The following is a 57,671-nucleotide window of genomic DNA, read 5'->3' as shown; positions in this document are numbered from 1 at the left end:
TTATAATTTTATTAACGTGGCTGTGGGTAAACACACTAAGGTTAGGCCTATTTAAGTGCGGTGTTAAATACGCTTTTGCAGCACTACAGCGCTCACCATTATGTTGCGTAACCTGCGAAAGCCGTGCTCCATGTTGCTCAGCGCCATTTATATCGTCATTTAACTGTATTCCTTGCTCAACACACGCTTTTAAAAAGCAAGAGTTTACCGCACTTGGCTTAGTCAGCTCTTGCACATGCAATGGCCCTGTTGTGCCATGTAACGCGTTATTAAACGTTTTATTGTTTTCGGCTTTTATAAAATAGGGTAATAAACTGTTGTAGTCCCACCCAAGGTTGCCATTTTGTGCCCAGTTATCGTAATCGTATTTATTACCGCGTATATACACCATGGCATTAGTAGAGCTAGACCCACCTAGCACTTTACCCCGCGGCACAAAGCCACATCGGTTATTAAGCGCCTTTTGCGGTACCGTGTTGTAATGCCAACTATTTATTCCGTATGGCACACTGGCCGCAATACCCGCAGGCATTTGTATTAAAGCGCTCTTATCGCTACCGCCCGACTCTATTAGGCACACACTTATATGCTGATCTTCTGATAAACGCGCTGCCAGCACACAACCTGCACTGCCTGCGCCAATAATAATATAATCAAACGTGTGGTTACTCATAGGTGCCTTTGCATCATCACTATTTAGTTCTTATTGGTAGCTGCTTCTGCTTTGTGCATCCATGCAGTTGTAAATAAGCAGTTTTATTGCAGCAAGCTATTCGCTCTATAGTGCATAGATTAAATCCTAAAAACTTGATATTTTTAGACACCTTCTTTAATTTACAGCGCCAGTGTATGAGCAGCCCAATACGTGCCACCTCTTTATATTCAATAGACTCGTTAATTAAAGAACTTGGCGCAGACCCAGCAAGCGTAATGAAAACCTGTAAGGTCACTGTCGACTTTAATAACCTTGAAAACCAATATTTACCCTATTTGAGCTATGCAAATTTATTAGAGTACTGCAGCCACACGCTTAACTGCCCAAGCTTTGGGCTTAAATTAGCAAATAAACAAAACTTTGATATTTTAGGCCACATAGCCATAGCCGCTAAAAGTGGGACTAATTTAGAAGAAGCGCTTAGCTGGGTGGTTAAATATTTACACTTACACAGCCCCGCATTGTGCTTAACAACGCACTCATTAGATAATGACGAGAGCTTATTTTTATCGTTTGAATTTAACCTAAAGCCCCTACCACAAATAAACCAAGCCATAGAGCTCACGCTTGGCTTAGCCATGAGCATAATTAAAAAATTAAGTAATAATCAGTGCAAGCCTCGCACTGTGTTTTTACCGCAAAAGCTGGCAACTAATACACTCGCATACAAAACCTATTTTGGCTGTAAAGTAATAGAGCACCGCAACAGTGCGGGCATTGTAATAAACAAAGCCGACTTATCGATAAAGCTTAACCACAATAACCTTAATAAAACCGACGCGGCCTTTAATTTTTTAGCTAAACGCAACGAACACAGTCACTCATTACCTGCCCAAGTAAGCGCACTAATAAGGCCAATGCTGCCTATTTATCAGTGTTCAAACCAAACTATTGCCGAGGCACTTAATATGCACCCGCGTACCTTGCACCGTGAATTAGCTAAACATAACACCAGCTTTGTAAAACTTAAAGACACCACACGCCGGGCGCTGGCAGCGCATTACTTGCTTCAAAAACAATACTCTATCAGTACTATTTCAATGCTTTTAGGCTATCACGAACAAGCTACCTTATGCGCAAGTGTTAAACGCTGGTTTGGGTATTCTCCTAGGGCGTGTCGAACTTTGTGGATTGAAATTTATTCAATCTAGGGGCGATTTAATCGCGGCGCGAGGTTTGTAACCTAGTGGGCTAAGTAAAAATCGAGCAACAAAGAGTCAATCGTCCCTAGAAAGAACCCATAGGGCAGCGCATGTTTGGTCTTTATGCTGCGTTATCGCCTATTTATGGGGGAATAACCACACTACATAGGCTCTGCCTTGCCTAAAAACCAAACATACTGCTGTAAATTCAACCACCAAAGGTCAACACGCCCTAAAGCATACAGGGCAAAAAAATGTTAAAGTAACGGCTCTTATTATTTAAGCTAAGGAGCAGGCATGAACTTTGTCATTGTCGGTACAAATTTTATTAGTGATACCCTACTAAGCGCAGCAAATACGTTACCTGCATTTAATTTATACGGTGTGTGCTCACGCAAACAATCAAGCGGCGAAGCCTTTTTATCTAATCACCCCAATACCGATGTAAAAATTTTCACCTCAATTGAGCTGGTATGCCAAGACCCCCATGTTGATGCGGTGTATATTGCAGCGCCAAATAGCCTACACAAGCAATATGCAGTAATGTGCCTTGAAGCAGGCAAACATGTACTAGGCGAAAAACCTTCAGCCGCTAATAGCCAAGAGCTAAATGCTATTTTAACTGCAGCTAATGCCAATAAACGCCTTTACATGGAAGCAATGATGACCACGCATTTGCCAAATTTTGCGCGACTTAAAAATGCGCTGAGTAAAATTGGTAAACCCCGTAAGTTTATAGGCCAATACAGCCAGTACTCATCACGCTACGATAAATACAAAAATGGCGAACGCCCAAATACCTTTTTACCGGAATTTGCCAATGGCGCTTTGCTTGATTTAGGTGTGTATCCGCTTTACCTACTTATAGCACTTTGGGGCGCTCCACAGCGCGTGAGTGCCAGTGGGGTACTATTAGATACAGGCGTAGATGGTGCAGGCGACGTATTATTAAATTACGATGATAAACAAGCCGTTATTAGCTACTCTAAAATTTCTCAAGGCGATAACATCACCGAAATACAAGGTGAGCGCGGACGCTTACGAATACATGCCGTGTCGCAGTTAAAACACATAGAGTTTGTTGCCAATAACGGGGAGGTTGAGGTTATTTCTGATAAATTTGATGAGCACTTTATGAAATACGAAGTTGCGCACTTTATGCAAACCATAAACGCGCAAAGGCTAGAGTCAGATATTAATACACATCAGCTTGCCCGCGACGTAATGAACGTACTTGATACCGCAAGAAAACAGCTTGGGGTAGTTTACCCTAATGATAAAAACGCAGCAGCGGACTAAAGTTGACCCCCATCCGTGGGCAATCAAGGCAAGAGCCTAGTTGTAATTATGCGCTTACTTATTTTTTATTAGGTACAGCTAAATTACACAGGCTCTTTATTTAAGCGTGTAGATTTTTAATGGTTTAATTTGCATAAATCTATTCACCATTCAACCAAGGCAGCGCCAGTTATTAGGCGCACTAGGTTACTCACTTCGCACCACCATTAACCCGCGCCTAGATTGCACACATTTCAATCCATTAAAGTTAGCTTGCTCTAAGCACGCTTATATAAATGAGCAAAGTTAACTTAGCACACAAAAACATGACCAATCAAGCTAGCCAATTATTAAAATTTATACTAAATTGGTAACATAAATAGGTTAACACTCATTTATAATATTATATGACCGTTACATCACTTTAGAATTTTGACATAATAGTGAATTTTGGGGTAACCTCTGCTAATAACAGTAGGTTTAGGCTATTTGAGCCTATTAGCCGCTATTCCTTAAGGTAATAAAGGTAGAATATGGGAAACCGTCGCTTATTTTGGCGCATTGTTGATAAAGTTGAAGCTTTGATAAACCAAGGAGAGTTTTCTGCTGGGAGTCGTTTACCACCAGAGCGAGAACTTGCCGACATGTTTGACGTAAGCCGCCCAACAATTCGTGAAGCTATTATTGCATTAGAAGTACGAGGCCGCGTAGAGGTCAAAACCGGCTCAGGCGTTTATGTAATAGAACAACAAGAAACATCTGTAAAAACAAAAGAGATCAGCGCTTTTGAGCTAACACAAGCTCGCGCACTCATTGAAGGTGAAATAGCTGCACTTGCCGCTCAATCAATCACCGATGAAGAACTAGCTCAATTAAAGCAAACGCTAATAGCCATGGAAAAAGGCTTATATGTAGAACAAGCAGACCGCGAGTTTCACGAAATTATAGCGCGTGCTACACGTAACAAAGCCCTTGAGTATGCAGTGGCAAATTTATGGGATTTACGTTTAAACAATTCACAAATTGTGGCTGATTATGGCAGTGTGTGTAAAAACAATAACGATTGCGTAATGGATGAGCACACCGCTATTTATAATGCGCTGCAAACACACGACGCAAGCGCCGCACGTACCGCAATGCATAAACACTTTAACCGTTTAATTAATGCATTATTTGACGCGGTTGAAGCGCGTGCGCTTGAAGAAATCAAACGTAAAAATGATGAAAAACGTGGCCTTTATTCTTTAGATGGCTTAGTTAAAAGTGCTAGCAAAACACACTAAAACGACCTAAACGTTTATGAGCCAGCGATCTATTCGCTGGCTTTTTTATTTTAAGGCACTCAGCGTTTGCCTTTAGCTATGCATAAGCAGTTACGCTAATTCATCGCACATATTAGTCACTCCCTCCCAAATTTAATGTGTATGCCATACAAGCTATTACTTAGCCAATAAAAAACAGATACACTGCGCAAAACTAGACGATTGTTACCAAGGAAAACAATGCAATCATCCACTAAAGACTTTTTGCTCGCGCTTGTGTGCGTTATTTTAGCAATGATCACAATTCAATCTGGCGCCTCATTTGCTAAGCAGTTATTTCCTGTTGTTGGCCCCGAAGGCACTACTGCACTTAGGCTTGGCTTTTCTGCACTTATTTTGTGTTTAATATTTAAACCGTGGAAACACCTACCAGCTAAAGGTAATCGGTTATCAATTGTGGTATACGGTTTAAGCCTAGGCGGAATGAACATTTTATTTTATTACGCCATTGAACGTATCCCTTTAGGGATTGGTGTTGCGCTTGAATTTACCGGTCCATTAGCGGTGGCGTTATTTAGCTCACGCGCTAAGCGCGACTTATTTTGGGTGGCGTGTGCAATTGCGGGTATTTTACTGTTACTGCCCGATATGAGCAGCCAAGAAAGCCTAGACCCAATTGGCGTAATACTCGCGCTAGGTGCCGGTGCTTGCTGGGCAGCCTATATTTTATTTGGCAAAAAAACCGGCACGCAAAGCTCAGGCGGCGCAACGGTCGCACTCGGCATGACCGTAGCAGCCATTGTACTTGTACCTTATGGCGGCATATTACAAAGCAATGCGTTTACATGGAGTGTTATACCGCTGGGCATAGGCATTGCTATTTTATCAAGCGCACTGCCCTATACACTAGAAATGGTTGCACTGCGTAATATGCCCGCTCAAGGGTTTAGTATTATGCTAAGTTTAGAGCCTGCATTTGCGGCCCTTGCTGGGTTTATTATACTTGGCGAGTTATTAACTTTGTGGCAATGGTTGGCTATTTTATTAGTGATTATAGCCTCGGTGGGTAGCTCATTTTCGAGTGTTAAAAAACAATAATCCCCTCTATAAAAAGGCCAGCACATAACTGCGCTGGCCTTTTAAATAACAAAATTTTATATAACTTGTATCGCGCTACTTTTTACTTGTCATTAAATAGCCGACTAGTGATATAACTGGCATACCCGCTGCCACTAACGCCACGCTTTCCCAGCCACCAGCTTCGTATAGTGGGCTTGCCATTAACGAGCCAAGCGCTCCGCCAACAAAAATACTGGTCATGTATATGGCGTTTAAGCGAGCTCGGCTTTGCGGCTCTAATGAATATACCACCCGCTGACCCAGCACCATATTTGCCTGCACAGCAAAATCAATAAACATACCCGTAAGCGCTAAAATAATAATACCGTGCGGAAGCTCAAATATACTGGGTAAAAAGCACGCAGCAGCAATCACTTTTGCAAGTAACGATAACTGATGCGTGTAACCTTTGTCGGCTAAACGCCCAACAATAGGGGCTGCAATAGCACCAGCTGCGCCTACTAAAGCAAATAAGGCGATTTGCGATTGCGATAAGCCATATTCTCTGGCTAATACAACCGGTACGCTGGTCCAAAATAAGCTAAAAGAGGCAAACATAAGCGCTTGATACAATGCCCGCTGACGCAGCACGGGCTGCTGTATTATTAGCTGCTTAAGCGATTTTAATAACTTAAAGTACGTTGTATTGTGTGCCGGTTGCCTGCTCGGTATAGCAAAATATATAACACTGGCTATAAATGCCATACAGCCTGTGGCAAAATAAAATACGGCTCGCCAACCAAAATGATCGGCTATTAAACTTGCAACTGGCCTGGCTAATAAAATACCCAGTAACAACCCCGCCATTATATTGCCCAGTACTTGCCCGCGTTTTTCATCTGAGGATAAATGCGCAGCAAGCGGTATTAATATTTGCACCGATACAGAGCTCGCCCCCACCAATAAGCATAATAGCAACATTACACTTGGGCTTTGCGCTAAGCCTGCGCCTATTAAACTTAAAAATGTTATGGCTAAGGTAATGAGCATTAAGCGTTTGTTTTCGACTAAATCAGCCAATGGCACTAAAAAAAACAGTCCCATTGCATAGCCTATTTGTGTAAGCGACACAATAAAACTGGCGCTGTGCGCACTTAAACCCACATCAGGCGCTAATAACTCAATAATAGGCTGGGCATAATAAATATTTGCCACAATAAGGCCACAGCACAGAGCAATAATGCTCACTAAGGTATTGCTTATTTGCACTGGCTGTGCACGTGATTGGTTCATAAATAACTCTAATTTATAAATAATAAAACCCACTGCATATAAATGCAGTGGGTAGCCATGGTAAATGTAAAAGTGTGGGTTACTTAATAGGTGAAGGCTGCCCATGCGGGCTAGATCGCAAGTACTGCTTAGGCGCATTAACGGTTGCACCAAGTTGCGCTGCAGCATGCCAAGGCCAATGCGGGTTATACAAAATACCTCGCGCTAGTGCTACGCCATCGGCTTGCTGCTCGCTAATAATATCTTCGGCTTGTTGTGGCTCAGTGATTAAACCTACGGCTATTACCGGCATACTTACTACCTCTTTAATAGCGGTTGCAAATGGTACCTGAAAGTTAGGTTTAACCGGTATTTGTTGCTCTGGGCTTAGCCCTGCTGTACTTACGTGAATAAAATCGCAGCCAAGCTTGTCTAATGCTTTAGCAAGCTCAATAGATTGTGCTAAATCCCAGCCACCTTCTACCCAATCAGTCGCAGAGATTCGAATGCCTACCGGTTTATGGCTTGCAAATTCAGCTCTTAGTGCTTTAAACACCTCAAGCACAAGGCGCATACGGTTTTGCAAACTGCCCCCGTATTCATCATCACGCTTGTTTGAAAGAGGCGATAAAAACTGATGTAACAAATAACCATGCGCACCATGTAGCTCAATTAAATCAAGCCCTAGCTCATCAGCGCGTTTTGCTGCACTGACGAAATCGTTTATTAGCTGGGTTATATCCGATTTTGTCATAGCCTTTGGCTGGTAGGCGTTGTCATCGTAGGCAAGTGCAGAAGGCGCAAGTGTTTGCCAGCCGTTTTCATCGCTAGGTGCAATTGCACAACCGCCATCCCACGGTTTTTCAGTAGATGCTTTTCGCCCTGCATGCGCAAGCTGAACGCCAATAGGCATAGGACTGTATTGCCTAAGCGCTTTTAAACTTTTGCCCAGTGCTTGCTGGGTTTCGTTATTCCAAAGCCCTAAATCGGCGTAACTAATGCGCCCCTCTGGGCTTACCGCGGTGGCCTCTAATATTAATAACCCTGCACCACTTAAGCTCAATTGCCCTAAATGAATAGTGTGCCAATCACTAGCAGCTCCCTGATTTGCTGAGTACTGGCACATAGGCGCAATAATAATGCGGTTGTCTAAAGTGAGTTCACCGAGCTTTAAAGGTGAGAATAATTGGCTCATGAATATTCCTTAAATACGCGTACTTTAGTACGAAATGCTATAGCTTACGGTATGAAGGGTTAATGGGGATCAAACTTCACTTTTATAGTGTCAAAACGAGAATAAATACCGTGGAGCAAAACATTCAACAGGGCCTTATAGGTTTTTTAACCGTATTAATACATTCAGGTAATTAACTAATATGAATGGCTATTTACATTTGCTCAACGAGTAAAATATGCTTCCTTGTACCTTAATTAACCAATTACTTGGATGTTATACATATTTATATAATTTTTTGTTGTGCAACTAGCCATATTTATTCCAAAAGAGTGAATTAAAATTCAATTTTGATATTCCCACCACTTTAACTCCCTGATAAACTGATTAACTTATATTAACTGGAGTTAAATTTTGAATCTGGGGATCACTTTTTATGTTTAAACCAAGCTTGCTAACCTTGGCTATTTCGAGCGCTGTATCTGGCGCATTTTTATTTTCTAACTCGGCTGTGGCACAACAAGAAACCACCGCTAAAAACAAATCACTCGAAGTAATCGAAGTTACAGCAACAAGACGCAGCGGATCTGTACAAAATGCACCGCTAAACATTACCGCACTTGATGCCGATGTAATGAAAGATCAAAACATTGGCGAACTAGCCGATGTAGCGCGTTGGGTACCTGGTTTAACAATTACCGATCAAGGTGGTCGCTCAGGCTCACCAATTATAGTTCGTGGTTTAAACACTAACTCGTCGGGTCCATCATCAGATGGCGGCACCGTAGCCACATACGTTAACGAAATTCCAGTGTCAGTTGATATGCGTTTAGTAGACATAGAGCGCGTAGAAGTACTTATTGGGCCACAAGGTACCCTTTATGGTGCGGGCACATTAGGCGGCGCAATTCGTTACATGCTTAAAGAGCCAGAGCTTGATTTTACAACGGTAGAAATATTTGGCGATATGTTTCAAACTCAAGAAAGTGACTCGTTAGGCGGCGAAGGCGGCTTTATAGTAAACTTGCCACTTATTGAAGATGAACTGGCAGTACGTGCAAGCTTAAACGTATACGAAGACCCAGGCTTTATTGATTATGCTTACACAGTGCGTGAGCCAGGTGTATCGCTACCGGACCCTGATTGGAGCAACGCCGACGAAGTAAACAACAATATTAAAAATGTTGAAGATGCTAACGGCGAAACAACTACAACAGGCCGTATTTCTGTACGTTGGAAACCAAGCGAAACATTTGAAGGGACACTTAATTACTTCTACCAAAACCAAGACAGCGAAGGCCGTTCAATTGTTCATTACAACAGCCTAAACGATGATAACGGTTTAAGCGATATTGTAAGTAAATACGAGTCGGCTTATCGTTATGAAGAGCCGCGCGAAAAAGAAGATCAACTACTAAGCCTTGAGCTAAAAGCCGACCTAGGTTTTGCAGAGCTTGTATCGGCAACCGGTATTTCAAGCTTTGATGCCGACGGCCAACGTGACCAAACCGATTTACTTATCCGCCTAGATTACGGTTATGAAGAGTTCCCTGCGTTTTCATCATACACACGTGAAATTGACGAAGAAGATACCTTCACTCAAGAAATTCGCTTAGTGTCTCAAAGCGACAGCGACTTTAACTGGATTGTAGGCGCGTTTTACAACAAAACAGAAACCGAAGCATCAAGTAGAGAGTTTACGCCTGGGTTTGACCAATTCGCTATCGATAACTTTGGTGGCGCTCAGCTAAGACCTGACTCATTAGAATACTTAGAGCTTACAAAAAGTAAGGTCACTGAGTCTGCGCTATTCGGCGAAGTTGGCTACCAAGTTACCGAAAAATTAGATATTACCATTGGCGCACGTTTTTACGAATACGATGTAGAGGCGCAAGCAGCATTTGACTTCCCGCTTGCAAATACACTTTATGGCGATGCAGACCCTGATGCAATCACCGTTGCTTACGAAAAAGACGAAGCAGGCGATAACGGTAACTTATTCAAATTTAATGCTAAATACCAGTTTACTAATTCAGTAATGGGTTATGTAACAGTAAGTGAAGGCTTTAGAATTGGCGGTTCCAACCTTCTAGCTGTTTGCCCTGATCCTATCCCTGAAAACCAGCAAACAGGGTGTGGTAACGCTGACGAAAGGCTTTTTGATGCAGATACCACAACAAACTACGAGCTAGGCCTTAAAAGCACCTGGTTTAGAAGCCAATTACACTTTAACGCCGCTTTATTTAATGTAGATTGGGAAGATGCGCAAATTGCAGGCGCAACAGATGTAGGCCAATTACCGTACTTATCTAACGCAGGCTCTGCCAACGCAAAAGGTATTGAGCTATCTACCCGTGCTATTTTATCTGACTCGTTTACCGTGTACGCAACATACGCATACACTAAAGCAGAGCTAACCTCAGACGCCCCATTTTTATTTAATGCTGATGGCACCGATGGCGCAGAAGACGGCGACCGCTTACCGGGCTCGCCAGAGCATCAGTTCTCAATGGGTGTAAACTATCAAACAGATGTGTTTAACGACAAAACCCTTGATATTAACTACGGTTTAACCGCACAAAGTGATGTAATTTCAAAAGTAGGTTTGCATGACAATGGCGAAACCCTGCCAGGTTACAGCTTAAGTAATATTTCTGCTAAGCTAACGGCTGATGAGTGGTCTACTACTTTATACATTGATAACGTATTTAATAAATACGCCGTTACATCAGTACGTCGTTCAGATGCCGATATAACAACTGCAAACGGTGCCGACATACAACGTAACTACGGCCACTATATAAATCGCCCACTTACGGTAGGCGTTAAATTTAACTACAAATTTGAAATATAATTTATAGTCACTTTTAAACAATGTTATAAGGCTCAAATTTATTTGAGCCTTTTTTCTTTATTAACACATAAATAAAACAAACATCATGCAGCCAAACTTAAAGCACCTTCATCAAAGCGCCATTAAACATTTAAACCAAGGCAATATTGAGCTTGCTCATAAAGCGTTAGTTGAATTAGTAACGCAAAAAAATGACTTTGCTGATGGCTACTTTTTACTGGCCATGGTTAATTTACGCGTAGGGCAAATACACAAAGCCATAAAGCTAATAGAAAAAGCCCTTAGCTTTGGTAAAAGCATTGAATACAGCGCGCAGCTTGCAAAGTGTTACGCATTAACAGGTGAGCTTACCAAAGCCAAAAACACCGCTTTAGCGATACCCGTTGAGCAAATACAAAAGAGTCTTGATGCCGACACCCTAGGTGTTGCACTTACGCAAGCAGGTCTGCACAAAGAGGCACTAAACTACTTTAACTGCGCTATTGAACTGGCTAACCATACAAATAAACCGCAACCACAGTTTTATTATAATTTAGGGGTAAGCGCTAAATTTTTAGGTCAATTTGAACAAGCCAAAAATGCCTTTGAAAGCGCCATTGCGCTAAATTCACTGCACCACGCAAGCCATTTCGCATTAAGCGATTTAACCAAAGCGACGCTGCAAACTAACCATATTGAACGCTTAAAAAACGTCTTTGAGCAAGTAACACACCCCGATGCTAAATTACACATTGGCCACGCACTTGCAAAAGAGTACCAAGACATAGGCAAGTTTGATGATGCGTTTAACAGCCTAGAGCAAGGAAAAGCCACTAAACGCGCTATACAGCCTTTTGATCATAAAAGCTCAGCCGCATTATTTGCACACATTAAACATTTAAGTGAGCAGAATAAACACGCGCTAACACACGGCAGCCCAACGCAAGAGCCTATTTTTGTATTAGGTATGCCCCGCTCTGGCACCACATTGGTTGAGCGTATTTTATCGAGCCACAGCGACGTACAATCAGCTGGTGAATTACAAGACTTTGGCCTAAGCGTTAAAAAATTAAGCCAAACTCAAACACCGCATGTACTCGATACTCAAACACTCACTAAAGCGTATGAGCTTGATTTTAATCAGCTTGGGACAACGTATTTAAACGCCACTCGCGTAACCACCGGCAGCCATAAGCACTTTATAGATAAACTCCCGTTTAACTTTTTTTATATCGACTTAATAACTAAAGCCCTACCAAACGCGAAAATTATTTGTATGTTGCGCGACCCAATGGACACCTGCATTGGTAACTACCGCCAGCTATTTACTATAAATAACCCCTACTACGCATACTCGCTCGATTTACTCGACACTGCCAAATTTTATAGCCGCTTTTACAAACTCATGCAGCACTTTAGCGCCCTGCACAGCAATATAAAATTAGTAAAATACGAAGAACTAGTCGCCCAGCCCGAGCAGCAAATAAAAGAGCTAGTTAGCTTTTGTAATTTAGAGTGGCAAGCACAATGTATAGACTTTCACTTAAACACCGCACCGGTATCTACTGCAAGTAAAGTGCAAATACGCCAACCACTTAACAACAAAGCAATTGGCCGGTGGAAAGCGTTTAAACCCCATACTAATGAGGCTGAGACCTACTTAAAACAACAAGATATTATAGGATGAAATATCACTTCTATTTTATATAAATTCGCTTAATTAATTTATAGTCAGGTAATTACTTTTTAAAATAAATATAAGCACTGTGACGATCAAACTAACACAGTTACCAATGCTTACTGACAAATATTGATAGAAAAGGAATAATATAAATGGAATAAAATTCAGCTAATGTTCCCTTGAAGGGGCCACATAGTGAGTGGTATAGTTACTAAAGGATTAAAATTAAAGGATTAAAATTAAAGGATTAAAATGTTAATATTTAAAGAACTAAACTTAGTAAATATAACAAGGTTAACTAATAGTGTTGGTCACGGTGCTAGGAATGCCCCACTAGATGTTTTAGTACTACAAAGGCTTTTATTAGGTACCACAAAAAAGTATTTCGGTAAAAAAGTACTAAAGCCCGATGGATATTATGGTAGTAAAACTGAAGAGCAACTAAAGCTATTTCAATCCGCTGCATTGGGTAATAAACACCCAAGTAAAAAAGTTATACCTGATGATTTAACTCATAAAGCACTTGTAGCCTCATTAAGTCAGAACTTTCTAAAAAAGCACAAAGAAGCTGCCCTTTTAAATCAAGTTCAAGTTATTGATTATGAACACTTCATTAAAATATATAAAAAGCAGTTCCCTAATGAGCAAGCATTTAATGATCTAAAAAAACTCTTGATTGAGTGTGTAACGGATCCTCACATTACCGATATCCGATGGATTGCTTACATGTTAGCGACAGTAAAACGTGAGTGCGGACGTACCTGGAAACCAATTAAAGAGTGGGGAAAAGGAAAAGGTAAGCTGTATGGTAGCGTACACGATGTTCCAACTACTTCAACTGTAGAAAAAAACATATATTACGGAAGGGGTTATGTACAATTAACATGGGATTATAATTATAAAAAGGTTGGCGATGCTTTAGGGCTTGGAGATAAGCTCTATATAAATCCAGACCTAGCACTTAATCATAAAATTGCATATGCAATAATGTCTTATGGCATGCGAGAAGGTTTATTTGCTAAAGCGAAGCTAGGCCAATTTATATCAGGTGCAACTTCTAATTATATTGGAGCTAGGAGAATAATTAATGGTCAAGATCACGCTTTAGAGATTGCTAATGACGCTATAATTTTTGAGCGACTATTGAAAGCGTCACGAGGTACATTTGAATTTGAAAAGTTATTATTCTCAACAAATGTAGCGTTAGCTTAATACACATATACTTTTATGGATTAACTCTTGGTGAAATTAAATATGACCTTATTTGTTATGATCTTTTTATTATGCTCGCATGTTAATGCCGCTTCACTCAATGCAGATATTAAGAATAATAAACCCTCAAAAATGCAGATACCCTCTGGTCAAAAGTTGCCTCTAGATTTTGAACTATTAACTCAAAAAAATCTTCTTGGCTCACTAAATAAAAACGACAACTGTTCTATCAAAGACGAACATCATAACAATCGATTTGTCTCAGTTTTTAAGCTAAGTTCGGGTGATAAATTGCTTGCATTAGCTTGCAACACTGGAGCATATCAAGACAGTTACTTGACCTATTATGTCAAGACGTTAACTAACATGGCTTACCCCATAACTTGGTCAGAACCTACTTTTATTGATAATAAGTGGGAGCTAAAGCAAACTAATTTAATTACCGGCAGTATTGAAGTTAGTGAAATAGGGAATGAATTAAAGTCTCTGCGCTTATACTCTGCTTTTGGCTCTTGCGGTTATAAAGTCAATTACACCATTTCGTTCCCACAACTGATTAATCTAAAACCTAATTTAATACATGCAGACAACGATTGTGGTAATGGCATTTTAGTTGACGAGTGGCCAGTAATTTCCAATTCAAAATAACATCGCTAGTAATTATATTAAGGTCATATACTAATTTGATAAATGCCCCCAGTATGGGGGATTTATCTTTTTTAAATAGCCGCTTTTACAAACTCATGCAGCACTTTGGCGCCCTGCACAGCAATATAAAATTAGTAAAATACGAAGAACTAGTCGCCCAGCCCGAGCAGCAAATTAAAGAGTTAGTTAGCTTTTGTAATTTAGAGTGGCAAGCACAGTGTATAGACTTTCACCTAAACACCGCACCGGTATCTATGGCCAGTAAAGTAAAATTACGCCATCCACATAACAACAAAGCAATTGGACGTTGGAAAGCATTTAAACCCTATACTGCTGAAATTTAGAATTACTTTTTAAAAAATCAGTTTTGAGAAAGCATCTTTACAGATAGGCTACTAAAATAAGAAAATCTAGTTTATAGAAACCTCTAGCTTTTGTTTACACTCATATCTGACTTTCGTCATTTCATTAAAGTAATTTTTATAAAGCTCTTAAACTGAGTACTTTAGTTGCTTCATTTCCCAATAAACCTGTACATGTTCGGTTAGTTGTAAAATCTCCAGTCAGCCTAACATTAACTTCAGTTTTAGGCTCCAGGTTTTTTATAATTTGACCAGAACTAGCTTTTCTTGAACAACTAAATGCATATTTAATGTCAGATTTAAATTTAACTGTAGAATAATTATTGGCACTGATATCACATGCCCAATTTTGTGGATTACTACTGTTAATTGTTGAATTAGAAAGTTTAAACATACACATATTGATTTCAGGCTTATTCTCCCAAATATAAAGATCTTGAGACACTCGTTGAATTCTGCCACTTTTATCATTGCAGTTTATAGTTAGAGATTGTTTATTTTCACTAGGCGTTAAGTTTGAGAAGCTTCCAGAAAATATATTGCTTCTTTTATACATATTTACTCTCTGGCCACCTAATGAGGCTGAACAATTATCTATATCTTTAGATACAAAACTAAAATCAATACTCTTATTTGCATCGAAATAATATTCCCCATCCCTTATCTGTGTTGGCAACATTTGAATATCCTCTTGATTAATAGTACTGATAACATCCATTTTAGCTGTATCAGATATAATAAGGCCATCATAACCTTGGCACTGCCAGGATGTTTCAATGTCTCCCGTAACGCGTATCGACTTTACAACAGTTTCTGCATCTCGATATTCAGTGGCACCATTACTTAGTATACGATAACAATTTTTAGCATTTTTGATAGATGCTTTAAATGTCACATAATTATATTTCTTAGTATAGTAATCGCAGATCCAAGAAGAAGGCTCTAGCTCATAGGATGTATTACCAGACCCAAATAGACACATTTTCAACTCTGGTTTTGGAATTAGGTCAATGTTTGTATAGCGACCTTCCCAACTAACCACACTATTAAACTTTGTGTTAGGCTGTTCTTTAACCTCATTAATAGAAATAAACATTATTTTATCATTTATAGAGTCATTACGAGTTGCTTGGAAGTTTTGAGGCGAAATACAATTGACTGTATTCTTTTCAACACTCAATGCCTGCGTATTTATTAAGTCAACAAAGTATTTATTTCTTTTATATTCATCAGCATTACCACAAGTAAAAAGGTTCCTTTTAATGATTATATTTTTATTATTTTTTCCACTCAAAGCATAAGCCTGATCAAACCCTTCAAGATAGTTACTATCAAACAAAATTTTTGAAAAATTATTTAAACTCACATAACCATATTTCCTACTGATATCTTCATACCGATATAGGTGGCTATTCTCAATCGAAAACTCTGAACGACTATTTTCATTAACTATATTTATATCAAAAAAAGAACTGTTAAAGGAAAAGGTAGAATCATCAAAAGCCGCAACCGCTTCGTCTATTTTTATAGACGCATAATTCACAGTCTCGTTATTTGCATTTTTTATAGCTGCTAGGCAATTATAAAATGAAGGTCTCTTCAAAGATATTGTAGTGCTCCCACTAATAGTTATACATGAATCATGTCTGCGACCGAACTTAGTATTTATTGAATTGTAATTGGCGCTTTTCAGTCTCACTAAAGCTCCATTTAAAGCTCCTAATTTGAGGTCCTCTGTATATAAAGTTGGAGTATTATTTGTTCCTGCTTTCTTAGTTATTTCTAATCCATTTATAAAGAACAGTTCAACATTACCATCCCCAATAATCCTAAGGCTAAAGTTGATTGGTTCAACTAAATCTATCCCACCATACTCTTCACTAGCGGATGGGGAACCCATTCTAAAACGTTCTTTAAAATATTTGCTTACGTATAGAGTGTGCGTACCAAAGGGCTTTCTATTGTTCTCTTGAACAAATTCATTAAACTTTTCGTTTCGTGAACATACAACTGATTTTTTACAGACTATATTGTCTAAATTAATTAACTCTGAAGCAATCGCATATTCAGAAATAGAAAAAAATAAAAAAATAAAACTTATAAAAATTTTAAAATTACGCATATAAATTTCCTTATTTATTGGTAAATTTTGTCGCTATCGCAAAGAGGTATGTCTTTATAATTTGCATAGTTGTTTTTTGATTGCTTATAACACCTCAACTCTCCGTTCCCAGAAGCATTCAGAAGTTGAAACCCCCCTATTGAATTGTTATTTCCAATGTAAATTGATGCTTTACATGCTTTAGTCGATGAAAAGTCATTATCAAGTAATGTTATAACTTTCCCATCCTCATCATAATGCGAATAAATTAATACCATAAACTTTATCGGACATTCATAATTACTAGTAAATTTATTATCTATTATTTGAACAAGATGATCATTATCTAAAGAAAATGCATAACTACCTTCTTTATTCAAGTTAAATGTATTTCCTTTTATAAGGCTACCAGTAAAACCACGGTAATTGATACAAGGACCGACTTCATTACACTCAAAAGTATTATTTATTATAAATTGGTCAGTAGGGGTATTAAAATTCTCTGCCGAAAAGCTTTTATTTCCAACACTATCATTTATGTAATAACTGGTGCTGAATGATTCGAAGCAATTAAATTTATTATTATAGAAATGGTTTTCAACTCCCTCAGGTACTGAATTACTATCACGTCCAGAGTAGTTTCTCAGTACATGGTTAATGCATTTACCTTGTGATGAAAAATCATTATTATATATATGTGAACCAAGCCCTCTGTAACGAATAATTCCACAGTCTTCAGAAGAATTACAACCAATTGTTTTGAAAATTAAATTTCCAACTGAAAAATTCTTATGGGAAGTATCTTGGTTATAGTTAAAATCAAATAAATATTTGCCGTTACTATTAGTGCTGTCAAAAGTTATTATAGGCTTAGTTGCATCAAAAGGAGACTCACCTATTATTTTATAACCTCTCGGTGTGGAACCTGAATCAGGGCTGACAAATTTTGGAATGTTAATTGCTCTAGTTACAGTAAACTCTTTCCCCGCAGGTATAATAAGTAGATCGTAGTTTTTAAAATTATTATTTATTTCATCAATTAACTCATTACCTATCAGGTGGACTTTACCATTAACATTTGATTTCACTAGGTACAAACAGCTTTTTTTCATTGTGTTAGATTTAGAGGTTTCAACTGTATCACATAAATCAACATCGAAATTATTAACAGACGCGTAAGCTGTACTTATAAAAAATAACAAATTGAGCATAATAAACTTATAAAAATTAATCATCAAAAATCCTTTTAAAAATCATATTAATTTACATTATTTTATAGTACTTACTTACCCAAAACAAGAACATATTAATTAGATTTGTTTTCATCTATTAAAAATGAGTATATTAAATAAAAACTAATGCACCATTTTTGCCAAGACAAGAGCATGAGCTTTACCTTGACTTAAAAGCATGGCTTTATACTCCTTTTTAAGGAGTCTCCATATGCTTTGCATTCAGTTATGTAAATATTTGAAACCAATTGAAGACCCTTACCAGCGGGTAAAGTTGTCCATGAATTTTTTGATATCATATTCTTAGCAGTCAGAGCTATTGTGTCTGGGTGCGAAGGGCGGGAATATATTGAAAATTTTGGCCATGATAGATTAGATTTGCTTAGACAGTTCGTCCCCTTTTGAACAGATTAGCCCTAGCTATGACACAATTACTCGTATAATGATCCGTATTGATATGACGCAGTTTCAAGACTCTTTTTCTTCCTGTGTGGAAGGCTATTCCTAATTGACACAGGCGGTGTAATTGCGATTGACGGCAAGTGAGTTAAAGTTGCATTAAATCAATCAGGTAGGCGTAATGCACTTTATATGGTCAATGCATCTGCATGCGAAAATGGTGTTGTTTTAGGACAATGCCCTGTTGATAAAAAGTCGAATGAAATAACAGTGTTACCAGAGCTTCTTGAATTACTAAAGATTAAAGGCAGCTTAGTCCCGATTGGCGCGATGGGGTGTCAAAAAGCCAGTGCAGAAAATAGAGGATAAACAAGCCGAAAACCTATTTGCAGTGAAAGCTAATCATCAAGGACGGCTGTCACAAATGGAGAATGCATTATTACCTTAGGTCAGACGACAAGGGGCCAAGAAGTGTTATAAAATGAAGCTGAATATAAGGAAAAAAAGAAAAGTTCAAATGTTGTGCTGTTAGTCACAAGGTAAGTTATTTATCGGAAACAACCAATTGGAAAGATGCCAAAACCATAGGCGCTATTGTTTTTTATAGAAAAGGAAAATGCAAAGTAAGCAATGAGTTATAATATACCTATTATAGCTGCTCAGCAAATTTATCGGCGAAAGAGCTAGCAAGGTCCGCACGGAAACATTGGCAAATTGAGAATAGTTTACATCGGCGCTTAAATGTCAGATTTAAAGAAGATAAGTGCCGAATTAGACATGAAGGTGTAGCACCTGTATTTGCGGGACTTAGACACACCCCATTTAATCAGCTAAAAGCTGAAAAAGGCTTTAATAAAGGCATGCCGGCAAAATAAAAAAACGATGGGAAGTACAGTCTACCTTGAAAATGTATTGACTCATGGGCTTTTCCACGCTATTACCCTAGATCTTCGCTACATGCTGACTAATAGATACACGTAACTCGCAGATACTCAATACTTTAAAAGCCTTTTCTATATAGCCAAGCTGAAGGGTAACTCTATCAGCACACTATTTTTGCGATTATAAAAGCTTGTTATTCTGTTTTTAAAACCATACTTTTCGATTGTGCAAATATTACTAGTGCAAATACTATTTCGGTTATCCCGCCAATAAAGGCGCCGATTACAAATTTGGCATTTAATACAATACACAGCATGCCAGAAAACATAAGCGAAGTACCTAAAATCCAGTACACTTCCATGCCATATAAAGTGTTTAAAACTAAATAACGAACACCAATTATCATCAGCAGTATTGAATAAAACCATTCAGCTTGTAGTTTTGCTACATAAAACGCTAAAAACAAATCGACAAATAAAATAATAGTGCTTTCTAAGGCCAATTTACCTAATGGTTTTTTAGGTTCATGATTGCCAGAGCTTTTGAAAGTAGCATGGCTAAAGGATGTATAAACATACCATCAAAAAACAAAGTAAGCATACTCGATTGATTTGAATACAGTAATGTGACAAAGCCAGCTATAGACCAAACCAAGCCAGACACTAATGCACCGGTTCCACCACCGAAGTATGCGAGGTTTATATTTTGTTGCACATCTTCAGACTTCATAAAAACCCTTAATTCCAGAAATATCCCTAATTTAATATTATCGCATCGTTATTAATTACAAATCGTTACTCGAATACACACTTAAAATAGGAAACGTATGCTCAGCAAACGATACCGTTACCGACTGTGTTTGATTGCCTTTAAAGCCTAATTTAAATTCACTTGGTGTTATCCTGCTGCCATCTGCAAACAGCGCTAACACGTGTTCTTGATTAAGCTCTCGCTTGCCAGAGGCTAAATTAGTAAGGGTAATAACCGCCCAGCGATCTCCTATTTCGTTGCTCATAAGTACGTAGTTTGCAATAGAAAAGTCAGACTTTTTAGGCGTTATATTATTATCGTTTGGAAACGACAAGTGCATGCTATTTGGTATGGCTCGGTCAACGTTTAGTACATTATTTTGCGCTGCACACACATTGGCGCAAAGTACCAATAAAAATAAAAAGCTAACGACAATTTTTGCCATAATTAAACGTCCTTTTAAACTTCGAATTTCACATGCTTGATTAAAATTTATACTCGCAGTTTTTACCTATTATGTAAACACTCTATTAAACGCTTAGCAAACTAACTAAGCGCTCATTCAGTGACTCCCCATTAGTATTAATACTTTGCGGCACGTTAATAAACACAAGGTTATTAAACAGGAGTAAATTACATGGCAACCACACCTAAAAATTCACATGAGGTTAGTAATGCGCAATCGGCTTTATTAAACCCTGATCACAGCATTCAAGTACGAGGCGCGCGTGTTCATAACTTAAAAAATGTGGATGTAAACTTGCCCCGTAATTCAATTGTTGTTTTTACTGGTATATCGGGCTCGGGTAAATCATCGCTCGCCTTTGGAACATTATTTGCCGAATCACAGCATCGTTATCTTGATTCGGTATCGCCTTATGCGCGCAGGTTAATAGACCAAGTAGATGAGCCCGATGTAGATTCGATTGAAGGACTGCCACCCGCAGTAGCACTACAACAACAGCGTGGAGCACCCTCGGTACGTTCATCGGTGGGTAGCGTAACCACTATTTCTAACGCGCTGCGAATGCTTTACTCACGCGCAGGCGAATACCCCAAAGGGCAAGGTATACTGTATGCCGATGCATTTTCGCCTAACACGCCACAAGGTGCCTGCCCAGAGTGCCATGGTATTGGCCGCGTATTTAACGTAACCGAAGAGCTGCTAGTGCCCGACCCGACTAAATCAATTAAAGAACGCGCCATTGCAGCATGGCCGCCGGCTTGGCAAGGTAAAAACCTAAGCCGTATACTTACCTCGTTAGGTTACGATATTAATAAACCGTGGCAGGCCTTGCCCAAAAAAGCCCGTGATTGGATTTTGTTTACCGACGACACGCCCACAGTACCCGTGTTTCCCGAGTACACGCTTGAGCAAACCCAAGCGGCTATTAAAAATGAAGAAAGCCCCAGCTACATGGGTACATTTATAAGTGCTAAACGCTTTGTTTTACAATCATTTGCCAGTACGCAAAGCCCACGCACTAAAAAGCGCGTATCGCAGTATATGCAAATATCACAATGCCCACAGTGCGAAGGAAAAAAACTTAAAAAAGAGTCGTTATCGGTTAAAGTAGCAGGGCTTGATATTGGCGAAATTTCGCAGTTAACACTTGGCGAACTGGCAGAAAAACTAAGCATTGCTGCCAATAACCCCGCAAAAAGTAACGCAGCCAACCCCGAAAAAGCCATTGTGGCAAAGCGCATCACAAGCGACATTATTAAACGCGTAGAAGCACTCACTAAGCTTGGTTTAGGGTATTTATCGCTTGAGCGTACTACGCCATCGTTATCAGCTGGGGAATTACAACGCTTGCGGCTTGCAACGCAAATTCGCTCAAAATTATTTGGTGTTGTGTATGTGCTAGATGAACCTTCGGCAGGTTTACACCCAGCCGATACGCAAGCACTTTTAAGCGCCCTAGATGAGCTAATAGCGGCTGGTAACTCAGTATTTGTGGTGGAGCACGATACAAGTGTAATTCGCCACGCCGATTGGGTGGTTGATGTAGGGCCAAATGCGGGTTCGCATGGCGGTAATATTGTTTACAGCGGCCCAGTTGAAGGCTTAGAGCAAGTGAGCAACTCACATACAAGTCAGTATCTTTTTAAGCATAACAATAACGCAAAGCCAAATCATCAAACACAACGTACGCCATCAGCCTGGCTTAAGCTAAGTGGTATTGAGCGTAACAATTTACACAACATCAGTGCCGAATTTCCGCTTGGGGTTATTACAAGTGTTACGGGGGTTTCTGGCTCAGGTAAATCAAGCTTGGTAAGCCAAGCCTTAGTCGAGCTTATTCAAGATGCTTTAGGTCAAAAAACGCCGCCGCCAATACCTACCGATGAAGCCGACTTGCTTGATCAAGAACTCCAAACACCAACCCATGGCAAAATTACCGAGGGCCTTGAGCATATAAAGCGCCTAATAACGGTTGATCAAAAAGCCATTGGCCGCACGCCTCGCTCAAACCTTGCTACTTACACTGGTTTGTTCGATCACGTACGTAAATTGTTTGCCAATACCAAAGAGGCAAAGGCGCGCAAATACGATGCAGGTCGTTTTTCGTTTAATGTGAAAAAAGGCCGTTGCGACAACTGCGAAGGCGTAGGCTTTGTAAGCGTGGAGCTGTTATTTTTACCAAGCGTGTATTCGCCTTGCCCTGTGTGTAACGCCAAGCGCTACAACCAAAAAACACTCGACATTACCTATAAAGATAAAACAGTTGCCGATGTGCTTAATTTAACGGTGGAGTCAGCGCATACATTTTTTGCCGATGAGCCTGCTATTTTACGTGCGCTAAATGCGCTCTTACAAGTGGGCCTTGGCTATTTACGTTTAGGGCAACCGGCTACTGAGCTTTCGGGCGGAGAGGCCCAGCGCATAAAACTTGCCACAGAGCTGCAACGTGCGCAGCGCGGCGATACGCTGTATATTTTAGATGAACCAACCACCGGCCTACACCCTAAAGATGTAGCCATGTTAATGGCGCAGTTAAATGGCTTAGTTGATGCGGGCAACACCGTTATTATGGTTGAGCACGATATGCAAGTAGCCAGTAACAGCGATTGGGTTATTGATATTGGCCCAGGAGCCGGCGAAGAAGGCGGCTTAATTGTTGCTCAAGGTAAACCAGAAGATGTGGCTCAATCTGAGCATAGCCGCACAGCAACGTTTTTGAAAAGCGCAATTTAGCTTTTTAAAAATCGCTCTAATTTAGGTTTTACGGTAACCGACATAACCAGCATTAATGTTAAACCAATGGGTAGGGCGGCTAATAGCCCCTCTACCCACGCGGTATAAAATAAGCGCATATTGGCAAAACCTATATTGTTAGTAGCGGTTACAAACGCCATTAGCGACTCCATGGTAAGCGCCATAAAAACACTAATCACTAAATTGCGTTTTAGCTCACTTGCTTTTGGTAATAACTTAGCCACCAAGGTATTCATAAGGGCTGTCATTGCTAACCCCACAGGAGCCATAACCAACACCGCACTTAAAAACGAGGTAAACCAATCCATATAAAAATGCTCAGTTATACCTACATTTGTGTAAGTCATAATGCCTGTTAAGCTGCCGCCTACAAAAACAATAATACTTACCATCACCATTATTTTATAAGTGAACGGTGTTTTTTTAGGCTCTACGAGTGCAGAATTTACTAAAGCAGGCGTATTCATTAAACAGGTATTTCTCTTAAAATAGATGACAATACCAACTGTTATTTAATTACCCTAATGCCAGCCATATGCCTACTAGCACCATAAGGCTGCCTGCAATTCGGTTCAGCCATTTTATATTATCACCACGGCTTAAAAATAAACGTAGGCTTTTACCGCCTGTGGCGTAAGCTAACATGCAAATAAACTCGCTTATCATAATAACTAAAACAAGCACTAACAGTTGCGGGGCGAGTGCGTGTTCAACGCTAATAAATGGCGGTAGTAAAGAGATCATAAACGCCCAGCCCTTTGGGTTAGCAATGGCAGTCACAAAGCCTTGCGTAAATAACGACTGGCGGCTTACATCACTTGGGCTATGTGTATCAATCGACATTTTACCTTTTGCGCGCCACATATTTATACCTATATAAATTAAGTATGCACCGCCTACCCATTTTAAAATATCGAACGCATTAGGGTAATTTAGCATTACGCTTGCAACACCTAATACCGCAGCAATAGCAACACTTGCGACCCCTAACAGCTCACCTATCATCATCCATAATGTGCGCCTTACACCTATGCTCATACCTAATGTCATGGCAAGGGTCATACACATACCCGGTGTGATAGATACAAAAAAGAAGGTAGGAATAAAAACGGCAAGCGCTGCAACATCAATCATTTTTTCTCTCTATATTAAAAGCAAAAAACGCGGCTAAAGTAGCCGCGCTATTGGTTACCTATTATCTACTATTGTTCAGTACTTGCCACTGGCTGAGTAATGACCTCTACTGGCTTTACGGTATCACTTAATAAATACTTATCTAGCCACTGCTCTTGCTCCCACAGTACATGTAATAAGCTTTTACGTGCGCGGTAGCCATGTGCCTCGTAAGGGAGCATTACTAAGCGAGCGTCTTTACCTAAGCCTTTTAGGGCGGCGTACATGCGCTCACTTTGCATTGGGAAAGTTCCAGAATTAGGATCTTCTTGACCGTGGATCATTAGCATTGGCTCGTCAATTTTTTCAGCATGGAAAAACGGCGACATGTTAGCGTACACACTTTGTGCTTGCCAAAAATCACGCTCTTCACCCTGAAAACCAAACGGCGTTAAGGTACGGTTGTAAGCACCACTGCGAGCAATACCGGTTTTAAATAAATCACTATGCGCTAATAGGTTTGCCACCATAAATGCACCGTACGAGTGCCCTGCTATAGCAATGTTGTTTTTATCGGCAATGCCTTTTTTAACCAGCACATCAACTGCAGCTTGTGCACTTGAAACTAGCTGCTTTCTAAAGTTATCGTTTGGCTCGCTACCATCAATACCTACAATAGGCATTTTAGGGTCGTCAAATACGGCAATACCTTTAGCAAGGTAAGGCATAGGGCCCCAATAACCAATGTAAGTAAATTCGTATGGCGATTCGCGCACTTGTGATGCTACGGCTTTATCTTTGTATTCAAGTGGGTACGCCCACATAAGTACGGGTAACGGGCCTTGGGTTACATCGTAACCTGGTGGTAAATAAAGCGTGCCAGAAAGCTCCACCCCGTCATCACGTTTGTAACGTAACTGCTCTTTTGTAATCCCTTTAAATGCTGGGTACGGATGAGCAAAATTAGTAAGCTGCGTAAGAGTATCGTTATCTAAATCACGAATAAAAAAGTTAGGTTGCTCGGTTTTAGACTCTCGCACAGTTATAAAGCGCTCGCCTTCGTCGTCAAGCAATGCACGAACACGCTCGTAGTATGGCGCTTGTGATTGCCATAAACGCTTGCTGCTATTCGTTTTTACATCGTACTGGTCTAAAAACGGAATATTACCTTGCTCAGACGCGCCGTTACCGCGCAGATACATATAACGCCCGCCAACAATTTTAATAACGTTGGCGCCTAAATCGTTACGCTCGTATATAAAGCTACCCGGGTTTTTATACGCATCGTTATAGCTTCGCTCAGAAAAAAGCACACGGTTTTTATCTGCATTGCGTGGCTGAATAACATACGTACGCACTTGGCGGTCGCTAAAGCGCCAGTCGCTAAGCATGGCAATATTTTGATTACCCCAAACTATACCTGCATAGCGGCGCTCTACTTTAGCAAACAGTTTAGGCTCGCGTTTAAACGGCGCGCGTAGGCTGTAAATATAATCATGGTGCTTAACATCGGTTTTCATGTCGCCGCCATCTTGCGCCTCGGCCCAAATAACTTCTGCGCCTTGATCCGCGCGCCATTCAAAATCGCGGCGGCCGGTGCGAACACTGTCATAGCCTTGTGGAATGTTATCGGCAAGCGGTTGTTTTACAAGCTCAGCTAATGCGTAACCGCGCATTCCCCATATTTGCCAAGTGCTGGCAAAACGGCTGTACGGTACTTGATACGAAAACGGCTCGTTTATCGCAGCAACTAATATATTGGTTGAATCTGGCGATACCGAAAACGATTTAAATAATGCAGGGCTGCCAATGGCTTGTGTATTGCCATCAAGCGTTACGTAAGCTAATTGCCCTTGGCCGTAAAATTTAAACTGTGCTTCGTCAAACGGGCTGGTTAATAAGTTTTGATAGGTACGCGCTGGGGCTTTTTCGCCTGTACTTTGTTGTATTACAGGCACTACATTTTGACTGCTGTTTTTTAACGCGGGTTTACCTATATTAACCGCTAAATTTGCAACCAGTGCGCTGCTATCGGGCAGCCATTGGTAAGGCGTAGCGGTAATAACCGAGTTAAGCACTGCATTTGAGAGCATTTTTGCTTGCTTTGTCTCTACACTGTAAAGCCATAAATTTGCTTGGTTTTGTTGCTCTACAACAAATGCTAAATATTTACTGTTAGATGACCATTTAGGCGAGCGAATAATACCGTTTGGTAAATTATTAATATTAATAACGGTGCCGCTTTGCACATGCTTAAGCTCAAGCGCGCTGTATTTAGCGCTAACACGCGAACGCGAAAAGTTAGCAGGGTTTAGCTTTATACCCGCAAGTTTAAGCTCATCTTTAGCAAGCTCGTCAAGCGTCTCTACGCGCTTACGCTCAAATAAAGCAAGCCATTGGCCATCGCTCGATAAAAAACTAGTGGGTGCTAATTTGGCATCTACCACAGCGGCTAGCTCAGGCGAAGGTGTTTGATAACCTTGCTCAGCATAGCTGTTTGGCATTATTACAACACAACAAATAAAGGCAACTAACAGCCTAAATGCGTTCATGTTTTTATCCTTTTGTTATTTTTAAGATTATAAAAGGTATATAAACATGTTTTGCTCTGTTCATAAAGTATTAAGCTTTAAATTACAGGGCTAAAAGATGACTTAAACGCATTATATACGCTACACTACGCAGCTATTTACTCACTACTGCGCGCTTAAAATACCATGCCTAACAAAGCTAAATCGGTCACTATTTTTGATGTTGCTCACCGTGCGGGGGTGTCTAAATCGACCGTATCGCTGGTACTTACACACAGCAATAAAGTAGCCGATAAAAGCAAACAAAAAGTGTTACAAGCCATAGATGAGCTAGGTTATGTGTATAATCGCGATGCAGCAGCTATGCGCTCTGGGCGCTCTAATTTAGTGGTTGTAGTGATTGACGATTTAACAAACCCGCTTATGGCATTGCTTGCTAAAAATATAGAGCAGGCTTTAAGCGAAGCTTTTTTTCAGGCCATTATTGTTAGTAGTAACAACAGCGTAGAGCGCCAAACGCAGCTAATAAATAATTTAAAAGAATACAAAGTGGCTGCATTTATAATTTGCCCTGTGGCTAGTACCTGTGCGCAGTGGCTCGACAACCTTGCTGCTGCCTACCATGTTATTAGCCTAATGCACGAAGTACCTTACAGCTCAGCCCCGTGTGTTTTACCCGACTACACTAAAGCAAGCCATGTAGTAACACTGCAGCTAATAAATGATTCGCCTAAAAACATACTGTTTGTGGGTGATGAAAGCTTATCTGCACAGGGTTTATTAAGTGGCTTTAATAGCGCGTGTAAAAAACACAATATAACCCCTGAGCCAGCTATTACGTGCACAAAAAGCACCCCATTACATGCTAAGCAAATATTTAGTAGCACATTACTTAATAATCCGAGTATTGACGCGGTTGTATGCGCTAATAATATAATTGCGCATGGTGTTTTAGCCGCCGCCCCGCATTTAAAAAACAATATAGTAAGCTGCTTACATATTCCTGATATTACCGAAATGCAACCTCGCTTTACTTGCGCCAATATAAACACGCAAGAGCTTGCTAAGCGCAGTATTTTAGTGCTGCAAGAACAACTTCAAACAAACACTGCACCAGTAAAAACACTGGTAAATGTAAACCTACAAATTAGAGAAACACCGTAATGAAAAAAGTGCTGGTAATTGGTTACGTATGGCCAGAGCCAAATTCGTCTGCTGCGGGTACGCACATGATGTCGTTATTAAATGCATTTAAAGCGCAAAATTGGCAAGTAGAATTTGCCACCCCAGCACAACGCACCGAGCACATGGTAAACCTAGATCACTTTGGTATTACCAGTCAAAGCATTGCCCTAAACTGCGAAAGTTTTGATGAGTACGTTAAAGCGTACAACCCAGACATAGTGATGTTTGACCGCTTTATGATGGAAGAGCAATTTGGCTGGCGTGTAGATAAACATTGCCCTAATGCCATAAAAATACTCGATACCGAAGATTTACAATGCCTACGTAATGCTCGCCACGAAGCGCACAAAGGCGAGCGAGAATTTACCACCAGCGATTTACATTCAGACATAGCAAAACGCGAAATAGCCGCAATATTGCGCTGCGACCTAAGCTTAATTATTTCAAGCTTTGAAATGCAATTACTTAGTAGTGTATTTAACGTAGAAGCCAGTTTATTACATCATCTCCCTTTTATGGTCGATTTAACCGCTTTACCTGCGCAAACAAACTCGTTTGAACAACGTGAGCACTTTATGACCATAGGTAACTTTAGACACGCCCCCAACTGGGATGCCGTGCTGTACTTACAAAAAATATGGCCACTTATTCGCAAGCAATTACCAAAAGCAGAACTGCATATTTATGGCTCTTACCCGCCACCAAAAGCAACAGCACTTAATAACCCTAAAACCGGTTTTTTAATAAAAGGCTGGGCCGATAACGCCTATGAGGTAATGCAAAGCGCACGCGTATGTTTAGCCCCACTTCGTTTTGGCGCAGGTATAAAAGGCAAGCTGCTAGAAGCAATGATAATGCAAACCCCCAGTGTAACTACCAATATAGGCAGTGAGGGAATGCACAACGAACTACCATGGCCTGGTAAAGTGGCTAATAATACCGACGATTTTGCAAATGCAGCCGTTGAGCTTTACACCAATCAAGCCGATTTTGAACATGCGCAACAAGCTGGCAATACGCTACTTAATACCTTGTACGACAAAGTAAAATTAAGCGCGGCGTTAATTAATAAAATTGACTCTATAAGCAACGATTTAAAAGCGCATAGGGAAAAAAACTTCACCGGACAAATGTTAAAACACCATACTATGCGCAGTACGCAATATATGGCGCAATGGATTGCTGAAAAAAATAAAAAATTAGATTAAAAATGACTAGACTCCTACAGATTTGTGTTTAAAATCGCGCCCATTACAAATGGGCGTTTTAGCCTATACTTTTAGCTAATTTATTTACACACTGGTCCATACAAGATTTGAAAACTGCAACCTTTACTGAAAAACGCAAATTTATCGTTAAATTAGGTAAAATGCTTCATAAGTACGGCACCCCAGCGTACCGCCTAGAAGCACACTTAATGGAAGTGGCCACTTACTTAGGACTTAAATCGTCTTTTGTCATGTCGCCAACTTCGGTAACGTTTGTAATTTGGACTGATGGCCACGAAGACGAATACACCCACGTGGCACGCGTAGACCCAGGCGATCACGACTTAGGCTCACTTGCCGACACCGACGACTTAGTTAATCAAATGCTCGACGACAAGCTCACCTTACAAGAAGTTGATGCTCAGCTTGATGCCATTTACGACATGCCAAACCCGTACAATAAATTTGTTACCGGTATTGCTTTTGCAACATCGGGGGGGGCATTTGCCATGCTAATGGGTACCAGCTGGACAGACGTTATTTGGTCTGCGTTACTTACTTTAGTGGTATATGTGTTTGTACTGTGGTCGGGGCGCTCAAAACGGGTTGCTCATATGCTTGAGCCCCTGGTTGCTATAGTATCGGCAGTGCTGGCTTGTGCAATAAGTGTGTATATTTCGCCCGATATAAATATACGGTTAGTGGTGCTTTCAGCCATTATTGTATTTATACCCGGTTTAGCGCTAGCGCTTGGTTTAGCAGAGCTTGCAGCTAGGCATTTGGTGTCGGGTACGGCGCGGGTTATGGACTCGTTTATGCTGTTATTTAAACTGTACTTTGGCGCCTTTATTGGCATAGGCATTGGCTTTGCCATATTTGGCCAAACCGATTTTGTACAGCCCGAGCCACTACCGCGCTGGACTGCGTGGCTGGCTATATTTTTACTTTGTAGCAGCTTAATAGTGATATTTAGAACCAAACTTAAACATGCTGGATGGTCAATCGCATCTGGTTTTATAGCCTATGGCACGAGTATTGGTTCGGCTATGTACCTTGACTACACGTTAGGCACGTTTGTTGGTGCGCTTTCGGTTGGAGTGTTTAGTAACTTATTTAACCGCGTTGCAAATGCGCCAGCTTCCATTGTTGCCATGCAAGGCTTAATTGTACTGGTACCCGGCAGTAAAACGTATATTGGCTTAAACTCGCTTATTGAAGGCCAAGACTTTGTTTACGCCGAGCATATAGGCCAGCAAACGTTTTTAATATTTATGTCGCTTGTAGCAGGGCTAATATTTGCAAACGTGGCTTTACCGCCTAAAAAAAGCTTATAAGCTTGTTACCATTTAAAAGCCCGTTTACTTTGTAACGGGCTTTGTTGTTTAACGCGCTATTCGCTATGAGGGATGGTGAGTACAATTTTTCCTACGTGTTGTTTTTGTGCAAACACTTTTTGCGCCGTAACAATTTCGCTCAGTGGGAATGTTTGCGCCACAATAGGCTTTATTTTTTCTTGTTCAATAAAGTTAACTAAGCTTTTAAATACCTCAGGCTCTATAACTGTACAGCCAAAAAAAGTTAAATCTTTTAAGTACAAAGTACGTATATCAAGCTCGACTAATGCCCCGCCAATAGCGCCCGACACCGCATAACGCCCCTTTGGTTTTAATACCTCCAGCAGTGCAGGCCATTGCTCGCCGGCAACAAGGTCAATGACTACATCAACACTGTTTTTACCTAAGGCTTGAATTAAATCATCTTCACGAAATATAACTTTATCAGCACCTAACTCTTTGAGCTGCTGCGCCTTACTTTTACTCGTAATGGCAATAACAAAAGCGCCACGTGCTTTAGCTAATTGCACCGCCGCTGAACCAACACCACCAGAAGCGCCTGTAATTAAAACGGTTTGCCCTTGCTGTGGGTTTGAGCGAAATAGCATGTTTTCGGCCGTAGAATATGAGCACGGAAAAGAGGCCAGCTCTTCATCACTATAGTTACTATTAATTTTATAAGCGTGAATAGAGTCAACGCGGGTAAACTGTGCAAAGCCACCATCGCACTCAGAGCCAAAATACCATGGCGATTTAAGCTTTTCGCCATTAGCTTTAATTAAACATGGCTCAACAATAACGCGCTCACCAATACGGCTTTGATCTACGTTTTTACCAACAGCCACAATTACGCCGCATACATCTGCCCCTTGAATACGAGGAAAAACAAACGCATCACCAGACCAACTTGCATCGTCTTTACTGCTTTGTTTTTTAGCGTACCACGCCGTGCGGGTATTAAGATCTGTGTTATTAACACCTGCCGCCATGACTTTTATAAGTACATCTGTTTGTGCAAGCGCTGGCAACGGTAAGTTAGTTGCATACTTTAATACATCAAAATCGCCATGCTCGGTAAGCTGTACAGCGTGCATTGTGCTAGGTAAATTTGCCATTGGTTGCTCCATTATATTAATTTAAGAATACTGTTTTTTGCTGATGTAACCGCCTCATCGCCCATAACTGGCCATGCACTCGACACTCCCTCGTGCAGCAAAAACAAGCTACTAGCCAACGATGAATTTAAACCTTGCTCACCTAGCAGTTTTTTTACGTCATTTTTATGTGTTTGCACCGCAAGGCTAATAGCTTCATCTTCAGGAAACGCCGACAACGCATTAATAGATAAACAGCCATTAGGCGCAAATTGCACCATCCACGCTTTTAGTTGATCAAACATGTGCAAAACCGCCTCAACTCCCGGAGCAGGTGCATCTTTAAGTAAAAAATTAATATAGCGATTATGGCGGTACTCAAGCGCAGCAATGATCATTGCCTGCTTTGACGGGTAATATTTATAAAGGGTGCGCAAACTAACGCCACTGAGTTTTTGCAGCTTAGCCACACTAGGCTCAGCAAAACCATGTTGACTAAAGGCCACCTCAAGCGCAGCAGCTATATCTTGTTTTAGCATAGTGTTTAACTCATGTAGAATGAATACTCTACCCAATATGGTAGAGCATTCATTCTACATGTCAACCAATACAGATTTATACAAAATAATAACTATGACACCCATAATTAATAAACAAGCTAGGAAAGCCCTAGAGTCCAAAATATATGAGGATATTTAAAGATATGGCATCCCTTTAATCTTTCTTAGTCATAATAAAGCCATAACTATGACACCCACTTTAATTATTTATAAATTAACAATGTAGTAAGAAATATTTGGTTGGATTTATATTTGATTTGAGATGTTGAGTGGAAATAGAGATGTTTGAGTTTATATACTTAAGCTTTTTATCATAATCTTATCAAAATAATAATTTTGACACCCAATCTAATTATTTATAAATTAACAATGTGGTAAGAAATATTTGGTTGGATTTATATGTTGATTTGAGATGTTGAGTGGTAATGGAGATGTTTAAGTTTATATACTTAAGCTTTTTATCATAATCTTATGGCAGTTTAGAAACTTCAGGCACAATAAAAGCTCAGCAAAGCTAAGTGACATACTATTTATATAGTGGGTTTTATTAGGCTAATAATTTTTTACTGTTTGAATAGCTAGGCCTTCGCTTAATAGCTTGATGTTTACAATAGCTATCTAATGAGCTTACACGCCCCACCGCTCCATGAAAAACATTGCCAAATTCGGTTGTAAGTTTTAACCAGTTCTCTGGCGCTATATTCAAACGTATCAATAATTCAGGTGTTGAATGCGCAATAAAGCCTATTTTATCAACGCGAATACATCTGCCTGTTAATTCAACTAACTCTAAATACGTTTTTAATTCGAATGGTAAACCTTTTGGCATGTATTTTTTAGACTTTCCTGCAAAGCGTAATAACTGTTTTGGGTGCTTAACTTTTAACGCCTGGTTGCTTTTAAGTGCAATTGATTTTATGCGTTGTTTTACGCTCGTAAAGTGCGAATCCTCAGGTGTTTCAGCCGCTTTGGCGCGTATTGGATTTAAATCTACATATGCCATGCACGCTAACAAAGCAGCTTCATCTAGTAACGCTTGAGATTTAAATCGTCCTTCCCAAAACCGCCCTGTGCAGCCATCTTCTTTGTTAGCTCGCCTTGCAATATTTTCGTTCAATGCTCGCATAAACCAGCTAATACTACTTAAGCGTTCTCGATACAGCTTTAGGCTCTCGTTTAAAAACCAATGTTCGGTAGCCGATAACTTCTCACCGCGTATAAATTTATGCGTGATAGCGGTGCCTTTAAAAAGCTTGTGCCAACGAATTGCTATTGCTTTGTCGTTTAACCTATTAGCTTTTTTATCATCTACATACAACACAATATGTGTATGATTACTCATAACTGCATATGCACAAACATCTATACAAAATACCTTTGCAAGGCTGATAAGCTTATCCTCTACCCACCCTCTTCTATGCGCGTAATTTTGTCCTGTAAAAGGGTCTTCACCACACAAATATGCCCGGCGAACACAACGTGAAATACAGTGATAATATTTTGTATCTGCCAAACTTATTTGGCGCTTTCGAGCAATAGCCATAACACAACCCTGTTCATTATTTGAGCTAAAGCGTAGTCCGAGCTTGTGTTTTATACAACTATTATGATGGGTGTCGTTATTATTTTATTATTTGTGTTTTGATGGGTGTCATTATTAAGTTTTAGATGGGTGCCATCATTATTTTAATAATGCTTTTCATACTTATTTACTAAAAATTGGACTTTCAAAGGGATGTGGTGGTGTATTCCCTGATCTTCACCCAATAAAGTATTAACTTGTTATTTACAAGCAATGCTATAGTTAGTTATATCGTTTTGGGTGTTGATTCAGTAAAAATAAATGACGAACAATATAATAATAAAAATCAATATGGTGTGGTTTCGCTTTTTTGTGCTCCTGTTATTTTTACTAACAAGTAGTGCTACATTTGCCAGTAGCTCTTCACTAACTTCATCTGATATAAAATCAATCCAAAGCCTGCTTAGTGATATTAAAGCCAACAAGCTAGATTACCTTTTACACCAAAAACAACTAACCCGCGCTTATAATGTCACTAAACATACAAAGCATAAACAGTTGCACCTTGAAGCGGCTGCCTTATATTCAGAGCTACTTTTTCGACAAGAACAATACACCGCGCTAAGTACCCATTTGCTAATGTATTTAAAGAGTACTGAGCTTGTAACATATAAAAACAGTCACCTACTATTTTTAGAGGCTCAGCTTAAGCTTTTCGCAATTAACAAAGAGCTAAGTAATGCGCAATCGCTTGCTAATCAACTGCAAACGCAGGTAAAACAGCTTTCTCCTAACGAACAAATCATTGTTTTTCGGGCTATAGCCTATTACTACACCGAAACCGACGAACTTAAAAAAACGCTAAGTGCGGCGTTAACAGGTTTAGAGCTTGCTATAAAGGAAGAAGACATAGCCTCACAGGGCTACTTTTTTAGAAAAATTGCCGACGCTTACAACTACCTCTACAAAGATGATAAAGAAAAAGCCATTTATTATGCCCAAAAAGCGGTAGATGCCTACGAGCAAACAAGCGACGGCCTATTTACTGCTAAAGCTTACTGGAGTTTAGGAAACGTATTACTTGAGGTCGGTCAGCCTAAAAACGCGCTTGTATACTTAAATAAAGCGCTGGCTTATTTTAGCAAAGTTAATATGAAAAAAGGTTTAGCCTTCGCTCAATATTCTATTGCAAATATTCAATACCTGCAGGGTAATTACGATACAGCTTTAATGCTTACAAACAAAAATATTGCACTTGCAAGCTCTGCCGGCATTAATGACATGCATTTAGCATCAATGATTTTATTATCAGACATCTACACAAAGCAAAATTTATTAAATAAAGCCAACCAAGTAAACGACGAAGTATTTTTAAACCTAGATAAATTTAGCCGCAGCATTTATAAGGCTGATTTTTTAAGCAAACGCTATAAATTAAAGCGCCAGCTTAACTTCACCGAAGATGCATTTAAAGCTATTGAAGATGAGCTTGCTTATACAATAAAACACTACGAAGCCACCAGCGAAACCAATATAAAAACTTTACAAGTTAAATTTGAAGTAAAAGAAAAAGAAGACAAAATTTTACAGCTAGAATACGAAAAAGACATAAACAAACTGCAGGCTACAGAAGAACACCAGCAAAAAATAATTTGGCGCTTAAGTGCCTCAATTGCCTTTATTTTGGTCATCGTGTCGCTATTTTTATTTTACCGCCAAATGCGCCAACGTAAAAAATACCATGCTATAGCATTAACCGACTACCTAACTAACAGCTTAAATCGGCGTGGCATTTTGCAAAAAGCAAATGAGTGTTTATCCCAGCAGAGCTTAGCAATAGCTATTGTCGATTTAGATTACTTTAAAGCTATTAACGACAAATTTGGCCACGATATAGGAGATTTAGTACTTATAAAGTTTGCTCAAGCAGCAAAAGACACACTAAGTACTAACGATAAGTTTGGGCGCTATGGCGGCGAAGAGTGGCTATTTGTTTTAAAAACGCAAAATCGCGATAAAATAAACAACTTTTTTGAAAATCTTGAGAATAAGTTAGCGCAGTACTGTAGTCATATTGAGGCATTGCCAAGTAAAACACACGTTACCTTTAGTGCTGGCGTGGCAATAAGTGATGCTAAAAGCGACTCACTTAGCGAGCTAATTAAACGTGCAGACCAACAACTCTATAAAGCAAAAGAAAATGGCAGAAACCAAATAGCAATCGCGTAAATATACGTTATTAGTCACCTTCAATAATCATTTGTTTTATTTTTATCGCTTTTTCAAAGTGATCTAACTTATGGGTGTGTATCCACCACGTAGCGGCTTGCATCAGCAGCTCTGGATTGTCGTTTTTATTTGCAAAAAAAGCGTAAAAAGAAAGGCCTACGTTTTCGCCTTTGGCTGCTATTTTTTTATCGCACACAGCTATAATTTTTGCTTTTAGTTCTTCCTGCATACATACCTTATTTAATTGTATTTTAATTATCTAAATATACCGTTTAAAAAACTAACAATTAGCTGTAAAAGACTTCTATCAACAATACTATGATTCTGAAACTCTTTATTAGGCGTATTTACTTTTGTAGCTTTGCATTCATTATTTAGCGGCTCATTTTTATGTATATTGGTTTCATAAGCTATATCAGCTTGCTCCATACATTGAGCAGAGCCCGCATAAGGCTTTGCCGCACAGCCAGTTAAAAATATACACAATGAAAATACAATTAAAAACGCTTTCATATTCAATCCTATTTTACGCACCCTTGTGCTTTAAATTATAGCTGTAAGTTTGCTTACTTAGTCGGCTATTAAAACAAGTAGATCAATAAAAAACACACCAACTTCATCAAAAAAAGTGTCGCCTTTAGCATCCTTTTTTATTTGAGCGCTTACACATTCATTGTAAACCTCTGAGCTTGTTTTAGCGCCATTTAGCTCAGTCATTTCTGCCTCTTGTATGCATACACGTCGTTCAGAATGCTCGGCTGTACTACATGCACTTAATAACGCGCACAGTAATAATGCTGTAGTGGGGCTTTTTAAGTTCATCCTTAAACTATCCTAATATCTAAAGTTTTATAAAAATATAGGTAAGGCAAGTATGTACAGCTTGTACCCAAATAATGCGCTACTTTACCACCTCAATAAAATACCCAACCAGTAAAAATATGTAAGCTTATGTAGCGTCAAAAGCAATCACCTCTTTTAATCTGAAAAAATTGCAGCTGTTTATGTGTAAAAGTTACAGAGCAACGCCATCCAAACCAACCAAAAGTACATTAAAGTCAATTATATCAACATATTAAAATCTGGCACTGCGCTTGCTTTTTAAAAGTTTATAAAGCAATTACAGCAAGGAAAGAGTTATGAATATTTTTGAAGCGCTACGTCACGACCACGATAAACAACGCGAGTTAGTAGATGCCCTTATTCAAACGCACGGCGATACGCAGCAGCGCCACAAGCTAATGGACGAGCTAAAAACCGAATTAGAAGATCATGCAAAATTTGAAGAGCGTTATTTTTATAACCCACTTATGTTTGACGATCTAACGCACGAAAAAGCACGCCACAGCGTTGCTGAACACCATGAAATTGACGAATTAATAGAACAACTTGAAGACACCGAAATGAGCTCATCGGCATGGTTAGTTGCTGCTAAAAAATTGCACCATTTAGTGCATCATCATTTAAGCGAAGAAGAACATGAAGTATTTCAATTAGCGGGTAAAGCCCTAACCGAAGGGCAAAAAGAAAGCCTAGCTAAACAGTACAACGATGCCATGCATTAGTTATTAATTAAACCGACTTCCATACACTCCCTTGTGTACTTATTGGTTATAAGCCGTATGGCTTATAACCATTTTTTTTGCAGTGCTACTTAATGGTAAATTTAACGTCTTGCTCGCGTAACACATAAAGTGCAAAACACGCTGCCCACATTGGCCACGCTGTAAAAAACAATAAGTTATTAAAGCCATCAATATACTGATTATAAGATGAAAGCGTTGATAGGCCGTGCATTACAAATATAACGCCATAAGTAAGGCGCTTTTTAATACCCGCTAAAAAAGCCAACACTAAAATAAGCTGTAACGCCCCCAGTACATAAGCAACCACATCTGTAGAGCCGCTAACACCATAAAAATGCTCAAAAATTCGTGCGCTATGCCCAGGGTTAACAAACTTATCAAACGTCCACATAATCATTACAATAAATACGCCTAGGCGTAGCGAAAAAAGCGACCACTGCAAACGATTTTGAAAGTCAGTACCTGTTGTACCAGTCATAAAATTTCCTTAAAACTAAATAATTTAATGTTGAAACTAGCAAGACCGCTCAACACATATTTTATTTCACCTTAATGTATAATTTTTTAATAAATTCTGTGCCCTGCTTTGCGTTTGTTTGCGTATAAAACCGCTATTTATAAATTACGACCTATTATGGCAATAACTAACTACAGTATTTGTAAAACAAAAACATAGTGCCTAAAACTGAATAACGCTTTTGAGCAATGTGCTAAACTTTTAACGTTTCATTCTAAAAAACAAAAAGAATTAATATTTACTGAAAGTTATTCACAAAGCTGCAGGTCTTTATTGCCACATTCACACTAACCAAAATGAGAACCCTTTTGAAACATTCATATTTGGCACTTTTTATAGCCGCTTCACTCACACCTAATTTTTATGCTCATGCGGCACAATCTGCAGCTAATACCGACTCAATTGAACGTATTGAAGTAGCAGGCCAAACGATTAAATCTCAAGGGCTTTCTGTAAAAGATGCCACTATTAACGGCCCCTTCGGCGACAACCTTGCACTGCAAGACATAGCACGCTCAGTAACGCCTATTTCAAGCGAGTTAATAGAGCAACTAAATATTACTACCCTACAAGACGTACTAGCCGTGAGCCCAAACACTTACTCTGCAAGTGGCTTTGGTGCGCCAAGCTTACCTACTATTCGTGGCCAACTGGGTGAGCTTTTTCAAGATGGTACACGTCGTCAAGCGGGTAATAATGGCTTTGGCGTGCCGTTATCGTTCAATTCTGTAGAACAAATAGACGTAGTAAAAGGTGCACCACCTGTTTTATTTGGTTCAAGCCAACGTAACGGTGGTTTTGTAAATTTACACTCAAAGACTGCCTCTACAGATGAAAGTAAAGGTAAAGTTAAACTCTCAGCCGGGCGATGGGATCAATACAGTGCCCGGGTAGATTACACTGCCCCCATTATAAAAGATAAAGTGGGCCTTAGAGTAAGTTACGAGCACCTTGATGAAGGCAGTTACTACGATTACTCAGGCACTAAAAGCGACAGTTTATTTGCAGCACTACGCATATTGCCCGATGATAAAAGCAGTTGGGATATTAACTTTGAGCTATACCAAGTTGAATTTACCGACAACGCCGGTATTAACCGCCCTACCCAAGCCTTAATTGATGATGGCCTTTATATTACCGGCCAAGGCGTGCAAGCCAATGGTAGTACCGTACCAGCAGCGGGTTCAATTGTATCGCCTACTGGGCAAGTAAAAATAGATCGCAGCACCGTACTTACCGACCCTGATAACCAAAACGAAGCTACAACTTATTTAATTCACAGCATTTATAAGCGCGAGCTAAGTGCTAATGCCTCACTTAAAAACATTACGTATTTTCAGCATTTACAGCGTGAAGAAATAGCCCAAAACAGCTTTGTAGAAATTATAGACGGCGCTGATACAGCGCAAAACCGTACTGAGCTTACTTACCGCTGGAACAGTGACCAGCAAACAATTTTTGCTTTTGACGTACGCTATAACAAAGTACTTGGCTACAGCCAATTTACTACCGAGGCCGATTTACCTATTGATTTAACTGGCCCACTTTCAAACCGCCGCATTCCCTTAACCGATGCACAAAAAGCACGTTTAGTAGAGCTAAGCCCAGGTGTATTTGTATCGCCTGGTGGTCAATACGATTTAGATAACGATGGCAGCGGCGACTTTAACTTATCAGACACCACCGATTCACGTTCATGGCAAACAGGGCTTGCTATTCAGCAAGATTCAGATTGGGGCGATAAACTTCATACCAGTGCGGGTTACCGCGTTGACTTTTACGATGTAGAAGCAAACGACCCTATTGCACCACAAGGTCAAGTTGCCGCAAGCGACAGCATTAACGAAACCCTGCATTCTGGCCAAGTTAGCTTTAATTACAAATTAAATAGTGATTACACCACTTATGGTGCAGCAAGTTATAACGAAGCAACATCAAACAGTATGGCTGGCGGTACATCACTTGGCGGCGATAACACAATTAGCGCACAAAATTTTGCAACCGAAAACACCTTAGTTGAGTTTGGCTTAAAGTACGCCCCAACCGACAGAGACTGGTACGCTGATGGCGCGGTATTTAGCCAGCGCCGTAGTTTACGTAATCGCGACGGCAGCAATACAGGTATTCGTACTACAGGTTTTGAAAGCCAAGTATTTTACGATGCCTACCCATATTGGCTAAGTGCGGGTTACAGCTACATAGACGCTCGTTACGACAATTCTGCAAGCAGTCAAGATTCTGCTCAAGTAATCGATGCGTTTGACAATTCACGCCCAGATATTATTGCAGGTACCGGCGTTGGCGCACCAAGTTTTACCGCGTTTGCACCTTCAAACCGCCAAGTTCAGGGCATTCCTGAGCAATCGTTCAGTTTTAACGGAAATTATTCAATTAATTCGAAATGGCAAATGGGTTTTTCAGGTCTATATACAAAGAGTTACCCATTAGACTTTTTAGCAACAGTTAAAATTCGTGATCAATACACGCTAAACGTTAATACTAGCTACGCATTTACGCCTAGGACTAAGTTGCGATTAGATGTAAACAATGTCACTAATCAAAAAAACTGGCGCCCAGTATTTGAAGGGGGTTACTTTGGCGCAACATTGGCATTTCCAGAACTGCCAATAAACGCAAAATTAACACTAACCCATAATTTTTAAGAGCGGTTGAGAGAACATGATTAAAAAACTATTTTTGGTATTGATTGCAGCAGCGGCTATAGGCTTGTTCTTTCACTTTAATTTACACCAGTTACTTACGCTTGAAGGCTTAAAAGGGTCGATGGATCAATTTAGCCAATATAAAGAGCAATCACCATTGTTGGTTTTTGGTGGCTTCTTTTTATTATACGTAGTGGTAACGGCACTCTCATTACCGGGGGCGGCTATATTAACACTAGCCGCAGGTGCGTTATTTGGCTTAGTTGAAGGCTTATTGGTTGCCTCGTTTGCCTCTACGGTAGGTGCTACGCTTGCCTTTTTAGTATCGCGTTACTTACTGCGCGATACAATTAAACAGCGTTTTCCTGAGCGCTTAGACGCTATTGACGCAGGCGTTGAAAAAGAAGGTGGCTTTTACTTATTTACGCTTAGGTTAGTGCCAGTATTTCCGTTCTTTTTAATTAACTTATTGATGGGTGTTACCGCAATTAAAGCATGGACCTTTTACTGGGTAAGCCAAATAGGCATGCTGGCGGGTACATTTGTATTTGTAAACGCGGGTACGCAACTTGCGCAAATTGAGAGCTTATCAGGCATTTTATCACTCGATCTTATTTTATCGTTCGCTTTATTGGGTGTATTCCCTTTTATTGCTAAAGGAATCTTAAACGTGTTTAAAAAACGTCGCGTATACAAAAATTACACTAAACCTAAAAAGTTTGACCGTAACATGATTGTTATTGGCGCAGGTGCTGGCGGCTTAGTGACAAGCTACATTGCAGCAGCTGTTAAAGCAAAAGTAACCCTTATTGAAGCCGGCGAAATGGGCGGCGACTGCTTAAACTACGGCTGTGTGCCAAGTAAAGCGGTGATTAAAAGCGCTAAAATTGCCGAGCAAATTCGCCATGGCGAACATTATGGCCTTGAAAACGCGACACCGCAGTTTTCGTTTAAAAAAGTAATGGCACGAGTACACCAAGTAATTGCCGACATCGCACCACACGATAGTGTTGAGCGTTACACTAACCTAGGCGTAGATGTAGTAAAAGGCTACGGTAAATTATTAGACCCGTGGACTGTAGAAATTAAGCTTAACGACGGTGGCACGCAAACATTAACCGCCCGTACTATTGTTATTGCCACTGGTGCACGCCCATTTGTACCGCCACTTCCTGGTATTGAAGAAACAGGCTATGTAACAAGCGATACATTATGGACTAAATTTGCTGAGCTTGAAGAAGCCCCTAAAAAGCTTGTTGTACTTGGCGGTGGTCCAATTGGTAGTGAACTTGCACAAAGCTTTGCACGCTTAGGCTCAAATGTTACGCAAATTGAAATGGCTGAGCGTATTATGATCAAAGAAGACTTAGAGGTGTCTACCTTTGCTCACGAAGCGCTTACTGAGAGCGGCGTAAACATTTTAACCTCGCATCAGGCACTGCGCTGTGAAGCGCGCGACGGTAAAAAGTTCATTGTGGTAAAGCATAATGATACCGAAATCGATATTGAATACGATGAGCTACTATGTGCTGTGGGCCGAAGCGCGCGCCTTAAAGGTTACGGCCTTGAAGAACTTGGCATAGAAACTAACCGCACTGTAGTCACTAACGAATACCTTGAAACGCTTTACCCTAACATTTTTGCCGCTGGCGATATTGTAGGTCCGTATCAGTTTACGCACGTAGCCGCTCATCAGGGTTGGTACGCAGCAGTAAATGGCTTATTTGGTAATCTTAAAAAGTTTAAAGTAGATTACCGTGTTATTCCGTGGACCACATTTATTGACCCAGAAGTAGCACGTGTTGGCTTAAACGAGCAAGATGCTATTGATAAAGGCATAGACTATGAAATCACTCGCTTTGAATTTGAAGAGCTTGACCGCGCCATTACCGACAGCGCCACAAAAGGCTTTATTAAAGTAATTACACCAAAAGGCAAAGACAAAATACTCGGTGTTACTGTGGTATCTGAGCACGCTGGCGATTTAATTGCTGAGTTTGTACTGGCAATGAAACACGGTTTAGGCCTTAACAAAATACTAGGCACAATTCACAGCTACCCTACGTGGGCTGAAGGTAACAAGTACGCAGCAGGCGAGTGGAAACGCGCTCACGCACCTGAAAAAGTACTTAACATGCTTGAAAAATACCACACATGGCGCAGAGGCTAATATGTTTAAAACACCTTTAAAAGCGCTCTTGTTAGGTAGTGCTTTGCTTGCAACACCGTTTGCAACGTCATTTTCGGCCCAAGCTCAAAATATGCACGACAGCTGGAATACATTATTAAACAACCATGTTGTAGCTATTAATCATGGCCACAGCACAGAGGTTGATTATGCAGCAATTAAAGCTAAGCACAGTGAACTTAAAACCTATTTAGATTCGCTATCGGCTGTTACGCAAAACGAGTTTGATACATGGGAAAAACCGAAGCAACTTGCGTTTTTAATCAATGCGTATAATGCCTTTACTGTTGAGCTTATATTAACAAAATACCCAAACCTTAAATCAATTAAAGATTTAGGCAGCTTTTTTAGCTCACCATGGAGCAAAGAGTTTGTGCCATTACTTGGTAAAACGCGCAGCCTTGATGATATTGAGCATGGTTTAATACGTGGCAGTGGTAAGTACAACGACCCACGCATTCACTTTGCTGTAAATTGCGCAAGTATTGGCTGCCCAGCCCTACGTGAAGAAGCCTACACTGCCACTGATTTAGACAGCCAATTGCAAGCGCAAACGGTGCGTTTTTTATCAGATACAACCCGCAATATAGCGCAAGGTAACACGCTAAGTGTATCTTCAATATTTAAGTGGTACGGTGATGACTTTGAACAAGGTTTTAAAGGCGCCAACACGCTGCAGCAGTTTTTTTTGCAATACCCTAAAGCACTAAAACTGGTACCCGCTCAGCAAAAAGCGCTTAAAAATAACAACATGAAAGTTAAGTTTTTAGACTACAACTGGGATTTAAATGCTCGCCAATAAATTTTGGCAAACATTATCGCGATACAGCTTTTGCTGTGTCGCGTTTTGCATTTGCCTTGTTATTAGCTTTAAAAGCCTAGCAAGTTCACAACTACAAAGCCGTTGGCAACAAATAGAAAGCTTAGGTAAAAACCAAAGCGTATATTTTTATGCGTGGGGCGGCGATGCGCAAATAAATGCATATATTAAATGGGCTGCGCAGCAAGTAAAAGCCAAATACAACATTAACTTAGTACATGTAAAACTCAGTGATACCAGCGAAGCCGTTAGCCGGGTACTTGCCGAAAAATCAGCAAACAATAACGATAAAGGCAGCGTAGATTTAATTTGGATAAACGGTGCTAACTTTGCCACCATGAGCGAGCACTCGTTATTACTTAAACAATGGGCTAATAAGCTGCCTAATTTTAGCTACACCGACCCTAGCAATAATCCCGCTGTTAATTTTGATTTTGGAATACCCACCAACGGGATGGAAGCACCTTGGGGCCAAGCATCACTCACTTTTTACTACGACAGTTTAGCAATCGACGGCACTGCAAATAACACACTACCAACAACCCTAAACCAATTACTTAGCTGGAGCGCACAAAATCCAGGGCGCTTTAGCTACCCAAAGCCGCCTGACTTTTTAGGCATGAGCTTTTTAAAATACGCGCTTGTTATGCTACATCAACAAAGTGATGAAACACTTAAAGCACAGTTAAATCAGCCAGCTACTGCACAAAACACAGCCCAAGTATTAAACCCATTATGGGACTTTTTAAATAAACTGCACCCAACACTTTGGCGCGGCGGTAAACACTTTATGCAAAGTGGTGCACAAATGCGCCGTTTAGTAGGCGACACCGAGCTAAGCATAGCGTTTACGTTTTCAGCACCCGAAGTGCCCGCAGCCGTTAAACGTTATGATTTACCAAAAAGTATTCGCAGTTATGCAATGCAAGATGGCAGTTTAAGTAACACCCACTTTGTAGCCATACCTTATAATGCAAGCCACCAGCAAAGTGCGCAGTTAGTGGCTAATTTTTTATTAAGCCCAGAAGCGCAAGCTCAAAAACAAAAAGCGCATATATGGGGCGATAAAAGCGTACTTATTCAATCAACGCTAGCACCACAGCAACAAGCTTTATTTAAAACAACGCAACCGCATCCAAGCGCCCTGCCTTTAAATAGTATTAAACGCACGCTAAGTGAGCCACACCCAAGCTGGGTAAATGCTATTTTGCAAGGTTGGCAAGCGCGTTTTGGAGTAAGCCAATGAGTGTTGTTTCAAATAAGTTAGCAGCAAGCCCAACGCTTAAACCACATAAAAGCGCCGATATGTTTAGTAAATTAGTTACATTAAGCCCACGCTTTTTACTGGCATTGCTTATTTTACCTGTAATAGGCGGCTTAATTAGCGTGCTATTGCCCGCTTTTGGTTATGCGCCGGTACTTGAGCACACAACACTTGGCCTACATGGCTTTACTATGCTCATGCAAACACCCGGCCTAACACACATGGTTATGCTTAGTGTTGGCAGCGGATTAATAAGTACCTTACTAGCCTTTACCATTACATTAATGATTTTAGCGGCATTTTTTAATAGTCCGTGGCTTAACCGTATTCAGCGTTTATTGAGTCCCATACTGGTAATTCCCCACGCGGCAGCGGCTATAGCGGTTGGTTTTTTAATTGCGCCTTCGGGAATGATCTCGCGCTTAGTATCGCCTTGGCTTAGTGGGTGGGAACTTGCGCCTAACGGCATGTTTCCGCATGACGCGTTTGGTATTAGTATAATTTTAGGCTTAACCCTTAAAGAGCTGCCTTTTTTACTGTTAATGGCGCTAGGTGTGCTTGCCCAACCTGAGCTTGGCAAAAAACTGCGCCAACAACATAAAGTAGCGCTTAATTTAGGCTACTGCCCTATGACGGCTTTTTTTAAAGTAGTATTACCAAGCCTTTACCCATTATTGCGTCTACCTATTCTCGCAGTATTGGCTTATGCCAGCGCAAGTGTAGAAATGCCACTTATTCTGGGGCCAAATACACCACCCACCTTGGCTGTCGCTATTATGCACTGGTTTAACGATGTAGATTTAAACCTGCGTATTAAAGCCTCAGCGGGGGCACTATTACAGCTTGTCCTTACTGGTGGTTTACTAGCTCTTTGGCTTGGCGGCGAAAAAGCGATAAAAGCATTATTTAGTGATTTACTCACCAATGGCGAGCGAGAATATGGCGGCGTTTATTGGCAAAAAATAACAACCGTATTAACAGTATTTGTAATTGGCTTTATTTTGCTCTCGTTAATTGGCTTAATTATGTGGTCGGTTGCGGGATTTTGGCGTTTTCCGGCGGCACTGCCCGATCAGCTCACGCTACTTCACTTTAAAAGTGCGCTAATGCAAATGCAAAGCCCGCTTTTTAATACCCTTGCTATAGGGCTAGTTACTACGTTATTTGCCATTATTATTACGCTTTTGTGCTTAGAATCAGAGCAGTTAAGTGCCAAACCCATGTCGCGCTTTACCAGCTTAATTATTTATTTACCGCTGCTTGTGCCAAGTATTGCGTTTTTATTTGGCCTAGTGTGGCTGCAACAACTAGTAAATAACCAGGCCGCGTTTTTTAATGTGGTATTTACCCATTTATTGTTTGTACTACCGTATGTGTTTTTATCACTTTCGAGCAGTTATAGGCGCTTAGACCCTCGCTTTGCTAATGTAGCAGCAAGCCTTGGCGCAACGCCCTGCAAAGTATTTTTACAAGTGAAATTACCCCAGTTATTTGCTCCTATTTTAATTGCGGCGGCACTTGGTTTAGCCATTAGCTTTGGCCAATATTTACCTACACTTTTAGCCGGTGGCGGGCGCATAGCAACCATAACAACCGAAGCGGTTACCTTTGCTAATGGCGCAAGTAGGCGCACCAGTGCGGTGTATGCCATTATGCAAATGGCATTGCCACTCATTGGCTTTATACTGGCGTGGGTGTTACCTAAGTACTTTTTTAAAAGCGCCCATCGCTAACCCATAAATTAAAAGGTTTTTAATGCAGTCATCTTTAGAGATTAAAAATTGTGAGCTTTATCGTCAAAACCAACAATTACTTAGCTTAAACGAGCAGGTAAAAGGCGGCGAAATACTCACTGTTATGGGGCCATCAGGCAGTGGTAAATCAAGTTTATTAAATTGGCTTACCGGCACATTACCCAGTGGTTTTAGCGCAAATGGCGAAGTGTGGCTTAACGGCGAAAATATTAATAACTTACCCGCACATTTACGCCACATAGGCGTGCTTTATCAAGATGCGTTATTATTTTCGCATTTATCGGTAAGCGGTAACATTGCCTTTGCTATGCCTAAAGGCAATAAAAAACAGCGCCTTGAAAAAATAGAGCACGCCCTTGAACAAATTGGATTAAAAGGCATGGCTAATCGCCACCCCGACAACCTCTCTGGTGGGCAACAAGCCCGCGTTGCTTTATTGCGTATGCTATTGAGCGAGCCAAAAGCTATTTTACTTGATGAGCCCTTTAGCAAGCTCGATACCCAATTAAGAGTAGATACGCGCGAGCTAGTATTTAGCCAAATACGCGAGCATAAATTGCCCGCTATTATGGTAACCCACGATCATAGCGATGCAGAGGCCGCAAACGGCAAACTGATCACCTTAAATTTAGCCAAATAAACGCACAAAAAGTACAAGGCACCAAGCATGTTAGACAAATACATCACCCCAGTAATAAAGCCACTGTTAACTCCTGTTGTGGCGTTAATGCACAAACGCGGCATAACGCCCGACCAACTTACTGTGGTAGGCTTTTTAATAGGCCTATTAGCTGTGCCATTAATTGCGTTTGAAATGTGGTACGCAGCGTTAACGGCTATTGCTTTAAATCGTATTTTAGATGGGCTAGATGGCGCATTGGCACGCCATGCAAATTTAAGTTCAAGCGCTGGCGGCTTTTTAGATATTACTCTCGACTTTTTATTTTATGCGGCAATTCCGCTTGGCTTTATTTTGGCAAACCCCGAGCAAAACGCCATTGCAGGTAGCATATTACTGGCCACCTTTATAGGCACTGGCTCAAGCTTTTTAGCCTTTGCCATAGCCGCCGAAAAATTTAAGCTCGAAAAACCCCAGTTTAAATACAAAAGCTTTTACTATTTAAATGGTTTAACCGAAGGCACAGAAACCATCGCGCTGTTTATTGCCTTTTGTATTTGGCCGCAGCACTTTGCCCTAATGGCGAGTATTTTTGCCACTGCGTGCGCTATTACTATTTTTACACGTATACATGGTGGTTATAACACGCTTAAACGCCAAGAAGCTGATGAGGTTACACAAGCCAATGAGTAATGAAATTTGGTGGCGATTAGGATTCTTTTTTAGCATTTTGGTTATTATGATGCTGCTAGAATTGCGTATGCCTGCCCGTAAATCGCCGATAAAAAGTACCACCCGGTGGTTGGCCAATTTTGGACTGGTGTTTACTGCCTCTGTAATTGCTCGCTTAAGTGTACCAATAGGCTTAACTGCCGTAGCGCTTTATAACCAAGAGCACGGTATCGGTTTATTTAATCAAATAGCCACACCAAGTAGTGTTGCTATTATTTTAAGCATATTACTGCTTGATATAGTTATTTATTGGCAGCACCGGCTTTTTCATCAAGTGCCTATTTTGTGGCGCTTGCACCGTGTGCACCACGCCGATGCCCATGTAGATACCAGCACAGGTTTGCGTTTTCACCCTATCGAAATTGTACTCAGCATAGTTATAAAATTGATTGCCGTTACCGCTTTGGGTGTACCTGCTATTGCTGTATTAATATTTGAAATAGCACTTAATGGATTAGCGCTGTTTAACCACGCCAATATACGTTTACCCAATGCCATAGAAAAACCACTTCGGCTCATATTAATGACCCAAATACTGCACCGTATTCATCATAGCCAGCGCGTGAGCGAAACCAATTCAAACTATGGATTTAGCGTTATTTGGTGGGATAAACTGTTTGGTAGTTACAAAAATGAAGCGCAAAAAGCCGATAACGACATAGATATAGGCTTAAAAGAATACCCTAACCCGCAGCAAAACGCCTCGCTGTGGGGCTTGCTAATTATGCCGTTTAAACGTAAATAAGTTGCTATTTCAAGTGGCTACAATACTCTTAAAATAAACAATAAATTAAGGGGTAAATGCGTATTTAAATTTACACATTTACCTTATTAAACCCCGCCAAAGCCTTACCCCCTAAAATTTAGCCTTAACAACCTAAACACTTAAAGGGGATTGTTAACCTATTGAATGCTATACCACTTTCACTTTATTTTTAACTTTCGTTTTTTGTAAAAAAGCAAAATTACACGCCATATAGTTAGCCTAATGCAGGTAAATCATCGCAATTAGCGCTAAACGTAATTGCTACAGGTCACTTTAATATTTACCAATTAAGTAAAATATTAATAGATGTATTAAAAATGCAACATTACAAACAATGTAAGCTGTTAAATTTATTAGCGATTTAGTTAATAACTCCAATTGGTAAACTGGTCTTACCGTAAACTAAATGTAAATAAAACACACAAATATGTTGACCATTTAAGTACTGCGCAATATTATTTGTAAGCGCTTACAAAAACACATGATAAATGTAAGCGCTTACAAAAATAAACATGGTTCTTTTTAATAAGTTTAAACACACATTCTGACAACAATCTGTGAAACCGGGGTTCAGCTATGAACATTGAAAAAACACACATTGCTCGCTTACTGGCTGCTATTTCGTTAGCGTCTTTAGCTGGCTGTGGTGGCGACTCAGCCACAACATCTAATTTTGAAAATATCGACGCTTCTGAGCCAGTTTCAGATTGGCAACTAGTATGGAGCGACGAGTTTGAAGACTCAGCCATTGATACTAATAAGTGGAACTTTGAATTAAACTGCGATGGCGGTGGTAACAACGAAAAACAATGTTACACCGATAACGAAGAAAACGCCTTTATACAAGACGGTGTGTTAAACATTGTTGCCCTACCCGCGACAGAAGGCGCTGAAAAGCCCTACACTTCTGCGCGTTTAAATACCCGTTACAATGCTGATTTTACTTATGGCCGCTTTGAAGTGCGCGCAAAGCTCCCTTCGGGGCAAGGCAGCTGGCCTGCGTTTTGGATGCTACCAACCGATGAAGAATACGGTACATGGCCACGCTCAGGCGAAATTGATATTTTAGAATCAGTAAACCTAAAAACCGCTGACGAAGATGGCGGTGTTGAATCAAGCATTCATGGCACATTGCATTACGGCCGCGCTTGGCCAGATAACAGCTACACAGGCCAAGAGTACAAATTTCCTGAAGATAGCAACCCAGCAGATGACTTTCATACTTACGCAGTAGAGTGGCAAGAAGGTGAAATACGCTGGTACGTTGATGGCTACCTATATGCCACACAGCGCCAATCAGAAGTATTATATAACTCCAAAGGCGAAGCCGCAGGTTTGAAACATCGCGGTTGGTTTGCAGAGTATTTTGAACAAGGTTCTGGCGAGCTAGAAACTCATTGGGATAGCGCTCCTTACGATAAAGACTTTCACTTACTGTTAAATTTAGCAGTAGGCGGCGACTGGCCTGAAAACGTAAATGAGTTAGGCGTAGATGCCAGCGCATTTGAAAACGGCCAAACATTTGCAATTGACTACGTACGTGTTTATCAATGTGCATCAAACCCAGATACCGGCAAAGGGTGTGAAACTATTCGCCCAGGTTACGATAGCCTAGACGATGCCCTGCTAGAGGGCGAAGCGCCTATTCCTAGCCCGCCATCTACAGGTATTGCTACACCGTTAACTATTTTTGGCGACAGCTTTAACCCTAACTGGCCAGCATGGGATTGTTGTGGTGGCTCTACACCTGCAATTGTAAGTGATGAAGAGCAAGGCGACGTTGTTGAATTTACAATAGGCAGCGAGCCTACAGTGGTTGGTTTTATTAGCCGCGATGCGTTTATTACTGATGAAAACGGCGCTGCCACGCCTTTTGATGCATCACCTATGCTAGAAGAAGGCTACGTACGCTTTAAAATGAAAGTAACCAGCGCACCAAGCGTGCCAGACACACCTTGGTTTGTAAAACTTGAAAGCACAGAAGCCTCAACCGATGCTGATATGCCGCTTACAAGTAGCGTTGAAGGCCAAGCACCTGTAGTAGGTCAGTGGCAAACCTATACGTTTTTACTTTCTGACCTTGCTGACTTAGATTTAGATATCAGCGCAATTGACGTACTTATGGTATTTCCTGAGTGGGGCACGGGCGAAGGCGCAACCTTTTTAATTGACGACGTTGAAATTACACAAGACAACCTAGGCGCATCACCAGAGCTAACTATTTTTGAAGATGAGCAAAACCTAGCATGGCCAATGTGGGATTGTTGTGGTGGCTCAACGCCTATCGAAGTGGTAGATGATGAAGCGCACGGTGTAACCGCTGAATTTAGTATTGGTGCAGAGCCTACAGTAATGGGCTTTAACAGCCGTACTGAAGTAGGTGGTGCAGGTGAGTCATTTGATGCAAGCAGCATTTTAGATGAAGGCGTTATACAGTTTGACTTAAAAGTAACGTCTACTCCTAGCGACCCGTCAACTGCGTGGTTATTTAAAGTAGAGGCAAATGGTGCAACTTCATTTGCAGAACTTGAACTAACGCAAAGTGTTGAAGGTGTAGCGCCAGTGACTGGCGAGTGGCAAACTTATACATTTAAGTTATCAGATCTCGCAGGTGCAGGCCTTGATGTAAGTGCAATTGATGTACTTATGATTTTTCCGGCATGGGGCGCAGGTGAAGGCGCGGTTTACCGTGTAGATAACGTTAAAATTTACAACCCTAATGCAGCGCCCGTTGCCTCTGGTGAGCTAAACGTATTTACAGATACAGTCGCCGATCAGTGGAGCATATGGGATTGCTGTGGTGGTTCAACACCTACTACAGAAACCGACGATGATCAGCACGGCGCAGTGGCTCAGTTTAGCATTGGTGCAACACCTACTGTAATGGGCTTTTTAGCCGATGAAGACGTATCGTTTGATGCATCAGCCCTGTTAGAAAATGGCGTTGTACAGTTTGATTTAAAAGTAATAACAGCACCTTCAAACGTGGATGCACAATGGTTATTTAAAATTGAATCAATTGGCGCTTCAAGCGCAGTAGAGCTGGCATTAACGCAAAGCAATGAAGGGCAAACACCTGTTACAGGCGAATGGCAAACATACACCTTCCCTATTCAGGAACTATTTGATGCGGGCTTAGATATTAGCGCTATAAACGTGCTCATGGTATTTCCTACGTGGGATATGGGCAACGGCGCATTATACCGCATAGATAACGTGATTATCGCGAATCCATAAAAACACACTACAATAGGCGCATGGCGCCTATTGCTACACAACAACATTTTATAAAGCAGAGCTATTATGAACACATTCAATTTTAAAAAGAGCCAACTTGCGGCTTCTGTGTCTCTTATCATTGCTGCAAGCACGTTAAATACGGCCATTGCTGCCGAAGCAGACACTGCAGCATCTCCTGATGTAGAAGTTATTGAAGTAAAAGGTATTCGTGGTTCACTTATTCGTTCTATGGATATGAAACGTGATTCATCGGGCGTGGTAGATGCCATTTCAGCAGAAGAAATGGGTAAATTTCCAGATACCAATTTAGCAGAATCATTACAACGCATTACCGGTGTATCGGTGAGCCGTGCAAACGGTGAAGGTAGCCAAATTACCGTACGTGGTTTTGGCCCAGAGTTTAACTTAATTACGTTAAACGGCCGCCAAATGCCAGGCACAGGTTATACGCGTTCGTACAACCTTGAAAACATTGCCTCTGAAGGCGTAAGTGCGCTAGAAGTATTTAAAACAGCGCGCGCCGATGTACCAAGCGGTGGTTTAGGTGCTACAGTTAATATTTCTACTGCGCGCCCTTTTCAAAAGCCAGGCCAAAATTTTTCAGCCACGGTTAAAGCAAATCACGACTCATCAAACGAAGCCGGTGATGATGTAACCCCGGAGCTTTCGGCTGTTTATAGCAACACATTTGCAGATGACAGATTTGGTTTTGGTTTTTCGTTTTCGCATCAAGAACGCGACTTTCAAAAACAACGCGCCAATATTCAAGGTTGGCAAGCCAATGTTGATTTACCTGAATTAGATAGCAGTAACGTTGTTGATAACCGTACTGACCCATCAGGTAACTACTACTTCCCTAAAGACATGAACTACTCTATTGAAGATGTAGAGCGTGAACGTACTAACGGCCAAGTTACTTTTCAATTTGAACCGGTTGATGGCTTTGTAGCCACCTTAGATTACACAGCAAGTAAAGCGGTTACGGGCTCTGAAAGTATTGGTTGGGGTATTTGGAACGACTTTGGTAGCAATATTAATGGCTACGAGCTTGATGAAAACGGCACCGCTGTTTATGCCGATATTAGCGGTAACGATGCCTCGTTTACAGCCAACAAAGGCACCACAGAAGTAAAAGCACGCTCTATTGGTTTAAACCTAGAGTGGGAAATTAACGACACGTGGCACGTTGAACTTGATTACCATGACTCTAAAAATGAAACCGATAACGGCGCCGATGATGGGCTAGGCAGTACTGGCCAAGTGATTTTAGGCTCTGATCAGCTAGCAAATAAAATTTACGATTACCGCACAGGCGAAATCCCAAGTGCTCAAGTTAACTGGTTAAACGGCACAAGCGAATTAACGCCAGGCGAAATTGACTCTAACTTTAGCCAATTTACGCACTCGCCGGGTGAATCAAACATTGAGCAATTACAATTACATACCACTTGGTACAATGAAAACTTTGATATTGGCCTAGTTAAAGTAAAATTTGGTGCATCGCGCACTGAGCAAAACACCGGTGGTTACACTGCATGGAGTGGTTTAGTAGGTGGCCCTGGTTTTAACCCATCGTACACAGAAATATTCCCAGACAGCATGTTTACTCGCCACGATACGTCGGGCCTTTTAGATCAATTTGATGGTGGCGGCAGCAACTTACAACCAGGTTACTACTACACCTACGATTTTGACGAAGCAGTGGCTCGCCAAATGGCTTACCTAACTTCTGATGTAACCGGTGGCGATGCATACGCAGCCAATGCTTACATGGATGGTATTGATAGCGAAAGCTACGTAGAAGAAATTACAAACAGCTTTTATATTCAATCAAGCTGGGAGTTTGATGTAAGCGATTACTACGTAAAAGTAAACGCAGGCCTGCGCTACGAGCAAACAGATGTAACCAGCACAGTACGCCAACGTGTTGAAGAACAAGTAAACTGGATCAGCGCCTCAGAGTGGATAATGCAATATGCAGCCGGCGGCGATGATAACTTCTTAGAGCAGCAAGGCGATTACGACATATTATTACCGTCAATCGATGTAAGTGTTGATTTAACCGAAGACGTTGTAGCCCGTGTTTCATGGGGTAAAACTATGTCGCGTGCACCACTGGGTGATTTAGCCGGTGGCCGTAGCTTAACAGGCAGCCCAAAACCTGGCTCGCGCACGGGTAGCCAAGGTAATACAAATTTATTGCCGTTTGAATCAACCAATCTCGACTTATCATTAGAGTATTACTACGCAGAAGGCAGCTACGCCTCTGTTGGTTACTTTAAAAAAGACGTAGATAACTTTATTCAAACCACCATTACGCAAACCACGATTGAAGGCCTATACGACATTTTAAACGGCCCACGTTACTTACAAGCAGTTAGCGATATTGAATCGCGCGGCGAGCAAGCAACCACCGATGCTATTTTTGCGCAAATGATTAGCAATGGTTATGGCAATGCGAATGGCGTCATTGAGCCAAATAGCGATGACCCACTTATGGTATGGAACATAAGCCAACCACAAAACACCGACAGCAAATCGGTAGATGGTTTTGAAGTGGCTGTTCAGCACTTAATTGGCGAAACTGGTTTTGGTGTAGGTGTTAACGCCACGTTTGTAGATGGCGATGTAGAATTTGATAGCGAAAGCCTAGACCAACAAGCTCCGCTTACAGGTTTAAGTGACTCTGCTAACTTTCAAGGCTTTTACGAAAAAGACGGCCTATCGGTTAAAATTACTTACGCATGGCGCGACTCGTACTTAATTGGTGTAGGCCAGGCACAAGGCTCAGCCGATGCACCACCGCAATATGCTAAAGCCTACGGCCAATGGGATATGAGCGTTAACTACGATGTAAACGAAAACGTAACCGTATTTTTTGATGGCATAAACTTAAATAATGCCACCGAAGAAGGCTACGGCCGTTACGAAGAGCAGTTCTTATTTGCTAATCAGTACGGCCCACGCTACTCAATTGGTGCCCGTTACACGTTTTAAACTATTCCCTAGTTAGAATAGTTAAGCCGCTTGTTTCAACAAGCGGCTTTTTTATAACGCTTTTATTTGCTCAAGCAATACATTGGTTGTCCAATCAATGCCGTTATATGCCACATCGGGCTTATAAAAATCCCCTGCCCCTCGCGCTCTGTTTACGTATACTTTGTTAGGTACAATCACTTTACCTATTCTTTTTAAAAGTTACCGCTGCTTTATTTTATTAAAGTACTGACATCCATTAGGTGTATTACAAACTTTGGAAAGCCTAAATAAAGTAACAAAGGAGTAATTCACTGTCCTAAAAACACGTTTAAACCAACGAGAAAATGTTAATACTTTAAAAATTTAATTTTGCCAAATTAAGGCATGACACTCTTAATATCTGAAAATAACATTATTTATTTGAGCTAATAGTTAATCAAATTTTGATGTGGTTTTAGTAAAATTCCCCTTAAGCCAATCCATGAAAAATTAATTAGCTAAAAAATCTAATATCGTGCGATTTACTTGGTCAGCTTGATCAACGGTTAAAAAATGCCCTGCGTCTTGAAGTTTCATAGTCTGTACTTTATCTAACATTCTTTTTGCACGCTCAAGGCTATCTTGATTGTTCATTATGTCTTTGTCGCCGATCATCACCAATGTAGGCAGGGTAATTTTCTGTAGCTGTAAATCTGAAAATGGTTGCATTTCGGTAATTAAATCTGGTATTGGGTTGCTATCAAGCGCCGCCACGTATTGGTCCAAGTAAATAGAATTAATCATGTGTGCTTTGGTAGATAAAGATTTCAAGCTCTCATGAGCCTCATCCCGCACAGGGTTTAACGTAAACAAAATACTCGACAGTAAGTCACCGCTAAGTTCAATCCAACTGAACGTTTGTGCAGGGCTAAGTAGTACTAACCTTTGAATACGCGATAATTCATTATTTGATTCAGCCAATGCAATAGCAACCGCCTGCCAACCTCCTCGCGAGGCGCCAACTAGATTGAGCGAGTCCAATTGCAATAGATCAAATAATTCTTGGTACCAACTTACCACTTGATCCATTCCAGAGATATTTGCTTGAGTATGTGAAGCACCCGAGCCAAGAAAATCGTCAATAGCATAAACTCGATAGCGCTCGGAAAGAGCCGCTATATTAGGGTACCACATAGCCGAGTTCGCTTGCATACCATGCAATAGAACGATAACTTCTGCATCTAGAGGCCCTGCAACAATTACTCGAGCCTGACCAAATGAAGTAGGGATACTTAGCTCACGATAAGCTACTGGCCACAAACTTAAAGCACGACGATAAAGCTGTTCATTTGATAAATTTTCTGCCGATAATTTTTGCAGCTCCGCATTTTCTAAATGACGTCCAGGTATTAGATAAGCCTGCTGTTTAGAAGTCACTTTTACCTTATCGCTAAACAAATCGCTCACAACCAGTAATGATAGTATGGTAAGTATTGATAATATGCCTATCCAGATTTTCATTCGTACTCCTGTATATCAGATGCATTGATATTTTTAATACCTCAGCTAGACCTGAGACCCAGTATCGACAAGAGACATAGTACTTTACAATTTTTTTAGTTTAAATGCCTTTGAGCTGAAATTACCATCTTCACTATGCCTTCTTACCTTTTTGCAATCAACTTAATACACTATAATACTGCTGGCGCATAACTAAAATCCAAAACTGATTCTCGATGGTTTGGTACAGCGTTCATCGGTGGAAAAAGCCTACGGCCAATGGGATATGAGCGTTAACTACGATGTAAACGAAAACGTAACGGTATTTTTTGATGGCATAAACTTAAACAATGCCACCGAAGAAGGCTACGGCCGTTACGAAGAGCAGTTTTTATTTGCTAATCAGTACGGCCCACGCTACTCAATTGGTGCCCGTTACACGTTTTAAACTATTCCCTAGTTAGAATAGTTAAGCCGCTTGTTTCAACAAGCGGCTTTTTTATAACGCTTTTATTTGCTCAAGCAATACATTGGTTGTCCAATCAATGCCGTTATATGCCACATCGGGCTTATAAAAATCCCCTGCCCCTCGCGCTCTGTTTACGTATACTTTGTTAGGTACAATCACTTTCCCCAACCTTGAAGGTAAATCAGCTAAGCGTACTTCCATATACATAGAATCAGCACTACTTGGTGCACCGAATAACGTTGTATTTTCAAAAAGCTTAAACTTATCAAGCGCATCTAAACAAGCACTGGCGCACTGCGGTGGAACAATAACAAACACCTTGGTTTTAAAGTCACTAGTTAAAGGCTTTTGTGGTATGTTATTTGGCGTATTAGTTTCTTGCTCTACATAAAATGGATCACCACTTTTAAGTGATAAAGCCATACCCGCAGCTGTGATTTTAAATATTTTCAATAATTCAGGCTGATTTTTTACAACCTCTAATAAAGACACTACATGGTCGGTATTACCCTTTGATGCTCTCCACCACACTTGCGTGTTTTGAGAAGTATTATTTACTTTTTGTTCTACTATTTTTTTACCCCATAGTTCTTTGGC

47 protein-coding genes and 1 pseudogene (2 of these 48 cut by a window edge) are annotated in these 57,671 nt (G+C 40.6%); 27 read left to right on the top strand and 21 right to left on the bottom strand.

What is annotated here, in order from left to right; all coding sequences use genetic code 11:
- Positions 1-673: the 5' portion of a GMC family oxidoreductase N-terminal domain-containing protein gene (locus tag MTF68_RS05220; RefSeq protein WP_248461893.1), read on the bottom strand. It extends 938 nt beyond the left edge of the window; the window shows 673 of its 1,611 coding nt (coding positions 1-673); it begins with the start codon at positions 671-673; the stop codon falls past the left edge of the window.
- Positions 674-849: 176 nt separating this feature from the next.
- On the opposite strand from MTF68_RS05220, the gene MTF68_RS05215 reads away from it, so the two are divergent.
- The 4 genes from MTF68_RS05215 to MTF68_RS05200 all read left to right on the top strand — a co-directional run bounded on the left by MTF68_RS05215 (position 850) and on the right by MTF68_RS05200 (position 5,495).
- Positions 850-1,866 carry an AraC family transcriptional regulator gene (locus tag MTF68_RS05215; protein WP_248461892.1) on the top strand — a complete coding sequence of 339 codons (1,017 nt, stop codon included), beginning with the start codon at positions 850-852 and terminating at the stop codon, positions 1,864-1,866.
- Between the two features lie 288 nt (positions 1,867-2,154).
- Complete coding sequence (locus tag MTF68_RS05210; protein WP_248461891.1) at positions 2,155-3,156, top strand: Gfo/Idh/MocA family oxidoreductase; 1,002 nt, start codon at positions 2,155-2,157, stop codon at positions 3,154-3,156.
- 512 nt (positions 3,157-3,668) lie between these two features.
- Positions 3,669-4,418, top strand: a complete 750-nt coding sequence (locus tag MTF68_RS05205; protein WP_004587131.1) for a FadR/GntR family transcriptional regulator — start codon at positions 3,669-3,671, stop codon at positions 4,416-4,418.
- 219 nt (positions 4,419-4,637) lie between these two features.
- A complete protein-coding gene (locus tag MTF68_RS05200; RefSeq protein WP_055253837.1) occupies positions 4,638-5,495 on the top strand; it encodes a DMT family transporter in 858 nt (285 codons plus the stop codon).
- Between the two features lie 75 nt (positions 5,496-5,570).
- Here the strand turns inward: MTF68_RS05200 and MTF68_RS05195 are convergent, their stop codons facing one another.
- On the bottom strand, positions 5,571-6,749 hold the full coding sequence (locus tag MTF68_RS05195; protein WP_248461890.1) for an MFS transporter: 1,179 nt from the start codon (positions 6,747-6,749) through the stop codon (positions 5,571-5,573).
- A gap of 79 nt (positions 6,750-6,828) precedes the next feature.
- Positions 6,829-7,923: an NADH:flavin oxidoreductase/NADH oxidase gene (locus tag MTF68_RS05190; protein WP_248461889.1), complete on the bottom strand. Its 1,095-nt coding sequence runs from the start codon at positions 7,921-7,923 to the stop codon at positions 6,829-6,831.
- A 415-nt stretch (positions 7,924-8,338) separates the two neighbouring features.
- On the opposite strand from MTF68_RS05190, the gene MTF68_RS05185 reads away from it, so the two are divergent.
- From MTF68_RS05185 to MTF68_RS05165, 5 genes are all read left to right on the top strand, one after another.
- The gene (locus MTF68_RS05185) at positions 8,339-10,756 is read left to right on the top strand and encodes a TonB-dependent receptor (RefSeq protein ID WP_248461888.1); all 2,418 of its coding nucleotides are present in this window, start codon (positions 8,339-8,341) and stop codon (positions 10,754-10,756) included.
- An 85-nt stretch (positions 10,757-10,841) separates the two neighbouring features.
- Positions 10,842-12,422: a sulfotransferase gene (locus MTF68_RS05180; protein WP_248461887.1), complete on the top strand. Its 1,581-nt coding sequence runs from the start codon at positions 10,842-10,844 to the stop codon at positions 12,420-12,422.
- A gap of 246 nt (positions 12,423-12,668) precedes the next feature.
- Positions 12,669-13,628, top strand: a complete 960-nt coding sequence (locus tag MTF68_RS05175; RefSeq protein WP_248461886.1) for a glycoside hydrolase family 19 protein — start codon at positions 12,669-12,671, stop codon at positions 13,626-13,628.
- Between the two features lie 42 nt (positions 13,629-13,670).
- Positions 13,671-14,276, top strand: coding sequence for a hypothetical protein (locus tag MTF68_RS05170; RefSeq protein WP_248461885.1), 606 nt, complete (start codon positions 13,671-13,673; stop codon positions 14,274-14,276).
- On the top strand, positions 14,249-14,620 hold the full coding sequence (locus tag MTF68_RS05165) for a sulfotransferase (protein WP_348983610.1): 372 nt from the start codon (positions 14,249-14,251) through the stop codon (positions 14,618-14,620). Before MTF68_RS05170 ends, MTF68_RS05165 begins: the two co-directional genes overlap by 28 nt.
- A gap of 136 nt (positions 14,621-14,756) precedes the next feature.
- Here MTF68_RS05165 and MTF68_RS05160 read toward each other — a convergent pair whose 3' ends face one another.
- Together MTF68_RS05160 and MTF68_RS05155 are read right to left on the bottom strand one after the other, a co-directional pair.
- Positions 14,757-16,760 carry a hypothetical protein gene (locus MTF68_RS05160; RefSeq protein ID WP_248461884.1) on the bottom strand — a complete coding sequence of 668 codons (2,004 nt, stop codon included), beginning with the start codon at positions 16,758-16,760 and terminating at the stop codon, positions 14,757-14,759.
- A 14-nt stretch (positions 16,761-16,774) separates the two neighbouring features.
- The gene (locus MTF68_RS05155; RefSeq protein WP_248461883.1) at positions 16,775-17,974 is read right to left on the bottom strand and encodes a hypothetical protein; all 1,200 of its coding nucleotides are present in this window, start codon (positions 17,972-17,974) and stop codon (positions 16,775-16,777) included.
- A gap of 564 nt (positions 17,975-18,538) precedes the next feature.
- Between MTF68_RS05155 and MTF68_RS05150 the strand changes: the two are divergent.
- Positions 18,539-18,739: pseudogene (locus tag MTF68_RS05150) on the top strand (ISAs1 family transposase); the annotation flags it as partial.
- 706 nt (positions 18,740-19,445) lie between these two features.
- On the opposite strand, the gene MTF68_RS05145 reads toward MTF68_RS05150, so the two are convergent.
- From MTF68_RS05145 to MTF68_RS05135, 3 genes are read right to left on the bottom strand one after another with little or no spacing between them, the layout of a single operon-like run.
- Complete coding sequence (locus MTF68_RS05145) at positions 19,446-19,754, bottom strand: hypothetical protein (protein WP_248461881.1); 309 nt, start codon at positions 19,752-19,754, stop codon at positions 19,446-19,448.
- A gap of 5 nt (positions 19,755-19,759) precedes the next feature.
- Positions 19,760-19,981, bottom strand: a complete 222-nt coding sequence (locus MTF68_RS05140; protein WP_248461880.1) for a hypothetical protein — start codon at positions 19,979-19,981, stop codon at positions 19,760-19,762.
- Between the two features lie 55 nt (positions 19,982-20,036).
- Positions 20,037-20,447, bottom strand: coding sequence for a hypothetical protein (locus MTF68_RS05135; protein ID WP_248461879.1), 411 nt, complete (start codon positions 20,445-20,447; stop codon positions 20,037-20,039).
- A 192-nt stretch (positions 20,448-20,639) separates the two neighbouring features.
- Here MTF68_RS05135 and uvrA point away from each other — a divergent pair, with 192 nt between their 5' ends.
- Positions 20,640-23,201 carry an excinuclease ABC subunit UvrA gene (uvrA, locus tag MTF68_RS05130; RefSeq protein WP_248461878.1) on the top strand — a complete coding sequence of 854 codons (2,562 nt, stop codon included), beginning with the start codon at positions 20,640-20,642 and terminating at the stop codon, positions 23,199-23,201.
- On the opposite strand, the gene MTF68_RS05125 is transcribed toward uvrA, so the two are convergent.
- The 3 genes from MTF68_RS05125 to MTF68_RS05115 form a co-directional block, all read right to left on the bottom strand.
- Positions 23,198-23,689, bottom strand: coding sequence for a DUF2798 domain-containing protein (locus tag MTF68_RS05125; RefSeq protein WP_248461877.1), 492 nt, complete (start codon positions 23,687-23,689; stop codon positions 23,198-23,200). The two genes, uvrA and MTF68_RS05125, sit on opposite strands and share 4 nt — an antisense overlap.
- Before the next feature lie 49 nt (positions 23,690-23,738).
- Positions 23,739-24,356 (bottom strand): LysE family translocator, encoded by a 618-nt coding sequence (locus tag MTF68_RS05120; protein ID WP_248461876.1) that lies wholly within the window; start codon positions 24,354-24,356, stop codon positions 23,739-23,741.
- Between the two features lie 68 nt (positions 24,357-24,424).
- The gene (locus MTF68_RS05115; RefSeq protein WP_248461875.1) at positions 24,425-26,887 is read right to left on the bottom strand and encodes a prolyl oligopeptidase family serine peptidase; all 2,463 of its coding nucleotides are present in this window, start codon (positions 26,885-26,887) and stop codon (positions 24,425-24,427) included.
- 165 nt (positions 26,888-27,052) lie between these two features.
- Here MTF68_RS05115 and MTF68_RS05110 point away from each other — a divergent pair, with 165 nt between their 5' ends.
- The 3 genes from MTF68_RS05110 to MTF68_RS05100 all read left to right on the top strand — a co-directional run bounded on the left by MTF68_RS05110 (position 27,053) and on the right by MTF68_RS05100 (position 30,593).
- The gene (locus tag MTF68_RS05110) at positions 27,053-28,030 is read left to right on the top strand and encodes a LacI family DNA-binding transcriptional regulator (RefSeq protein WP_248461874.1); all 978 of its coding nucleotides are present in this window, start codon (positions 27,053-27,055) and stop codon (positions 28,028-28,030) included.
- Positions 28,030-29,259, top strand: coding sequence for a glycosyltransferase (locus MTF68_RS05105; RefSeq protein ID WP_248461873.1), 1,230 nt, complete (start codon positions 28,030-28,032; stop codon positions 29,257-29,259). The genes MTF68_RS05110 and MTF68_RS05105 overlap by 1 nt, the downstream gene beginning before the upstream one ends.
- Positions 29,260-29,366: 107 nt before the next feature.
- Positions 29,367-30,593 (top strand): threonine/serine exporter family protein, encoded by a 1,227-nt coding sequence (locus tag MTF68_RS05100; RefSeq protein ID WP_029773039.1) that lies wholly within the window; start codon positions 29,367-29,369, stop codon positions 30,591-30,593.
- A gap of 56 nt (positions 30,594-30,649) precedes the next feature.
- On the opposite strand, the gene MTF68_RS05095 is transcribed toward MTF68_RS05100, so the two are convergent.
- The 3 genes from MTF68_RS05095 to MTF68_RS05085 all read right to left on the bottom strand — a co-directional run bounded on the left by MTF68_RS05095 (position 30,650) and on the right by MTF68_RS05085 (position 33,790).
- The gene (locus MTF68_RS05095; RefSeq protein ID WP_138579870.1) at positions 30,650-31,708 is read right to left on the bottom strand and encodes an alcohol dehydrogenase family protein; all 1,059 of its coding nucleotides are present in this window, start codon (positions 31,706-31,708) and stop codon (positions 30,650-30,652) included.
- A gap of 11 nt (positions 31,709-31,719) precedes the next feature.
- Positions 31,720-32,226 (bottom strand): TetR/AcrR family transcriptional regulator, encoded by a 507-nt coding sequence (locus MTF68_RS05090; RefSeq protein WP_039972541.1) that lies wholly within the window; start codon positions 32,224-32,226, stop codon positions 31,720-31,722.
- A 568-nt stretch (positions 32,227-32,794) separates the two neighbouring features.
- Positions 32,795-33,790 (bottom strand): transposase, encoded by a 996-nt coding sequence (locus MTF68_RS05085; protein ID WP_248461872.1) that lies wholly within the window; start codon positions 33,788-33,790, stop codon positions 32,795-32,797.
- 300 nt (positions 33,791-34,090) lie between these two features.
- Here MTF68_RS05085 and MTF68_RS05080 point away from each other — a divergent pair, with 300 nt between their 5' ends.
- Entirely contained in the window at positions 34,091-35,998 is a 1,908-nt protein-coding gene (locus MTF68_RS05080; protein WP_248461871.1) for a tetratricopeptide repeat-containing diguanylate cyclase, read from the top strand.
- A gap of 10 nt (positions 35,999-36,008) precedes the next feature.
- Here MTF68_RS05080 and MTF68_RS05075 read toward each other — a convergent pair whose 3' ends face one another.
- Genes MTF68_RS05075 through MTF68_RS05065 form a run of 3 tightly spaced genes read right to left on the bottom strand, consistent with a single transcriptional unit; the run spans position 36,009 to position 36,820 of the window.
- The gene (locus tag MTF68_RS05075; RefSeq protein ID WP_004589592.1) at positions 36,009-36,227 is read right to left on the bottom strand and encodes a DUF6500 family protein; all 219 of its coding nucleotides are present in this window, start codon (positions 36,225-36,227) and stop codon (positions 36,009-36,011) included.
- Between the two features lie 26 nt (positions 36,228-36,253).
- The gene (locus MTF68_RS05070) at positions 36,254-36,511 is read right to left on the bottom strand and encodes a hypothetical protein (RefSeq protein ID WP_248461870.1); all 258 of its coding nucleotides are present in this window, start codon (positions 36,509-36,511) and stop codon (positions 36,254-36,256) included.
- A gap of 57 nt (positions 36,512-36,568) precedes the next feature.
- The gene (locus tag MTF68_RS05065; protein WP_004589590.1) at positions 36,569-36,820 is read right to left on the bottom strand and encodes a hypothetical protein; all 252 of its coding nucleotides are present in this window, start codon (positions 36,818-36,820) and stop codon (positions 36,569-36,571) included.
- A gap of 317 nt (positions 36,821-37,137) precedes the next feature.
- On the opposite strand from MTF68_RS05065, the gene MTF68_RS05060 reads away from it, so the two are divergent.
- The gene (locus MTF68_RS05060; RefSeq protein WP_004589589.1) at positions 37,138-37,563 is read left to right on the top strand and encodes a hemerythrin domain-containing protein; all 426 of its coding nucleotides are present in this window, start codon (positions 37,138-37,140) and stop codon (positions 37,561-37,563) included.
- A gap of 85 nt (positions 37,564-37,648) precedes the next feature.
- On the opposite strand, the gene MTF68_RS05055 is transcribed toward MTF68_RS05060, so the two are convergent.
- The gene (locus MTF68_RS05055; protein ID WP_004589588.1) at positions 37,649-38,062 is read right to left on the bottom strand and encodes a hypothetical protein; all 414 of its coding nucleotides are present in this window, start codon (positions 38,060-38,062) and stop codon (positions 37,649-37,651) included.
- Positions 38,063-38,409: 347 nt separating this feature from the next.
- Between MTF68_RS05055 and MTF68_RS05050 the strand changes: the two genes are divergently transcribed.
- From MTF68_RS05050 to MTF68_RS05005, 10 genes are all read left to right on the top strand, one after another.
- Complete coding sequence (locus MTF68_RS05050; RefSeq protein WP_248461869.1) at positions 38,410-40,764, top strand: TonB-dependent receptor; 2,355 nt, start codon at positions 38,410-38,412, stop codon at positions 40,762-40,764.
- Positions 40,765-40,780: 16 nt separating this feature from the next.
- On the top strand, positions 40,781-42,934 hold the full coding sequence (locus MTF68_RS05045; RefSeq protein WP_248461868.1) for a bifunctional TVP38/TMEM64 family protein/FAD-dependent oxidoreductase: 2,154 nt from the start codon (positions 40,781-40,783) through the stop codon (positions 42,932-42,934).
- A gap of 1 nt (position 42,935) precedes the next feature.
- Positions 42,936-43,754 (top strand): DUF547 domain-containing protein, encoded by an 819-nt coding sequence (locus tag MTF68_RS05040; RefSeq protein WP_248461867.1) that lies wholly within the window; start codon positions 42,936-42,938, stop codon positions 43,752-43,754.
- Positions 43,741-45,018 carry an ABC transporter substrate-binding protein gene (locus tag MTF68_RS05035; RefSeq protein WP_248461866.1) on the top strand — a complete coding sequence of 426 codons (1,278 nt, stop codon included), beginning with the start codon at positions 43,741-43,743 and terminating at the stop codon, positions 45,016-45,018. Before MTF68_RS05040 ends, MTF68_RS05035 begins: the two co-directional genes overlap by 14 nt.
- Positions 45,015-46,769 carry an ABC transporter permease subunit gene (locus MTF68_RS05030; protein WP_248461865.1) on the top strand — a complete coding sequence of 585 codons (1,755 nt, stop codon included), beginning with the start codon at positions 45,015-45,017 and terminating at the stop codon, positions 46,767-46,769. Before MTF68_RS05035 ends, MTF68_RS05030 begins: the two co-directional genes overlap by 4 nt.
- A gap of 22 nt (positions 46,770-46,791) precedes the next feature.
- Positions 46,792-47,430, top strand: a complete 639-nt coding sequence (locus MTF68_RS05025; protein WP_024032761.1) for an ATP-binding cassette domain-containing protein — start codon at positions 46,792-46,794, stop codon at positions 47,428-47,430.
- A 27-nt stretch (positions 47,431-47,457) separates the two neighbouring features.
- Positions 47,458-48,102, top strand: a complete 645-nt coding sequence (locus MTF68_RS05020; RefSeq protein ID WP_004589581.1) for a CDP-alcohol phosphatidyltransferase family protein — start codon at positions 47,458-47,460, stop codon at positions 48,100-48,102.
- Positions 48,095-48,886: a sterol desaturase family protein gene (locus MTF68_RS05015; protein WP_248461864.1), complete on the top strand. Its 792-nt coding sequence runs from the start codon at positions 48,095-48,097 to the stop codon at positions 48,884-48,886. The genes MTF68_RS05020 and MTF68_RS05015 overlap by 8 nt, the downstream gene beginning before the upstream one ends.
- A gap of 597 nt (positions 48,887-49,483) precedes the next feature.
- A complete protein-coding gene (locus MTF68_RS05010; protein WP_248461863.1) occupies positions 49,484-52,144 on the top strand; it encodes a glycoside hydrolase family 16 protein in 2,661 nt (886 codons plus the stop codon).
- A gap of 66 nt (positions 52,145-52,210) precedes the next feature.
- Positions 52,211-55,144: a TonB-dependent receptor gene (locus tag MTF68_RS05005; protein ID WP_248461862.1), complete on the top strand. Its 2,934-nt coding sequence runs from the start codon at positions 52,211-52,213 to the stop codon at positions 55,142-55,144.
- A 51-nt stretch (positions 55,145-55,195) separates the two neighbouring features.
- Here MTF68_RS05005 and MTF68_RS19690 read toward each other — a convergent pair whose 3' ends face one another.
- Positions 55,196-55,324: a hypothetical protein gene (locus tag MTF68_RS19690; protein ID WP_282448194.1), complete on the bottom strand. Its 129-nt coding sequence runs from the start codon at positions 55,322-55,324 to the stop codon at positions 55,196-55,198.
- A 291-nt stretch (positions 55,325-55,615) separates the two neighbouring features.
- Positions 55,616-56,626, bottom strand: coding sequence for an alpha/beta hydrolase (locus tag MTF68_RS05000; RefSeq protein WP_248461861.1), 1,011 nt, complete (start codon positions 56,624-56,626; stop codon positions 55,616-55,618).
- Positions 56,627-56,864: 238 nt separating this feature from the next.
- On the opposite strand from MTF68_RS05000, the gene MTF68_RS04995 reads away from it, so the two are divergent.
- Positions 56,865-57,053, top strand: a complete 189-nt coding sequence (locus MTF68_RS04995; RefSeq protein ID WP_248461860.1) for a TonB-dependent receptor — start codon at positions 56,865-56,867, stop codon at positions 57,051-57,053.
- 51 nt (positions 57,054-57,104) lie between these two features.
- On the opposite strand, the gene MTF68_RS04990 is transcribed toward MTF68_RS04995, so the two are convergent.
- Positions 57,105-57,671, bottom strand: partial view of a S41 family peptidase gene (locus tag MTF68_RS04990; RefSeq protein WP_248461859.1) — the final stretch only. It continues 906 nt past the right edge of the window; 567 of the gene's 1,473 nt are visible here — the last part of the coding sequence; its start codon lies off the right edge, out of view; its stop codon occupies positions 57,105-57,107.

It is taken from the genome of Pseudoalteromonas sp. 2CM37A, from assembly GCF_023161885.1.
GTDB lineage: Bacteria > Pseudomonadota > Gammaproteobacteria > Enterobacterales > Alteromonadaceae > Pseudoalteromonas > Pseudoalteromonas atlantica.
Note: the sequence above shows the minus strand (reverse complement) of the source record. Positions and strands in the feature narration are given on the sequence as shown.

What these genes read in the sequence shown, in the direction of transcription:
- MTF68_RS05170 (WP_248461885.1), top strand. Translation starts at nt 13,671, where the DNA reads ATGACCTTATTTGTTATGATCTTTTTATTATGCTCGCATGTTAATGCC.
- MTF68_RS05180 (WP_248461887.1), top strand. Translation starts at nt 10,842, where the DNA reads ATGCAGCCAAACTTAAAGCACCTTCATCAAAGCGCCATTAAACATTTA.
- MTF68_RS05075 (WP_004589592.1), bottom strand. Translation starts at nt 36,227, where the DNA reads ATGCAGGAAGAACTAAAAGCAAAAATTATAGCTGTGTGCGATAAAAAA.
- MTF68_RS05055 (WP_004589588.1), bottom strand. Translation starts at nt 38,062, where the DNA reads ATGACTGGTACAACAGGTACTGACTTTCAAAATCGTTTGCAGTGGTCG.
- MTF68_RS05025 (WP_024032761.1), top strand. Translation starts at nt 46,792, where the DNA reads ATGCAGTCATCTTTAGAGATTAAAAATTGTGAGCTTTATCGTCAAAAC.
- MTF68_RS05140 (WP_248461880.1), bottom strand. Translation starts at nt 19,981, where the DNA reads ATGAAGTCTGAAGATGTGCAACAAAATATAAACCTCGCATACTTCGGT.
- MTF68_RS05045 (WP_248461868.1), top strand. Translation starts at nt 40,781, where the DNA reads ATGATTAAAAAACTATTTTTGGTATTGATTGCAGCAGCGGCTATAGGC.
- MTF68_RS05175 (WP_248461886.1), top strand. Translation starts at nt 12,669, where the DNA reads ATGTTAATATTTAAAGAACTAAACTTAGTAAATATAACAAGGTTAACT.
- MTF68_RS05120 (WP_248461876.1), bottom strand. Translation starts at nt 24,356, where the DNA reads ATGATTGATGTTGCAGCGCTTGCCGTTTTTATTCCTACCTTCTTTTTT.
- MTF68_RS05085 (WP_248461872.1), bottom strand. Translation starts at nt 33,790, where the DNA reads ATGGCTATTGCTCGAAAGCGCCAAATAAGTTTGGCAGATACAAAATAT.
- MTF68_RS05125 (WP_248461877.1), bottom strand. Translation starts at nt 23,689, where the DNA reads ATGAATACGCCTGCTTTAGTAAATTCTGCACTCGTAGAGCCTAAAAAA.
- uvrA (WP_248461878.1), top strand. Translation starts at nt 20,640, where the DNA reads ATGGCAACCACACCTAAAAATTCACATGAGGTTAGTAATGCGCAATCG.
- MTF68_RS05065 (WP_004589590.1), bottom strand. Translation starts at nt 36,820, where the DNA reads ATGAACTTAAAAAGCCCCACTACAGCATTATTACTGTGCGCGTTATTA.
- MTF68_RS05200 (WP_055253837.1), top strand. Translation starts at nt 4,638, where the DNA reads ATGCAATCATCCACTAAAGACTTTTTGCTCGCGCTTGTGTGCGTTATT.
- MTF68_RS05205 (WP_004587131.1), top strand. Translation starts at nt 3,669, where the DNA reads ATGGGAAACCGTCGCTTATTTTGGCGCATTGTTGATAAAGTTGAAGCT.
- MTF68_RS05015 (WP_248461864.1), top strand. Translation starts at nt 48,095, where the DNA reads ATGAGTAATGAAATTTGGTGGCGATTAGGATTCTTTTTTAGCATTTTG.
- MTF68_RS05105 (WP_248461873.1), top strand. Translation starts at nt 28,030, where the DNA reads ATGAAAAAAGTGCTGGTAATTGGTTACGTATGGCCAGAGCCAAATTCG.
- MTF68_RS05040 (WP_248461867.1), top strand. Translation starts at nt 42,936, where the DNA reads ATGTTTAAAACACCTTTAAAAGCGCTCTTGTTAGGTAGTGCTTTGCTT.
- MTF68_RS05190 (WP_248461889.1), bottom strand. Translation starts at nt 7,923, where the DNA reads ATGAGCCAATTATTCTCACCTTTAAAGCTCGGTGAACTCACTTTAGAC.
- MTF68_RS05020 (WP_004589581.1), top strand. Translation starts at nt 47,458, where the DNA reads ATGTTAGACAAATACATCACCCCAGTAATAAAGCCACTGTTAACTCCT.
- MTF68_RS05060 (WP_004589589.1), top strand. Translation starts at nt 37,138, where the DNA reads ATGAATATTTTTGAAGCGCTACGTCACGACCACGATAAACAACGCGAG.
- MTF68_RS05035 (WP_248461866.1), top strand. Translation starts at nt 43,741, where the DNA reads ATGCTCGCCAATAAATTTTGGCAAACATTATCGCGATACAGCTTTTGC.
- MTF68_RS05215 (WP_248461892.1), top strand. Translation starts at nt 850, where the DNA reads ATGAGCAGCCCAATACGTGCCACCTCTTTATATTCAATAGACTCGTTA.
- MTF68_RS05030 (WP_248461865.1), top strand. Translation starts at nt 45,015, where the DNA reads ATGAGTGTTGTTTCAAATAAGTTAGCAGCAAGCCCAACGCTTAAACCA.
- MTF68_RS05070 (WP_248461870.1), bottom strand. Translation starts at nt 36,511, where the DNA reads ATGAAAGCGTTTTTAATTGTATTTTCATTGTGTATATTTTTAACTGGC.
- MTF68_RS05090 (WP_039972541.1), bottom strand. Translation starts at nt 32,226, where the DNA reads ATGCTAAAACAAGATATAGCTGCTGCGCTTGAGGTGGCCTTTAGTCAA.
- MTF68_RS05160 (WP_248461884.1), bottom strand. Translation starts at nt 16,760, where the DNA reads ATGCGTAATTTTAAAATTTTTATAAGTTTTATTTTTTTATTTTTTTCT.
- MTF68_RS05095 (WP_138579870.1), bottom strand. Translation starts at nt 31,708, where the DNA reads ATGGCAAATTTACCTAGCACAATGCACGCTGTACAGCTTACCGAGCAT.
- MTF68_RS05110 (WP_248461874.1), top strand. Translation starts at nt 27,053, where the DNA reads ATGCCTAACAAAGCTAAATCGGTCACTATTTTTGATGTTGCTCACCGT.
- MTF68_RS05135 (WP_248461879.1), bottom strand. Translation starts at nt 20,447, where the DNA reads ATGGCAAAAATTGTCGTTAGCTTTTTATTTTTATTGGTACTTTGCGCC.
- MTF68_RS05185 (WP_248461888.1), top strand. Translation starts at nt 8,339, where the DNA reads ATGTTTAAACCAAGCTTGCTAACCTTGGCTATTTCGAGCGCTGTATCT.
- MTF68_RS05010 (WP_248461863.1), top strand. Translation starts at nt 49,484, where the DNA reads ATGAACATTGAAAAAACACACATTGCTCGCTTACTGGCTGCTATTTCG.
- MTF68_RS05005 (WP_248461862.1), top strand. Translation starts at nt 52,211, where the DNA reads ATGAACACATTCAATTTTAAAAAGAGCCAACTTGCGGCTTCTGTGTCT.
- MTF68_RS05000 (WP_248461861.1), bottom strand. Translation starts at nt 56,626, where the DNA reads ATGAAAATCTGGATAGGCATATTATCAATACTTACCATACTATCATTA.
- MTF68_RS05080 (WP_248461871.1), top strand. Translation starts at nt 34,091, where the DNA reads ATGACGAACAATATAATAATAAAAATCAATATGGTGTGGTTTCGCTTT.
- MTF68_RS05155 (WP_248461883.1), bottom strand. Translation starts at nt 17,974, where the DNA reads ATGATTAATTTTTATAAGTTTATTATGCTCAATTTGTTATTTTTTATA.
- MTF68_RS05115 (WP_248461875.1), bottom strand. Translation starts at nt 26,887, where the DNA reads ATGAACGCATTTAGGCTGTTAGTTGCCTTTATTTGTTGTGTTGTAATA.
- MTF68_RS05195 (WP_248461890.1), bottom strand. Translation starts at nt 6,749, where the DNA reads ATGAACCAATCACGTGCACAGCCAGTGCAAATAAGCAATACCTTAGTG.
- MTF68_RS05210 (WP_248461891.1), top strand. Translation starts at nt 2,155, where the DNA reads ATGAACTTTGTCATTGTCGGTACAAATTTTATTAGTGATACCCTACTA.